Genomic DNA, 55420 nt, shown 5'->3' on the forward strand with positions numbered 1-55420 from the left:
CGTGAAGGCGCAGCTTTTTGTCCGGCTGGAACTGTCCCAGCCGCTCCAGGCGCCGGAGGAAGCGGCGCCAAATTTTAGAATGAGCATGTAAGGGAGGTCTTTCTATGCAAATATCTCCGGTTGTCACACTGCTGATCGCCGGATTTCTGATGTTCGCCGTCATCGGGCTTCTGTCCCTGCTGGCGCATTATTATACCCTCAACGGAATCAAATCCCGGACGGTGGGCGACGGCCAGCACGGTACGGCCCGTTGGGCGACCAAATCCGAAATCAAGCACACCTATTCGGAAGTCCCTTTTGAGCCGGAACTCTGGCGGCAGGGCAAAAACCTTCCCTCCGCACAGGGCCTGATTATCGGCTGGCATAAAGCGCCGCTGTTTGACCGGACGGCTCCCCACGGCTACGCGCTGATTGATGACGACGATATCCACTGCCTCATGATCGGTGCGGCCGGCGTCGGGAAAACCGCAAATTTTTTATATCCCAACCTCGAATACGCATGTGCGGCCGGCATGAGCTTTCTTACGACCGATACCAAGGGAGATCTGTATCGCAATTATGGGGGGATCGCAAAAGAGTGTTACGGTTACGACGTGGCCGTAATTGATCTGCGCAACCCGACCCGGAGCGACGGGTTCAACCTGAATCATCTGGTCAACCGGTACATGGACGCCTATCTGCGGGACTATGCAAATCTGGCATATAAGGCAAAGGCCGAAAAGTATGCTAAGATTACGGCGAAGACCATCATCGGGTCGGGAGGTTTCGATATCGCTACGGCCGGCCAGAACGCCTTCTTTTACGACGCGGCGGAAGGTCTGCTGACCTCGGTCATCCTTCTGCTCGCGGAATTCTGCCCTCCGGAGAAGCGTCATATCGTCTCCGTCTTCAAACTGATTCAGGACCTGCTCGCACCGAGCGGCGTGAAGGGCAGGACTCTGTTCCAGTTGCTGATGGCGCATCTTCCGGACGACCACAAGACAAAATGGTTCGCGGGCGCGGCGCTCAACAGCGCGGATATGGCGATGCAGAGCGTCCTTTCCACGGCGCTTTCCAGGCTCAACGCATTCCTGGATTCCGAACTGGAGCAGGTTCTGTGTTTTGACACTGCGATCGACGCGGAGAAGTTCTGTAATACCAAGTCCGCGATATTTTTGGTGATGCCTGAAGAGGATTCCACCAAATACTTCATTATCAGCCTGATTGTCCAGCAGCTCTACCGGGAAATTCTTGCCGTAGCTGATGAGCACGGCGGCAAGCTGCCCAACCGTGTCATGATGTACCTTGATGAGATAGGGACCATTCCAAAAATAGAGTCAGCCGAGATGATGTTCTCATCCAGTCGCTCCCGGCGGGTGTCTATAACAGCCATCATCCAGAGCCTTGCTCAGTTGGAGAAAAATTACGGAAAAGAAGGCGCCGCCATCATCGTGGATAACTGCCAGGACACGATTTTCGGAGGTTTCGCGCCCAACAGCGAGTCGGCGGAAACCCTGTCCAAATCGCTGGGAACCCGAACGGTGATGAGCGGGACCGTTAATCGAGGCAAAAGCGACGGCTCGCAGAACCTCGAAATGATCGAGCGTCCGCTCCTTTCGCCGGACGAACTCAAATCCATGCCCAAGGGCAGATTCGTTGTGACGAAAACCGGCGCTTATCCAATGCGCACCCGGCTCAAGCTGTTTAAGGATTGGGGTATCACCTTCGGCAAACCTTATGAGGTTGAGGAAAAGTCGGCCCGGAAGGTGGAGTACGCCGACCGGTTCGAGCTGGAGGAAGAACTCATCCGCAGGAATGCGGCTTATACGGTTGACCCGGACATAGCTGAAGGTGAACCCAGTGCACACGGTGGGATCGAGCATGCGCCTGCGCAGGAGATACGCAATTTTCCGCGAAGAAAAGATCCCGTTCGCATTGAATAGGAGTGATATATCATGGGGTATTTTACATCCCTTTACGCGTCTGAGCTTCCTCACCGCGCGGTTGCCGTGTATATGTACCTGCGCGACCGAGCCGATAAGGACGGCAAATGCTACCCGGCGATCGGTACCATCGCACGGGAACTGAAGCTGTCCAAAAGCACGGTCAAGCGGGCAATTTCCGACCTTGAAAAAAGCGGCCATCTCTGCAAAGAGCCGAGGTGGCGCGAAAACGGCGGAAAATCCTCCAACCTGTATCACATCAAATAACGCTGAAAAAGGCATCACTTCCGCCAGGGAGAAAGTCTGTCTACAGGTGAACCGTGGAACGGTTCATGTTGAACCATGAAAGCGAACCTCCTACTCTAAGCAGATCTAAATCAGAGAAAAGACAAGCGGAAAGGTTTTTTTTCTTTCTTCCTTTCTTTCACCGGTATGGGAGTAACCTCCGCTGTATCCGGGTCAATCAGAATAATTTCCTTGTTCTTTTCTCTGGCATATGTAATGAGATGAGCGGCAGATTCCACAAAAACGAGCATCTGTTCTTTGTAAACCGCCAGAACGGAGCCGGAGCGGTTCACCAGTATTCATTGCAGCGGGGATAACAACTGTTTTTAAGTAAGTGTCAAAACGCCGTCACCTTGACAGAATCAATTGGTGTCGCGTTAAGTTTTCATTGCCCCTGAATGTCCGGCAAATCCGGTGGCAGATATTTGCTTTTGAGCGCGCGCAGAACATCGCTGATGGTGGAAACCGATGCCACATTCTGTATTTCCACCCCTGCTTCCCGAAGCGGGTTGTTACGACGGCTCCCGTAGTTGGTGCCTCTTTTGGGGGATCCAGTTCAGCAAATACCGTTCACGGATCGGCGATGATTTCTCCATCCGGCTGGCTGCAGGCCAGCAGTGCTTCGAGCCGTACTCTCCGGGAAAAGGTACACAAGCCGCGCAATAAAGTCATCAGATCCGCGCCGGGAAAACGAGTCAATCTGCTGGTGTACATTCGGGCCAAACTCCGCGCCGGAAAGGGCATCGGCTACGAACGGTGGGCCAGGATTTTCAACCACAAACACGGCATCCAACAGATCCGGGATATTTTTTATTTTTCTATTGACAATAATTTATGATAATGATAATATAACGATTAAGCAATCGTTTAATCGTTATATTAAGGGGGCTCACCCATGTCGACGAAGGTATTTATGCTTAATGGGTTGGACTGCGCCAACTGTGCCGCAAAAATAGAAACAGAAATTAAAAACATTGAAGGGATTAAGTTCGCTTCAGTAGATTTTGTTTCTAAGAGACTTACTTGGGAAGCTGAGTCGAATACCAATGTTCCTATGTTAGTGGAGAAGATAGAAAGCATCGTAAAAAAAATAGAACCGGATGTGAAAATTGCTTTAGTGGAAAATCCTTCTAAATCTGAAATAGAAGAAAAAGATGACGACGATGAAGAAGGGCATAAAAAAGAGATAGTCGAACTGGTGATTGGAGGAACTTTATTTGTTGTTGGATTGATTTTTAAATTTCAAAACTGGCTTGAACTTACCATATTTTTAATAAGCTATATCATTGTTGGCAGAAAAGTTGTTTTAAGCGCAATAAAGGGGATCGTACGAGGTCAGGTATTCAGTGAGCACTTCCTGATGAGTGTTGCTACAATCGGTGCCTTCTTTGTTGGAGAGTATCCGGAAGGCGTCGCCGTTATGTTGTTCTATCTGGTTGGGGAATTATTCGAGGATATGGCCGTGGATAATTCCAGAAAGTCAATCAGTGAATTAATGGATATAAGACCTGATTATGCAAATTTACAGGTTGGCGAAGAACTCAAAAAAGTATCTCCTGATGAAGTAAATATCGGTAATAAGATCGTAGTAAAACCGGGAGAAAAAATTCCTCTTGACGGCAAGGTCATAGAAGGCACTTCAATGGTTGATACAGCGGCATTGACCGGAGAATCCGTTCCACGTGAGTTAAAACCCGGAAGTGATGCTTTGAGCGGGTTTGTAAATAAGAATGGCGTTTTGACTATTGAAGTTACAAAAGGATTCGGAGAATCTACAGTTTCAAAAATCTTGGATTTAGTACAGAATGCCAGCAACAAAAAAGCGCCAACTGAAAAATTTATAACAAAATTTGCGCGTTACTATACTCCGGTTGTTGTATTTGGAGCATTGGCATTAGCAATTATTCCGCCTTTGGTTATTCCAGGAGCATCCTTCTCTGACTGGATTTACCGAGGGTTAGTATTCTTGGTGGTTTCCTGCCCCTGTGCGTTAGTGCTTTCAATACCATTGGGATTCCTTGGGGGAATTGGGGGAGCTTCAAAAAAGGGAATATTAGTAAAAGGCGGCAACTACCTTGAAGCATTGAACAATGTTGAAGCAGTTGTTTTTGATAAGACGGGGACTTTAACCAAAGGTGTATTCAAGGTTACAAAAGCGATTTCTGAAAACGGTTATACAGAGGATGAACTGATCAAATATGCGGCATATGCTGAAAGCTATTCAAATCATCCGATTGCACTTTCAATTATAGCTGCTTATCATGCTGAAATTGATAAATATAAAATTGAAAATTATCAGGAAATAGCGGGACATGGAATTAAGGTCAATGTCAATGGAAAGGAAGTACTCGTTGGAAATACTAAATTAATGATCAGTGAAAACATCCAATACACTGATGTGGATACGTTAGGCACAGTAGTACATGTGGCCATAGACAAAAAGTATGCGGGCAGTATCATAATTTCAGATGAGGTGAAAGAAGACTCTGCAAAAACAATTAAAGAGTTGAAAGCGCTTGGCGTTAGAAAAACAGTTATGCTTACTGGCGACTTGAAGAAGGTGGCAGACAATATCGGCAAGGAATTAGGTTTAGACAAGGTTTATTCTGAACTGTTACCCGCCGATAAAGTTGAAAAAGTTGAATCCCTGGAAGCCCAAAAATCTCACAAGGGAAAGATTGTATTTGTTGGTGATGGAATTAACGATGCGCCGGTACTTGCAAGAGCCGACATCGGTATCGCTATGGGAGGCTTGGGCTCGGACGCTGCGATTGAGGCCGCAGATGTAGTGATTATGACTGATGAACCTCATAAAGTAGCATCAGCGATAAAAATTGCGAAAAGAACGAGAAACATTGTATCTCAGAATATCGTGTTTGCATTAGGAGTTAAAGCCATATTCCTCGTATTAGGAGCATTGGGGTTAGCTTCCATGTGGGCGGCCGTGTTTGCAGATATGGGGGTTGCTCTGATTGCAGTTGTTAACGCAATGAGAGCTCTGAATACGAAAAAAATATGAATCTTTTTATGGTTATATCTTATATTGTTTATATGAAAGATTAACTATTAAAAGTCAAGCTTGAAATTGAGGAAAGCGGTGAAAAAACAGATGGTTCAAAAAGGGTATAGCAAAGCAGGCGTCCGGTTGAATGCCGCATGGGCTATCATGAGGAAATTACGCTGTCAGACAGTAAGGCTTGCCGGATTTCTCTAAAGCGTAAATGAGGCGTACCAGTTTTTTGGCAGCGTGAGAGACGGCGACGTTGTAATGCTTGCCCTCCGCCCGCTTTTTGGCGAGGTAAGCGGCAAAAACCGGATCCCAATGGCAAACGTACTTGGCGGCATTGAAGATGGCAAATCGGAGATACCGGGAACCGCGCTTTTCCATATGAGCATAGCAGTTATGAAGCTGCCCGGATTGGTAGGTCGAGGGCGAAAGTCCGGCGTAGGCCAGCAGCTTGTCGGGAGACCCGAACCGGGAAAAGTCGCCAACCTCGGCAAGTATCATAGCTCCCATCCGGGTGCCAACGCCGGGGATGGTAGTAATAGGAGAATGCAGCTTGTTCATGATGTTTTGGATTGCAGTCTCGATTTCATCGATCTCGGCGTCCAACTCCCGGATGAGACGGATGGTGTGGCAAAGCTCTAACGACTTTGCGGGCATCACCGAGCCAATGGATTTTCTGGCCGTTTCCCGGATATCCACAGCCATGTCCCGACCATAGCGGCCTCTGGAAGCGTCATGCAAAAGTGTTTTCAGCCGCGTCAGATGAGCTTCCGCAATCTGTTTTGCACCAGGGAACTCCTCCAGCAAAGCGTAAACGGAGACCATGTGAAGCGTCGGCACCAGTTTTTCCAGTTCAGGGAACAGGATGCAGACCAGGCGGGCAATCGACTGCTTGAGTTTTCCACGCTCCTTCACCTTGTCAAAACGATATCTCGTCAGTGACTTTAACTCCTCGTTGTGGTATGCTGTACCTGTGTAGGGCTTGAGGCCCACATCGGACAAAAGCATAGCTGCAATCGTTCGCGCATCGACCCGGTCGGTCTTCGTCTTCCTGAGACTGAGGCTTTTTCGGTAAAGGTTGGTGTGCAGGGGGTTCAAGACATAGGTGGGTAGCCCATTGTCAAGAAGAAACCCGAGGATGTTGTAGCTGTAATGCCCGGTTGCCTCAAGCCCTACCTTTATTTTGTCTTGAGGTGAGGTGCAGTCTCGAATCCTTTGCAGCAGGCGATGAAAACCATCCATGTTGTTTGGGATGGTGAATACATCTGCGAGGACTTCGCCTTCCGAGTTGATGATGAAGCAATCGTGCTTGTCCTTGGCAACGTCAATTCCAACAGAAATCATAACAAGCCCTCCGACGGTAAAATTGTGATGCTGCCTCCACAGAACGCTTTGCTTTGTAACCTTGTTCCACATAAACCGTCCGGCGGTATTTAACTGATTAACAAAAAACTGCAAAGGGCTGTGGTCGGAACCTTTCAGGAACCATCTGGTGGTAGGAGACAATAACCAATCCACAGCATCCCTTACAGTGTAGCACAGCCCTTGGAGAGGGGCTCTATAAACTACTACTTTATAATACAAGGTTGGTGTGCAGGGGGTTCAAGACATAGGTGGGTAGCCCATTGTCAAGAAGAAACCCGAGGATGTTGTAGCTGTAATGCCCGGTTGCCTCAAGCCCTACCTTTATTTTGTCTTGAGGTGAGGTGCAGTCTCGAATCCTTTGCAGCAGGCGATGAAAACCATCCATGTTGTTTGGGATGGTGAATACATCTGCGAGGACTTCGCCTTCCGAGTTGATGATGAAGCAATCGTGCTTGTCCTTGGCAACGTCAATTCCAACAGAAATCATAACAAGCCCTCCGACGGTAAAATTGTGATGCTGCCTCCACAGAACGCTTTGCTTTGTAACCTTGTTCCACATAAACCGTCCGGCGGTATTTAACTGATTAACAAAAAACTGCAAAGGGCTGTGGTCGGAACCTTTCAGGAACCATCTGGTGGTAGGAGACAATAACCAATCCACAGCATCCCTTACAGTGTAGCACAGCCCTTGGAGAGGGGCTCTATAAACTACTACTTTATAATACAAGGGTGGCTATAATGTCTGAAAACCAGGAAAACATGACAGATCAAGAAAATGCAATGTGTGATATCACTATTGTTCATCAGGATATATTAGATAAAGTGAAAAAAGAAATAACTGACGATGATACTTTGTATAATATGGCTGGTATATTTAAAGTACTCAGCGATCCTACACGCCTAAAAATTATAAATGCGCTTATGCTTTCTGAAATGTGCGTGTGTGATATTGCAGCTTTGCTGAATATGTCGAAGCCTGCTATTTCGCATCATCTAAAATCGTTACGGCAAACCCACTTAATTAAATACAGGCGTGACGGGAAAATCGCTTATTATTCACTGAATGATGCACATATTAAAATGATGTTTGATCTATGTATAACGCATATCAAAAAATAATGATACAGGTATTAGTTTAGCTGAAATGAGGCGGGGGTGCGCCGGCTGATCTACACCACCAATGTTATTGAAGGCTTCAACCGGCAGCTCCGAAAGGTGACGAAGGCGAAATCGGTCTTTCCGACGGATGACAGCCTGCTCAAGATGCTGTATCTGGCCATGATGGACATCACGAAAAAATTGACCGGCAGGCGGCAGGACTGGAGCGTGATCCACGCCCAACTGGCCGTATATTTTGCCGGCCGGATGCTGTGCTTTCTTTTATGTCCATACACTTTCCGCTCAGTCATCGGGGCGGTATAAGGACGGTACTTATCATGGACTTGGCGCCGGATTTCGGGGAGGCACAACGACGGTGACGGTCGAAGTTTCAGGCGGGAAAATTACTGCAATCCAAGTGGATTCCAGCGAGGATGCTCCGAGCTTTTTCAATGCTGCGTACACAATGGTTTCCAATGAAATCATCAGCAGCCAGACAGCGGAAGTGGACGCTGTATCCGGCGCGACATACAGCAGCGGGGGCATTATGGATGCAGTTTCCAATGCCTTGGCTCAAGCATAATGATTCATTTAAAGATGCAAATATTGGGGATGAATTTCCGTCTACAGGTTTATTGGGTCTAAGCAAGGTTTCCGTTCCCCTCAGCGGAACAGATTGAAACGAACTGAGCCAATCGCGCGGCAATAACATGGAACAACGCTCGAAACCCATATCGTTTTGAAAAGCACTTTTCCGGCAGATAATTCATATTATGGGTTAAAATCAACGGGAGAGGATCGGAAGATATGCCTGATGAAGAATTAAGAGACTATGGCCCCATACCAATAGTAGTGAATATTGAAGCGGTTACGGAGCAAAACAATACCTTCCGTACCGCTTTATGGACAGGGAATCATCTGCAGCTTACGCTGATGAGCATTCGTGTGAACGATGATATCGGCTTGGAAATGCACCCTGATGTTGACCAGTTTATCCACATCGAGCAGGGCGAAGGGCTTGCGAAGTTCGGAAACCGGAGAGACAATATGAATTTTCAAAAGCGAGTCGGGCCAAGCGATGCCATTGTCATACCGGCCGGGACATGGCATAACGTCGTCAATGTAGGCACCGTACCCTTAAAAGTATATTCGATTTATGCACCTCCCCAACATCCTTGGGGAACCGTTCACAAAACGAAAGACGACGCAATAGCAACAGGGACATAAAATAACGGTATCATCAAGCGCTTTGGAGTATTTGAATTCGGGCCCAAGTCTCATTGGAATAATGATGCAGAAAAAGATTTGAACAGATGACTAAGGCAGGATCAGCCTACTGTACGCTATTCCTGCCTGTCCAATTTTGAGGCTAAAAGGGAGGGCCTCTCAGCGGCTGAAGGCAGATTTATATGAAAGGCGGAGGATTATCATGAGTTATACGCATCCGAACGGACAGCCGCAGGGTACGGCACAGAAGTTTACGGATAAACTCAGGGAAATCCTGATCAGTGAAATCATCGCGATTAACGGTTACCAAACCCACATCGCCAACTCGGACATTTCTGAAATAAACGATGCCTGGCACAGTATTATGCTCGACGAAAAGCAGCATTACGGCTGGGTTCTGAAGCTGCTCCGCAAATATGATCCGGAGCAGTATAAACAGTTTTTAGCTCATAAGGGCGACAACCCCGGGCCCCAGACACCGGTGTCGCTCTCCCATTCCCAGTCCGGCGGTGCGGCCATTCTGAACGATATCCGGGACGATATCAAGGGAGAACTCGAGGCCGTGATTCTGTATGAAGCGCAGCTGCCAAAATATCCATACCGGGATATCCGCACCACCTTGCAGGCCGTGATTGATGACGAAAAAGGGCACGCGGAGCATCTTACCAGGCTATTGCTAAAATATGACGTCGATCCGTATGATGAACTGGTTTGATTCCGGGCATTTCAGGGAACCGACAAACTTGAACGGCCGCATCATCCGTTGGGATGACACAGCCGTTCTGATTTTCCTGTTAATTCTTTCTCAGATGTTTTACAAGTTTTACGATTTCGACCCAAAGTACCGACGCCGCCGACATCACGATTACGGCGATCGCTTCCGGTCCGGTCAGCGGAGCCAGCTTCACAAAGGCTGAAAGCGGAGTGTATAAGAGCAGGACAAGCATGGAAATGGTTCCCGCAAAGGCCGCCCACATCACCTTGTCTTTGATCAGACGGTGGAATGACTGGAATGCAAAATCCGTTTGGGAACTGTTGACCAGAACCAAAAGCAGATTGCTTAGAAAAATAATGGAAAGGCCCATTGCACGGGCAACCGGAGCGTTTACGGCTGGATCTGCCATAAGAACCGTATAATAGGTTCCAAAAGAAGAGGCAAAAACCGTCAGCCCCTGCAGAATGCTTCTGAAGAGACCTTTCGCTCTCATCAGTTTTTCTTTCGGATCACGGGGATCGCGTTCCATCACATTCTGTTCCGCGGGCTGTCGTTCAAAAATGATGGAGCAGGTCGGATCGATAATCAGTTCCAAAAGGACGACATGGATGGGCAGTAACATAAGATTCGCCGGATTTACTTTTAGGAGAGGGGCCAACAGACAGGAAAACGCGATTGGAATGTGAATCGTGAACACATATCCGACCGCTTTTTTGATGTTGTCGTAAATCCGCCTGCCGTCCCTGATGGTATCCACAATCGTCGAAAAATTATCGTCAAGCAGGATGAGATCGGCGGCTTCGCGGGACACCTCCGAACCGCGCTTTCCCATCGCGATGCCGATATCGGCATATTTGAGCGCGGGGGCGTCGTTGACCCCGTCGCCCGTCATTGCCACGATCTCGCCGTTTGCCTTGAAAGCTTTCACGATGCGCATCTTATGCTCCGGGACGACGCGGGAAAAAATGCTGACGGAACGGACCCGTTTCTGAAGTTCCTCATCCGTCATCCGGTCGATCTCGTCGCCGGTGACGGATTCCCCGCATGGCATGCCGATCTGCTTCGCGATCGCGCTTGCCGTGATGCCGTTGTCGCCCGTAATCATCACAACGCGGACGCCTGCCTTCCTGCAGCGGAGAATATCCGCTTTTACGGATTCCCTCGGAGGATCCGCAAGGCCAACCAACCCACAGAACTGAAGGCGGCACTGGGCCAAAGAAGCGGGAACTTCGTCCGCCGTTCCAACGTCCATTCTGCCAACCGCAATCACACGGAGCCCGCGTGCCGCCATATCGGCGGCTTTTTCCTGTACTTTGTCCCGTTCGTCCGAATTGAGATTACATAAAGCGAGGATCTTTTCCGGAGAGCCTTTCGCGGCGATCAGAATTTGGTTGCCGCGCCGCCAGACGTGGCCCATCATTTTCGCTTCATGGGTAAACGAATATTCCTGAATCAGTTCGCCGCCGAAAAGGAACTCCTTGGACAGGCCCCTGCCTTCACAATACGAAATCATGGCCTTTTCCATAGGGTCATATGCGTCCGGTTCACAGGCCATCCCCATGACCGCGCAGAGGTCCCGCTCTTTGTTTTCCTCCGTCCACGTATCGCATACGGTCATCTGATTCATCGTAATGGTGCCGGTCTTATCAACGCAAAGAACCGACACGGCGCCGAGCGTTTCTACGGAAGCCAGCCTGCGCATAAGCGAATGCCTTTTTGCAAGCCGCCATGCGCCCATGGAAAGGAAGACTGTCAAAATAACCGGGAACTCTTCCGGGATCATGGCCATGGCGAGCGTGACGCCGGAAAGGATGCTTTCGATCAGCCTGTCGGTAAATTGGTGGTCCGGGATATTCAGCCAAGTGAAGCAGCCTACCAATACAAACAGGACCGCCGCAATAACCGCGCAAAGCTTCACGAGCCCGCGGGTCTGCCTCTGAAGCGGCGACGGGGCTTCCGGCGCGCCGACGACATTTGTACCGATTTTCCCGAACTCGGTGGCTTTGCCGATTTGATCCACGCGGACCAGCGCGCTTCCCTGCGTCACAAGAGTCCCCGCGTAGCAGTGGTCGCACCGCCAGTGCCCGCCGTCTGTATCGGCGGTCCCGAGCGCGACCTTCCAAACGCCTTCCGCTTCGCCCGTCATGGACGACTCGTCGACGCACAGATCGTTTGCCTGAAGGATCTCCCCGTCCGCCGGGATCTTGTCGCCTTCGGCAATCAGCATGATATCTCCCGGGACAAGATCAGCGCTGTCGATCCGCTGCTCCGCTCCGTCCCGCAGCACCGTAATGCGCGGTGCCGCGAGATCCTTTAAGGCGTTCAGGGTCTTGTCGGTTTTCCAGCCCTGGATCACATCGATACTGATCATACCCGATACAAAGATCAGCATAACAACTCCGTCGCGCGGCTCACCCAGCAAAAAATAGATGACCGCCGTCACGATGAGCAGCAAAAACATAGGTTCCGACAAGGCTTTCAAAATCTCTTGAAGAACATTCTTCTTCTTTTTCGGAATCAATTCGTTCCTGCCGAATCGCTTTTGACGTTGCACGGCTTCCGCCGTCGTCAGGCCGGTTGGATTTGTGGTGTTCTTTCGTTCTGTCATAAAAGTTACCTCCATAATGCTTCTTAAGCATTTATGCGACAGCTCCATGGCATTGCAAAGATACAGCTGCAGTCTCAAAAGGGTACAAAAATACCAGTGAGACAACATACTGTCCCACAGGTTCTGATCAACCTGTTGCCGCGAGGCCCAGCCCCATAAACCCATATCGGGTTTATCGCCTGCTCAGTTTGTACTGTAGATCAAATGCAGCGCAAAGAGATGAAAGATATTCTATCATATTCATTTACTCGCGTCAAGTGATTAAAAACAAAAAGATAAGATTCCCATCATGAATTTTATGGCGGATCCTGAGAGAAAACCTATTTTTTCTTTTTCCTTTTTTTAGAAATCCAAACAACAAAACCAACCCCGCCGACCGCCATCACGGCGAGAGTAATGTAGGTATAGAGATTCATGGATTGGCTGACGCGTTCCCAGCCGGCTCCGGCAAAAGCACCCAGCGCCACCAGAACCACATTCCAAATTGCGGAGCCGAGGGTGGTGTACAAAAGGAACCTGCCTCTGCGCATCCGCGCCATCCCCGCGGGGATGGAGATGAGGCTTCGGACTAATGGAATAAACCGGCAAAAAAAGACGGTGGAGGCACCGCGCCGATTAAACCAGCCTTCCGCCCGTTCCACATCCCCTTTTTTCAGCCCGAGGACATGTCCCCATTTCCCGATGAACCTGTCCATTTTCTCGGCCGGAAGCAGCCGTCCGACACCGTAAAGGACGATTGCCCCAGCCACCGACCCGATGGTGGCGGACAAGGTGACAATCCAGATGTTCATGCTGGTGTAAGTGGTCATGAAGCCGCCGAAAGTCAGGATCAGCTCGGAAGGAATGGGAGGAAACAGGTTCTCGATTGCAATCAGCAGTGCTATCCCCACGTATCCGTACTGGTTCATAATATGGATGACCCATTCCTGCATTTTGAACTTCCTTTCAATCAAGATAGCAGTTTTTGGCGATGGCTATCACCCAAGTGAAAAGCGGCCTTTTTGCGAATGTCGAATCGGTCGATGCCCCGAATCAGCTCACGGACGTGTCCTGCCTCGGATTCCCGGCGAAAACATGGAAAAACAGCGAATCTGCCGGACAAGCCGGCAGCTCGCTGCATGGAGGTCTGAACCGGGGCGGATATCCGCGCGGCCCGGGCGAACGTATTATCGATTTTTCTTTTGAGGAAAAGTTCCGGACTTCTGATTTGTTTCCAGTTTGCATTCTTCTCGCAGGCTCCAGAAAATTTTGAACTCCAGCTTTTCGATCTCCCGCTGCTGCTTATAGCTGACGCGCAGAGTGGCTTCCCGCGGGATCGTGACGTCCCTGCCCAGATCCGGCAGCAACGCCTGGATGCGGTTTCCGTTTTTTCGCAGAGAGTCCAGTCTGCTTCCGATGCCGTCGAACAGGTCGGGGGATCTGCCGGGCGTGTCCTCGGAAACCATGTACCGCTCGTTTTGGTTGATATAGTTCGTCGAATCCCCGGCGGCGAGCCAGCGGACCAGCGCTTCCCGGCTGAAGCGCCATTCCCGGCCGATTTTCCGGGCGGGAATATGCTCCTCCCGGAGCAGCTTGATCAGCGTCTTCTCGCTGATCCCCAAAAATTCCGATGCCTGACTCAGATTTAAGATATTGGTGTCCATGTTTTTCACCCTCCCGAACCGTCTGCGGAAATATTATAATACTTCCAACCTAAGATGGCAAGCCGAACGGAAATTAAATTCATTATGAAAGAACTTAACGGTAATCTGGCGGTATTTTTAATCTTTTCCAACGCCTTTCCGGCATCTTCGGCGGACAAGTCGGCTTTGCTCTTTCAATTTTCCACTATTGTAATTGATGTTGGCACTAAGTACGCTTATCATATGATTATATTCCGTTCTGTGTTGACTTTATTCCATATCTGCGCTATCATAAGATAAATTTGTAATTCTCTGTTTTCACGGCGGCATGACGGCGGATTGTGCCGGCGCGGTCGGCTTTTTGACAGAGTGTCATAAATACGGGGAGGCGTTTGTTTTGTCGAAAAAAAAGACAATGATTGTTTCCAATATTTTTCTGATCGGGCTGGTAAGCTTTTTTATGGATATGAGTACGGAAATGATCTACCCGATCATTCCTCTGTACCTGACGGCGGTTCTCGGGGCGACGCCGGCCATCGTCGGCGTGATCGAAGGCGTTGCGGAAAGCGTCGCTTCCCTTCTGAAAGTGGCGAGCGGCTACATCGGGGACCGATATCAAAATAAAAAACGGTTGGCTTTCCTCGGGTATTCCGCCTCGGTGCTCTATAAGTTCGTCCTTCTGATAGCCGGCTCGTGGGGCGGCGTGCTGGCGGCGCGGGTGATCGACCGCACCGGCAAGGGGATCCGGACCGCCCCGCGCGACGCCCTGGTGGCGCAGTCGAGTGAAAAAGGGAAACTGGGCGGTTCCTTCGGTTTACATAAGATGCTCGATATGGCGGGGTCTTCCCTCGGGGCCCTTTTTGCTTTTCTGTTTATCGCCTTCGGAATGAAATATCGCCCGGCGTTCCTCTGGTCCGTCATTCCGGGCGTCGTCGCCGTGGCAATCATTCCGCTGATCCGGGAAGAAAAAGGTGCCGTCCAAAAACAACGGAGGCTGGTCTTTCGGGGCCTGAAACTGGACGCAAGGCTGAAATGGTATTTTGCCGTTATCTTCCTTTTCTGTCTCGGCAACTCTTCCAACGCCTTTCTGCTGCTCAAGGCGCAGTCGCGCGGATTTTCCACCTCCGAGGTGATGCTGCTCTATCTGATTTTCAACGTTTCCGCGTCGATCCTGGCGATCCCGGCCGGCCGGCTGTCGGACCGGTTCGGCAGAAGCAGGATTCTGGTTCCCGGTTATCTGATCTACGGACTGGTCTATCTGGGGTTTGCCCTGCTGACCTCGAAAGTCTCCCTGCTGATTCTGTTTGTCGCCTACGGCGTTTATACCGCTTTTATCAGCGGAGCGGAACGGGCCTTGATCGCGGAAGCGTCGCCGGCGGAATATAAGGGAACCGTGCTCGGCATCTACGGCATGCTGCAGGGCTTCGGCCTCCTGTTCTCCTCCATGATCGCCGGCGGGATGTGGAATGTCTGGGGCTCCGACGCGCCGTTCTGGTTCGGCGGCGTTCTGGGCATCGTCTCCGCACTGCTGATCGCCGTCATCCTCCGCTCCGGGAAAGGGCGGAAAGCGATGAGCCGTTCGGTTTGAAACTGGAACGGAAAAGAATCTTCAGAAAAAGCGGCCGCTGCCGCCGCAGAAAATCTTGATCTTGAGGTGAAAGAGTTGGAACAGCTCACATTCCGGGATGTTTTCTACCGACAGGGCGGAAAAGAAATTCTCAAAGACGTCTCGGCACAGTTTTCAGCCGGCGACTTTGTCTCCATTGTCGGCCCTTCCGGAAGCGGAAAAAGCACCTTTTTACGGCTGTGCTGCCATCTGATCAGTCCGACGGAAGGAAAAATCTTCTTCCATGGGAAGGATATGCTTCAGGAAGACCCGATCGGGCTGCGGAAAAAAATCAGCTACTGTTTTCAGGAGCCGGTCCTCTGGGGGAATACGGTGGAAGACAACGTCGCGTTTCCCTACCGCGTCAGGGACCGGAAGATCGACCGGGAAAAAATCGTTTCGCTGCTCGCCCGCTTCCATCTGGACGAAAGCTATCTTTCGCATGAGGTCAAAGGGCTGTCGGGAGGGGAAAAACAAAGGATTTCCCTGGTCCGCACGCTGCTTTTCGAGCCGGAGATTTTGCTGCTGGACGAAGTGACTTCCGCGCTCGACGCCGAGAACGCGGAGCTGGTTGAAAAGGAAATTCTGCGGATGAACCGGAAGGGCGTCACGGTCCTGTGGGTCACCCACAACGATGCCCAGAGCCGGAAATACGCCGACCGGCTGCTGACTCTGGAAAACGGCCGAATTCAATCATCGGAGGAAATCAAATGAACGGTGCGAATATCAGCGACGTCTCTCTTCTGATGGCGTCTTCGTTAGTTCTCGTCTCCCTGCTGTTTTCCTATTTTCAGAAACTCAGGCTGGAAAAAGAGACCCTCATCAGCGTGATCCGGGCAGTCATCCAGCTCTTTGCGGTGGGATATGTCCTTCAGTTTATCTTCGGACTCCGCAACCCGGCCGTCACGACGCTGATTGTGCTCTTCATGACCTTCAACGCGGCCTTGAATGCGGCCAAGCGGGGAAAAGGGATCAAAAACGGGATTCTGATTTCTTTCCTTTCCATTTTGGTCGGCGCAGGCGCCACGCTTTCCGTCCTGGTCCTCTCCGGCGCAGTGCGGTACGAGGCGAACCAGATCATTCCGATCAGCGGCATGATCATCAGCAACGCCATGGTCGCCATCGGCCTGTGCTACCGGCAGCTCACCGGCAATTTCAAAAGCCGGAGGAGCGAAGTGGAAATCAAGCTTTCGCTGGGCGCGGACCTTCTTCCGGCTTCGATGGATATTCTCCGGGACTCGATCCGCACGGGGATGGTTCCCACCATCGACTCCACGAAGACGCTGGGAATCGTCTCCCTTCCCGGCATGATGTCTGGGCTGATCCTTGCCGGCACATCTCCTCTCATGGCGATCCGGTACCAGATCATGGTGACATTCATGCTGCTGTCTACGACGGCGATTTCCTCATTTATGGCCTGCTTTCTCTCTTACCGGACCTTCTTCAATGAGAGAAAGCAACTGCTATAGCGCTTTTAAAATAAACGGCCCCTCGCGGACTGCTCCAGCGTGTGGGGCAGAATCGCCGCAAAAGGGCCGCTTTTTGCCGGGTATAGGGCAAAAAGCAATTTTTCGCCTTTGCCCCGGACATAGGAAAAGGGGCCATTTTGCAACAGCCCCTTCTGTTTGGTTGCGGAGGCAGAATTTAAACCAACGGCCTTTGGGTTTTACCGCTGACACAGAAAGCCTTGGACTGGGAACTGAAACATTGAATTTTCTGGTTCACTTTGGCCAATTGCTTTTCATGGAGGCGATGCGACCTTCCACATCCCTTTTATGTGCCATTAGAATTTCGCAGCGCTGAGGCAGAGTCTGCTCCGCCCTGCGGCTCAGATCGACGAATTCCCTGATCTTTTTGATTGGCATTCCGGTGTTTTTCAGGCAAAAAACCAGACCAAGCCACTCCAGGTCTTCTTCCGAAAAACGCCGGACGCCGCCGCAGATAGTCTTTTGCCGGCAGAGGTAGCAAGCTGGCCCCCACTCCCTACCCCCAACGTAGGCAAATATTTTTATTTAACTATTGCAATATACAACTGTTGTATGATAGAATATGCACGAGGTGATGAAATGATTGACCAAGGGAGCGCAATCCTGAGAGAGCTGATCCGGGTGCTTGTAAGGAACTTAGGCATCCTGGAAAAAGGCGATGCCTCTTGCTGCGGCGTTACGATCACGCAATGTCACGCCATTGTCGAAATTGGCCGGAAAGAAAAAATATCACTGGTGGACCTTGCCGACTTATTGGGCGTGGACAAAAGTACCATGAGCCGGACTGTCAATAACCTTGTGGAAGCGGATTTAGCGGTGCGGGAACTGGATGCTGAAAACAGGAGATATGTTACAATTCAGTTGACAGAAAAGGGCAAAGATGTATTCCGGAATATTGAAAAAAGCATGGAGAGCTACTACAAAGGGATATTCGGTTCCATTCCAGAGGATAAAAGAAGTCAGGTGCTGGAAAGCTTGAAGCTCCTGGCGGACGCGGCGCAACGCAACAAATGCTGTTAATCGGAAATGATTTTATTGCTAATTTTAAGGAGGCTATCTTTATGTCGAAGAACATTCGGGAAGAAATCAAGGAGCATTACGGCGATATTGCAAAAAAAGTGTCTGAAACCGCAAAAAGTTCCTGTTGCGGTGGCGGGTCTTGCTGCGGTGATATATCGAATGATCTGTATTCCGTAGAATATGTTGCCGGATTGCCGGAAGAAGCGATCCGGGCCTCGTTGGGCTGCGCGAATCCGGTTGCCCTTGCAAACCTGCAAAAGGGTGAAACGGTGCTGGATTTGGGCAGCGGCGGCGGGATAGACGTGCTGATTTCCGCAAAATTTGTGGGCGAAACAGGCAAAGCCTATGGATTGGATATGACCGACGAAATGCTGGAACTGGCGAATCGCAATAAGGAGAAGATCGGCGCGAAAAATGTTGAATTTATTAAAGGATACATTGAGAATATTCCACTGCCAGACGAATCTGTTGACGTTGTTACATCGAACTGTGTAATCAACCTGACTGAGAACAAGGAAGTCGCTCTGAGAGAGGCTTATCGGGTCTTGAAAAAGGGCGGAAGACTTGCGATTGCTGATATTGTTGAACTGAAAGCCGTTCCGGATGAGATTCGCAAAAGCGTCCAAATGTGGGTCGGCTGCATTTCCGGGGCATTGAGCGTCGCAGAATATGAACGAATTCTGAAAAAAGTCGGCTTTACAAACGTAGAAATTACGCCTGTCAATATCTATACAAAAGAAATCATCCGAAGTATTGCGGAAGAAAAGGAACTTGGTGAGATTTACTCCCACCTAAACGAAGATGCCTTGGACGGTGCTTTTGCGGGCGCACATGTAAAGGCATATAAATAGAGAAAGGCTTTGAAATGGACTTTACGATTGAGAAGATGGAACCGGCCGACTGGCCTCAGGTTTCTACCATCTATTCGGCAGGCATCAAAACCGGGATCGCAACTTTCCAAAGAGACGTTCCAAGCTGGAAGGAGTGGGATCAAAGCCATCTGAATTCCTGCCGTTTTGTTGCACGATTCAATGATGTGATTTTGGGATGGGCAGCTTTATCCCCAACCTCCAGCAGATGTGTCTATGCGGGAGTAGCCGAAGTCAGCATATACATCGATCCGGAATATAAACATCAGGGCATAGGAACTAAACTCCTGAAAAATTTAATTCAGCAGTCGGAAAAAGAAGGTTTCTGGTCTTTGCAAGCCGGAATCATCAAAGAAAATACCCACAGCCGAGAATTACATCAGAAATGCGAGTTTCGGGAGCTTGGCTTCAGAGAAAGATTAGGACAGATGTCAAATGAAAAATGGCATGACGTCGTTTTAATGGAGCGCAGAAGCAAAGCTGTTGGCTGAATCAATCTATTTCAAGTAGAAAGCAGTGGCATAAAATGGTTCTTCTTTTCATAACTTTACTGATCATCGTCGCGGTAACTCCAAGGGAAAGCAACTCCGATTATGAGGAATATTGCCGGATGGAATGCTGGAGCAGGAGATTTCCGAAATCGTCGAATTAGTCAGAAGGCGGCTTCACGAACAAAATTCGTGAAGCTCCTTTTCTTGTCAGGCATTTACCAGTTCTAAAAATATTTATAAATTCGATTTTTCGATTTAAAGATATTGACAATCATCGATATTGACTTTATACTGTATCATAATATATATTACATATCTGATTACTTTAATTTAGAGGGGAGCAACAGCAATGACATTACAAAAAGAAGTGTTGGCCACCCAAGCCGTTGATCTATTCAGAAATGGGCTCTATTGTTCGGAAGCAATTCTTCAGGTTTTTAATAAGGAGCTTGGCCTGGGATTGAATGACACTGCCATAAAAATGGCAACCGGATTTGGCGCAGGTTTAGGTGCGTCGAAATGCTGCTGCGGCTCGCTGACAGGTGCAGTGATGGTTTTAAGCGCCGTGAAAGGCAGAACAAGTACAGAAGGCAATGTAGATGAGGTGTTTTCCTTAACTCAGGAATTGCATAATGAGTTTAAAAAAAGATATAAAGCTACCTGCTGCCGTGTGCTGACGAGATCAGTAAAATGGGGAGAACCGGAGCATCATCAGCTCTTTGAGCAATATGTCAGAGGTGCTGTAGAAATATTAACTGATATTTTAGAGAGGGAAAGTAAGCCAGCACCAGTAAAAAGCAATGGGTAACCTGGAACTGAACTAAATTAAACCCAAGGCCGCAGAAACAGCTTGCCGCCTTGGGTTCTATTTTATAAAAATTTTTCTCCGACATATTGACGTTCATCGATATAAGTATATAATATAGATGAATTTGAATGAAATTGATGCATGTCTATCTTGCGCAAAACTGGGAGGTGTACAGAAAATGAGATATTCCCACGCGGAATATGCCCCGGTGTTTAAGGCGCTGTCCGACGAAACGCGGCTGAAGATCGTCGAGATGCTTTCCTGCGGCGAAATGTGCGCCTGTGACATACTGGAATCCTTCAAGATCACGCAGCCTACTCTTTCCTACCACATGAAGATCCTGACGGATTGCGGCCTTGTGAACGGCAGGCGCGAAGGAGCTTGGATGAGGTATACAATCAACGTCAAAAAGGTTTCCGCCATAAAAAAATTCTGGGACGGAATCACATCGGAACATCGGGATTGTATCTGTAATAATGTCGAGGAGGCAGGAAAATGCGAATCATAATCATAGGTGCGGTTGCCGCCGGAACTTCTGCGGCGGCAAAAGCGAGAAGGAACAGCGAAAGCGCCGAAATCGTCGTCTATGACAAAGACAGCTTTATTTCTTATTCCGGCTGTGGTATGCCCTATTACATCGGCGGCGAAGTCGAAAACGCAGACGAACTCACCCCACGCGATCCCGCGTTTTTCAAAAGTAAATACAATGTGGATATTTTGATCCGTCATGAAGTGCTCTCGATTAACCCCGATCAAAAGGTTCTGAAAGTCAAAAACCTTACCACCGGAGAGGTGTTTTCCGATTCGTATGACAAGCTGGTGATCGCAACCGGCGCGCAGGCGGTTGTTCCGCCGATCAAGGGCGCGGACGGACGACATGTCTTTACCCTGCGCAATATCAACGACATGAACCGCATCAAGGTTTATATCGATGAAAACCGTCCGAAGCGTGCGGCGATCATCGGGACGGGCTTCATTGGGCTGGAAGTGTGTGAAAATCTGAAAAAGCTCGGCCTGGAGGCGACCCTGCTGGAAAAATTACCGCAGGTGACGCCGGGGCTCGACAGCGATATGGCCGTCTATGTACGGGACCATATCGAAAAGAACGGCGTTCCCGTCCTGACGGCCGTTTCTGTCGTGGAGATCACGGAAAGCGGTGTCATCCTATCGGACGGCAAAGAGATTCCCGCGGATCTGGTCCTGATCTCCGCCGGGGTCCGCCCCAACACAGTGTTGGCGAAGGCGGCGGGGATTGAACTCGGTGTTTCCGGTGCGATCCGTGTGAACACGAAGATGCAAACCAGCCAGCCGGACATCTATGCCTGCGGCGACTGCATCGAGCAGTTTCATACGGTGACGGGGAAACCGGTTTACCGGCCGCTGGGTTCTACGGCTAACAAGACCGGCAGAATCGCCGGAGACAGCTTGACGGGCGGAAGCCTGGAATTCAGGGGCATTCTCGGGACGGGAATCTTCCGAATTTTCGGTATGACGGTGGCACAGACGGGCCTTTCCGAACGTGAAGCGCTTGCTTTGGGCTATCAAACTGCGGTGTGCCACAACATCAAGCCCAACAGGCCGGAATACATGGGCGGCCGGGAAATGGTCATCAAGGGAATCGCCGACCGCGTGAGCGGCAGACTCCTGGGTGCCCAGATTGTCGGGTATGAGGGCGTGGACAAGAGAATCGACGTGTTTGTGACAGCGATCACCTTCAAGGCGAAAGTGGAAGATCTTTTCCATCTCGATCTGGCCTATGCCCCACCGTTTTCCACCACAAAGGATCCGGTGATGTACACCGGCATGATCCTGGACAATGCCATTCACAGGGGCAGGCCGCTGATTACGGCGCAAGAGCTCGATACCCTGGTGCAGTCAGGGAAACCCTATACGTTGATCGACGCCAGAGCTGCCGCGCAATATGAACAGGGACATATCGAAACCGCGAAGAGCATCCCCCACGCCAAAGTAAGAGCCACGGCTGAGTCACTGGATCGGGACGTTATCACGGTTACCTACTGCAATAAGGGCGTGACCGGAAACGCAGCGCAGAACATCCTGATCAACGATGGATTTCGAAAAGTGTATAACCTCTCCGGAGGACATAAGCATTATTGTAAAATGCATTCAGAGAAATAAATCGGTTATTATGTTCTTGTAACAAATGGTCAACGAGAACATATAATATGCGTATATGAGCATTCAAGTATAAAAGCCTTATATGAAAGAATTGTAATAAGGTGAATCCTATTTAACTGAAAGGAGGAGGATTTTGGTATGAAAAACGATTTGAGTATTAACAACTTCAATGGTGTTTCATACAGAGATGATATTTCTTTTAGTATTATTAACATGAACGGAATTACAAATAAGGATGATATTTCCTTAAGCTTTAATGACACGAACGGCGTTTCAAATAGAGATGATATTTCTTACAGTATAAATAAAATGAACGGTATTTTATATGGGCAATTTTCGGACTTGGTTACGATCCAGCCAAAAGAAAACATATAAAGCTCATAGGAGCTCATAGGAAAGGAGTTGTAAATGGTTGAATTTTTCAAAGCCCTGTCGGAAGAAAGCCGACTGCGGATTCTTTCTTTGCTGCTTGAACGAGAGATGTGCGTGTGTGAAATTGAAGCATCCTTGAAAATGACACAGTCCAATGCTTCACGTCATCTGACCGCCTTAAAAAATAGCGGAATTCTTGACAGTTTCAAAAAAGCACAATGGACTTATTATCGAATCAACGACCGCTTCAAACGGGATCATGCTGAACTGTGGGAGTATCTCCAGTATCATTTGAGGGAACTTCCAACTTACAAAATTGATCTGGCAGAGTATCAAAAGTGTAGCGGCCAAAAGTTATGTGACACGATTTCTCCACAACAGAAACATTAAGATTACAATTCAAGTTTTTTAGTATGATATTTAGGGGCGATTATGATGAGTGATGAAAAAACACAAGGCATTGGTTTCTTTGAGAAGTATCTGACGGTTTGGGTGCTTCTCTGTATGGCGGCAGGTATTCTGATCAGTAAATTCCTGCCGGTAATTCCTGCATTTCTGGAAAAACTTCAGTACGCGCAGCAGAATATTCCGATCGCGATTCTGATCTGGATCATGATTTATCCCATGATGCTGAAGATCAATTTCCAATCCATCAAAAACGTGGGAAAGCATCCCCTCGGTATCCTCATATCGAGCGGGAGCAGTTGGGTAATCAAACCTTTCCTGATGCTGGGGCTGGCAACTCTCTTTCTTAAAATAGTATTCAGCGCCTTTATCCCCGCCGACTTGGCACAAAATTTTGTTACAGGCGCGGTCCTGTTGGGGACGGCTCCCTGCACAGCGATGGTGTTTGTCTGGAGCAATCTTGCCAAAGGCGACCCGGCGCACACCCTTGTACAGGTTTCGGTCAATGATCTGCTGATTCTTGTCCTGTTTGTACCGCTGGTTTCCTTCCTGCTCGGCGTGAACAACGTTCAGATCCCTTGGGATACCCTTATTTTCTCAGTCGTGCTCTTTGTTGTAGTCCCTTTGGTCGGGGGTGCTGTTACACGAGTTACGATGATCAAAAAAATGGGAGAAACGGCTTTCAATGAAAAATTTGTTTCCAAGTTTGACAATGTAACGACGCTGGGCTTGTTGCTGACTTTGATCATTATTTTCTCATTTCAAGGCAACATCCTTCTGGAAAAACCGCTTTATGTCCTGATGATCGCCGTACCGCTGATCCTCCAGAATCTTATCTCCTCTACGTTTACCTATTTGCTGTGCAAATGGACAAAACAGCCGCACAATATAGCGGCGCCGGCATCCCTGATTGCCGCTTCCGACTTCTTTGAACTTTCAGTCGCGGTAGCAATCTCGCTGTTCGGCCCAAACTCGCCGGTCGTGCTGGCCTGCACCGTCGGCGTCCTTACGGAAGTCCCTGTGATGCTGATGCTTGTCAGAATCATTACGAAAACCAAAGACTGGTATTACAAAGGCTGGCATTCTAAACCTGCCGTTAACAACTAATTTTATTTTAGGAGATGTCTTATATGAAAAAAATGCAAATCTTTGAACCTGCCATGTGCTGTTCGACTGGCCTTTGCGGAGTTGGAGTGGACCCCGAACTTCTCAGGATTTCGACTGCCCTGAATACACTCAAGAAAAACGGGATCAATGTTGAACGGTTCAATCTGTCAAATGCTCCGCAGCAGTTCGTAAACAACAAGGCAGTCAATCACTTTATCAACACAAAGGGCGTTGAAGGGCTGCCCGTCACTGTCTTGGATGGAGAAATCGTGATTGCAGGCCGGTATCCGACCAATGAAGAATTTGCCAACCTGCTCGGCGTTCCGGAAACTCTGTTCGGCGGAAAGCCGAAGGCCGTTAAAGTTACTCCGAGAAGGTCAGGCGGATGCGGCTGCTCGGGAGGAAAGTGCTGCTGATTTGGTTCATACTTTCTGCTGAGAAAGAGATTTAGCACTTCTAACAAGACGATAGGAGCACATCTTCCCAAATCAGTTGTGTGAATTTTTCACAAGGGACGAGGATGCTCCTTATCTTTTTATAAAAGATTGGAGGTATCATCATGGAGAATTTTAATCCACAATTAATTAGGTTGACGAAATATTTGTTTTACACGGGAAAGGGTGGAGTCGGAAAAACATCGGCAGCATGCGCCACGGCCGTCACCCTTGCAGACAAAGGGAAAAAGGTGCTTTTAATCAGTACGGACCCCGCCTCAAATTTGCAGGACGTTTTCCATACGGAGCTTACGAACAAAGGGGTAGCGATTAAAGAAGTTCCAAATTTGGTTGTTTCCAACCTTGATCCCATACAGGCAGCAGCAGAATACAGGGAAAGTGTCATCGGCCCCTATCGCGGCAAGCTGCCTGATGCGGTGATTAAAAATATGGAGGAACAGCTTTCCGGTTCGTGTACGGTCGAGATTGCAGCTTTCAATGAGTTTTCAAAATTCATCACAGATGAAACGGTGCGGAAAGACTATGATCATATCTTGTTCGATACCGCTCCGACAGGGCATACGCTTCGAATGCTGCAACTGCCGTCCGCTTGGAGCAATTTCATCAGTGAAAATACGCATGGAGCTTCCTGTTTAGGTCAGCTTTCGGGATTGGAAAGTAAAAAAGAAGTTTATAAAGAAGCCGTCAGAACCTTGTCCGACGGGAAGCAGACGACGCTGATTCTTGTTTCGCGTCCGGAAGAAGCACCTTTGAAAGAAGCGGAACGGGCATCCAGGGAACTGGCGGAGATCGGTATCAACAATCAGACACTGGTGATCAACGGCGTGCTGACTTCCTACGACGACAGCGTTTCCGAGAGCCTGTATCGGAAACAGCAAGACGCGCTTCATGACATCCCGCAAGGCTTGAAAAAACTGACCGCATACCGGATTCCGCTGCGGGCTTATAACATCACCGGAATTGACAATGTCAGGGCTTTTCTGACCCAGGATCAGGATCAGTATAAGATCCGCGATGAAAAAGTCAGGGCTAAATCGATTCCTCATCTGGAAGATGTCATTGACGATCTGTATCGCACAAATAAAAAGGTCATCTTTACCATGGGGAAAGGCGGTGTCGGGAAAACCACCGTTGCGGCCGCAATTGCACTGGGCCTTTCAAAAAGAGGAAGGAAAGTTCATCTGACTACGACGGACCCGGCCGGGCACCTGAAATCCGTAATCAGCGAGGCCAGCGGCATCACCATGAGCCATATTGATGAACAAGCCGAACTGAAAAAATATCAGGAAGAAGTGCTTTCCAAGGCAAAGAAAACCATGTCCGCTGATGATATCGCTTATATCGAGGAGGATTTACGTTCTCCCTGTACGCAGGAAATTGCGGTATTCCGGGCTTTTGCCGAAGTTGTAGAGAAAGCGGAAGACCAGACCGTCGTGATCGATACCGCTCCGACAGGGCATACCCTTTTGCTGCTGGATTCCACACAAAGCTACAATCAGGAGATCAAACGCTCCCAGGGCGAAATCCCCGAATCCGCACGGAAGCTTCTGCCGCGCCTCCGCAATTCTGATGAAACCGAGGTCATTATTGTGACTTTGGCTGAGGATACGCCCGTCTATGAAGCACTGCGCCTGGAGGAAGATTTAAAGCGCGCCAGCATCGAAACAAAATGGTGGGTAATCAATTCGTCTTTCTACCGGACCGGTACAACGAATCAAATACTTTCCGCAAAGGTGAGCAACGAAATCGAGTGGATCAACAAGGTGGATGAACATTCCAAGGGAAATTTTGCGGTAATTGCATGGAGCGCTGAGGAAATCGAAGGAGATAAACTGCTGACAATATAAGCTAACACTTTCCAATGGGACGATTGTGTCATTATAAAGATATCATAAAATGATAGAACTGGAGAAATGAAAGATGAAAATTACAGAAGAAGCAAAATCCTTGATTCAGGCGGCATTTGATTCCAATGATTGTGACTGTTTAAAAGTATCACAGCAGCAATCCTGCTGCGGCACATCCTTGCAATTTGAACTGATCAAATTGCAAGCAGGCGAGAAGTCCGTCTCCATTGACGGGGTCCCTGTTATGATGGATGACCAGACTCAAACAAGGACAGAGGCTGTGACACTTGCAGCTGAAAATGGCGAGCTGACCATTCAGGACGATCAGTCATGCTGCTGTTGATGGAAACAGTAATATGGAATCCCCCCATTCCCTGCAAATCACGTGCGCCTATCATACGGAAGCACAAGCCGAAAGATGTTAAAACAACAAAATAGTCAAACCAAGGGCAAACCCATTTAACGATGGGGACGCAAAGCCATAGGGTCTAAAGTGCGTAAAAGCGCGCTATGACAGCCTGGCTGCCGGAAGTCGCACTTGAAAGCTTGCCCTTTTTACGGGCAGGCTTTCATTGTTTTTATAGCTTCTGACGGATAATTTGAACAAAGATCATTCATGGCTCTGCTATGTCCCTTGGTGAAAGGGGAACCCATGAGTATTCTTTACTTCTTCCTTTTCCGGAGGTTGAAATAAAGACGGCGAATCCCGTACACACTCGCCTCCATTAACTGAATATATTCAAAAATCAGCACTTTGCCGTCCCGAGCAAAGTGCTGATTTTTTATTTTCGACAACAAAAGCCCCGCCTCGACCGCTAAAGAACAGTTTCGATTTTAAGCTCTTTTCTTTTTGTAGAAGCGTGTCGAATCGACATTGCCGATCCCCTCCGCTTGTTCTTCATTTCCGGATTTCAACAATCACGAAATGGAGGACAAGCTTATGGCAAAGTATCGGAGAAAAACAAATTACCGGGATAAATATCCCGATGTAAGCAAAGAAATTATCGAGGTTCTGGAGAAAAGCGACCGCCTGATGGAATACCAGCAGTACGACATCAAAGTCGAACGGTGCAGGATTGATTATGGCAGTGGGACCGTTACATACATTCCAAGCCGGGAGGACTCCTACGAGCGGCTTCTGGAGGAAAACAGACAGTTTGTCACCGAGATTGAAAGTGTTGAGGATGCCGCGATCAAGACGGTGCTGATCGGGAAAATGCTGGCCTGCCTCAAACATCTCGCCCCGGAAGAACAGGAGTTGATCACGGCTCTCTTTTTTATGGATAAGAGCGAGCGCCAGCTATCCAGAGAAACCGGGATCGCGCAGCGGACAATTCACGATAGAAAGGTAAAAATCCTGGCGGAATTAAAAAAACTTATGGGAAAATAAAAATTTATCCGCTCAACCCCCTCACTCAACGTGGAAATAAGTGAGGGGGTTTTACTCTTCCCTCATTGCTCTTTGAAAATTTCATATCCGGCAGCATAAATACATGATCTGTCCGGCCGTGATGAGCGGCAGCGACATTGACGGGCGCGCCAAGACTACCTGCGGATGGGTGACAGACATCCGTTGAACCGATGGCATCGAAGGCGACGAGCGGCAAAGCCCGGTTATAAAGCAGCCCGTGGTGGGTTGTTTCGCAATGAAACGGACAGTGCTAACGCTACTTCCGTCCAGCCACAGCCCCGCCTGAAAGCGGGATCACGCAATGGGGGCGGCTCGGTGAGAACCACGGAGAGGTGAAATCCCTATGGTGTTTGCTTAACCGGCAAACCATTTATGTTGCCGCCCTCGCTTCGGGAAGCAGTGCCGAATAGAAGCATTAAATTGAAATGAAGAACAAGCAAATCGTTTGACCTTAGAAACTACGCGGCAGGACAATTGCGCCCTGCCGCGCCCTTGTGAGGTCAAACCACATTATTTAGGAACAGGAGGTTTTTATAATGGGACTGAAAAAAAGAGCTTGGCTGTACTGCCGCATTGACGCGCCGGAGGATGCCCACGGCATGCTGAAAGGTCAGAAAAAAGAGCTCTATGACTATGCGGATCAGCTGGGATTCATCATTGTTGGCTGTTCCGAAGATTTGGGAAGCGGCCTGAAATATAATCGCCCCGGCCTGATTGCAGTCGAACGTGCCGCTGAACAAGACAGAATGGATGTCTTGTTGGTAAAACAACTAAGCCGCCTCGGGAGAGATTCGGCACAAACGCTGGATTTTCTCCGGAAGCTGGAGCAGTCGGGCATAAAGCTCTATTCACCGCTGGAAGGAGAAATCAGATTGTTCAGAGATATCAATGCAATCCATGAGCTCACCATGGGCATGGAATAGGAGGCTTCACTATGAAGGCAAAGCAGCCGGATACAAGAGCTGAGACTATAAGAATCCAAGTAAATGGACTACCTGTCACATTGCTTTTTTCTGCGGAGCCGAACAAAGAAGCGGCTGATTTCATAAAAAAGGCTTTGATAAATGCTTATGTAGTTAGGACAGCATAAACGCAAAGCACAATTTAAAGGCGGTTTTTTCTAAGGCAACACCGCACAAAACACGTACGTGTGTAAATGCGCAAAACATGTTAAAATAGAAACTATGGATAAGCAAATGAGTCTGTCCGGCCTGAATGATGAACTGGCTCAGGTGAGGACAAAGAAAAAAGAATTTCTTGCGCAGATAGAGCGCATTGTTCCGTGGGATGAATGGATTGTTCTGATCAAGCCGTGCTATTACAAAGGAGAGCGCGGTAACAAGCCCTATCCGTTGGAACTGATGCTGCGGCTATATCTGCTGCAAAACCTGTACAATCTGTCGGACGAGGCGACCGTTTCCGAAGCCATCGACAGCCGGGCCTTCTCAGAGTTTTGCGGTGTGGACTCCAGCAATCAGGTGCCGGACGGCGACACGCTGGGGCGATTTCGGAACATTCTGGTGCGCAACGGTCTTCAGGAAAAGTTGTTCACTCAGGTTGTGTCGCTGCTTCAGACCAAGGGATTGCTGCTGAAAAAAGGAACCATCGTGGATTCCACGATCATTTCAGCCCCGTCATCCACAAAGAACCGGGAGCATCAGCGAGATCCGGAAGCCCATCAGGTGAAGAAGGGGAATCAGTGGCACTTCGGGTACAAAGCGCACATTGGTGCCGACAAGGACAGCGGGCTGGTTCATACGGTTAAGGTAACAGCAGCCAATGTCCATGACGTTACCATGACGTCCCAACTGCTTACCGGCGAGGAAACAGTGGTATACGGAGACAGCGGTTATCTCGGAGCCGCAAAACGTGAAGATACCCCGATCAAAAACAATTCCGGCAAGCATATTCGGTACAAGCTTAACCGCCGTCCTTCGCAGATGCGGGAGAGTTCAACCAAATCCCAGGCACAGCTGAAACGCAGAGAACACGAAAAATCATCCGTACGCGCTAAAGTTGAGCATGTGTTCGCCGTGGTCAAGGGACTGTTCCGGTACCGGAAAACACGATACCGAGGTTTGAGAAAACAGACCGCCAAACTGAATATCCTGTTTGCGCTGGCAAATCTGATTCTGGCTGACAGACCCTGTCTGGCGGTCTGATTTAAGTTGCCCAAAAGCGTAACATCAGGCGTAATCCGCGCCGCTTGCTGAATTTGGCAGGTGGCGCGGACTTTTTGTGCCGTTACGCGGTGTTGCCCTAATGTCAATATGCGAAAAATCAGCTATTTGTATAGCTTTTTCCTGCTTTGTGTGAGATAATGGCGTTGGCAAAAAGCCAACTGCTCCTTGACAATTGAATAAAATCAAGTGTCCGGTCTCTCACACAAAACACCAACGATATGAGAGGACGGATACAAAATGGCTGAAAGAGTTTATTGTTTATACAGAGTATCTACCGCAAAGCAGGTAGACCATGATAAACAGAATCAGGCCGACATTCCCATGCAGCGCAAAGCCTGCCATGAATTTGCAGACCGCATGGGCTGGACCATTGTTCATGAAGAACAGGAAGACGGCGTTTCCGGCTATAAAGTCAGTGCCGCTCAGCGTGACAAAATCCAGCTCATAAGAGAACATGCAGAGCAAGGCAAATTTGATATCCTTCTGGTTTTTATGTTTGACAGGCTCGGCAGGAAAGCCGATGAAACTCCCTTTGTAGTGGAATGGTTCGTAAAAAAGGGTGTCAGAGTATGGAGCGTCAATGAAGGAGAGCAGCGGTTTGAGTCCCACACCGACCGCTTGACAAACTATATCCGTTTTTGGCAGGCTGACGGCGAAAGTCAGAAAACCTCCATCAGAACCAGAACTGCTCTTGGACAGATGGTTCAGGAGGGACGCTTCCGCGGCGGCACTGCTCCATATGGTTATTGTCTCGAGAAAAGCGGCATCATCAACAAGCGCAAGCATGAAGTCTACAAATTGGTCATTGACGAGGAAGAAGCCGAAGTAGTACGCATGATGTTTAATTTATGCGTATCGGCAGGATACGGACGCTGGCGGCTTGCCATGTTCCTGAATGATAAGGGAATCAAGACTCGCAAGGGAACCAATTGGCATGACGCATCGGTAGGCGCGATTCTGCACAACGTGATATACAAGGGCGTCCTCCGGAGTGGCACCACTTTCTCAGAGCCGTTCGAGAAACTTCAAATCGTTGATCCCTCTACTTTTGATTTAGCGCAAAGGCTTATGACTGAGCGGGTAAATGAGAAGAAAAACGAAAGAACGGTTCCGCTAAACACCGCAGGTCAATCGCTTCTGTCCGGAAATGTATTCTGTGGACATTGCGGCGGGCGCCTGGTCCTAACCACCAACGGCAAAATTGTCAGGCTTGCAAACGGTGAAAAAAAGGGTGTCAAAGGGTTATCTTCTTACTTGGGAGATAGCCCTTTCCCGTAGAGTAGATTGTTTTTCTCTGACGTTAGCTTTCTGTTAAAGTGGGACCTTCACTGATGGTTCACCATGGACCGTACCACAGTTCAGTGTATGGACAGACTACTCCCTTGGAGGAATGTCCGTTTTTCAGCGCTAACTGGAATCGACCTTCGTCAGATAAAACATGTTGCTGCTCTTGCCGCCATTTTCCCGCCAGCGTTGCTCCCTGCGCAGGTAACCGCTTTTTTCAAGGTCGGCAATCGCGCGTTTGACGGTGCTGCGGGACAGCTTCAGTTCCCTGGCGATGGTACCAATCGCCGGATAACATTTGCCGTCTTGGTCGGCACGGTCGCGCAGATACATGTACACCGCCCTTGCCCGGTGAGGCAGTTCCGAGGAATAGAGCGAGGAAAAATAGCTCATAGGATCACCTCCCGCTATATCCGTATCAAGGACTTTTGCTGTTCCGGCGCCTTATGCTCCAACGCGGGGGTGTGCTGGATACCGACGGAAGCAGGAGAATCGGGTTCCGGTTTTTCCTCCGGGTCGGCTTCGCACGCGGCATTGCGCCGGATGATTTCTTCCTCGAGTGAATGCCGGTTCGCATACTCCACCTTTCGGGCGGATTGCTCCGCGATCTCATACGGTTTTCCGAAGGTGATACCCCATTCGAGGAACAGCTTCAGCCGGGTACGCATCGGGTAGGCCCCTGTCTTCGTGACGATAAACCGACCTTTGGGCATGGATTTCAGCTCGTCCGGCGTCATCAGCGGCCGCTCGATCATCTGCAGGGACTGGCTGGGATCGTTTTTCCCACGGCTGATGGAGCCGCTCATGACGGTCTGATTGCCAAGGGCTTTTGAGAGAATCTGCGCCGATTCGCTGTTGGGGGCAAAGCCGCCGAACACGGTGTCCTGGCAATTGTCGATGATGATGGAAGCGCCCTCCTTGCCGTAGTTTTTCTCCAATTGCGCGAAGCTCTGGATAATGGCGACAATGGATACCCGGCGCGACCGGCTGGCGGAGAACATCATCTCGGCCGACTCGATCTTGGGGATGGTGCCGATCTCGTCGAGAAACATCATTACGCGGTTCGGCAGCTTGCCACCGTACTCGTCGGCCACGGAAAGAATCTCCCGGTAGAGTTGCTGGACGATCAAGCTGATAATGAAATACTTTGTGTTGTCTTCCTCCGGCATGACGAGGAAGACGGCGCTTTTCTCCGTGCAGAACTTTTCCGCGTCAATAGCCGTATCGAAGCACAGCACCTGCTCCAGCTCGGAATCCAGAAAGGCGTTGAGCCGGGAGAGCGCCGTGGACAGGACGCTCTGCATGGCCTGCTCCGCCGTATTGAGCGCGGCACCGGCGAACCATTTGGTCTTGTGCTCGTCCGGCAGGTGCGCCAGAAGCATCTGGAAAAGCGTCCGGCCCTTCACGCCGCTGGGAGCCAATAGATCCTGAATGAGCTTGAACACCGACACGATGTGCCTCTGCTTCGGTTCGCAGTATTCGGCAATCAGAAGAATAACGGAGGTCAGCAAACCTTCGGCCGCGTCGTAGAAGAAGGCATTCTGTCCGGCAGAGGCAGTGTCGAAGCCCCCGGAGTTGATGATGGTCTTGGCCGTGATTTTGGCGTATTTCTCCGCTCTGGCTTTGTACGCCAAATGATCAGGATTTTCGAGATACAGGTCCATGTACCGGTTTACCAGATGGAGCAGGTTGTTGCCGTCCGAGCGGGTGGGGTTGCGCAAGTCGATGACCGCAACATGGTAGCCGTAATAATCCTTTGCGATTCCCGCGTAATTGCGGTAGAGGTCGCCTTTGGTGTCGGTGGTGATGAAAGACATGCCGCAGGCGCAGGCGTATTCCAGGTTCGGATAGAGGAAATTTGCGGTCTTGCCGACGCCGGCCGCGCCGATCATCAGGCAGTGGATGTCATCATCATCCACCAGCGCGTAACCATGGGGAGACGTTTTGTCGAACAGGGACGCTTTTCGCCAGCCGACCACCAACCCCTGCGCCGTAGGCCGGTTCTCTCCCTTGCGCCATTTTTCCGGCTCAAACCGGACTTCCGTATAGGTCTTTTTAATTTCCTGTTTGGTTGCCCAGCGTGCCGTACCGTGCTGGCCGTCGCCCACGGTCTTGGACTTGATACCGTTCAGGGTGTAGTAATGAGCCAGAAGAGATAAAAAGCCGATCACGCCGAACATGGTAAGTCCGGCGGCGATCAGGGTGATAATTTGTGATGCTTGCATACGATACCTCCTTGCTTTAGGCAGCAAAAAACCGCCGGAGAGTTTTTCAGGCTCTTCGGCGGTTTCCTCATGTATGATTTCTGTTTTCTACTTTTCTGTCACAACCATGGCGCTCTCATACAATTCCTTCGCCGCGGCAACGGTGTCCTCCCAGGTAATGTCATCGGCATAGGAATACTTTTTCTGATAGCGCGTCCACAGCTCCTTCATTTCCCTGCTGCCGGACAGCGCCTTCGCACCTTCCAGAATGCCGCCGCGCAGCAGAAAATCGCTTCCTCTTTTTCTGACTGTTCTCTCAAACGCTTCCTTCATGACGGGAAGACGGATATCGTTTTTTCGCGTGTGCCATAAAACGTACACGTCATAAAAATCTCTCATGCGGGTGTTGGCGGTACTTCTGGAAAAGATGGTTTCCAGCTTTTCCGCAAGCACCGTTTCCAGATTGTATGCCTTGATCTGAATGCTCCGGTCTTCGAACAGCAGCCGAAAGGAATAATCGACCGCGGCCGGTGTGATTGGGTCGCCGGTTGTGATGTCTACCTTGAGGGTCTGCCTTGTTTCGTCCAGGAGCATCTCCAGCGTGACGCGAATGCCGGAATATTCCGCTTCGTCGTGGATTTCCTCCAGCTTTTTCAGCGTGAGGGTCACATGATCCTCCACTGGGACGGCGAGAATGTCCGTGAAAACGGAGCGGACGGATTCCTCGGTCAGCGGGTATCCCTTCAGCGTGGTGTCCATGTCCATGGTGGCGCGGGTGTCCAGCCCCACCATGGCCGCAACCAGCATGCCGCCCTTCAGAATCAGGTTCTCCCGGTAAGGGGACAGAGAAATCCGTTCCAGCAGACGCTCCAGCATGAAGTTTCGGAGGATGATCTGCGCGTTGATGCTTTTGTCCTTCGCCATATTCCGGATGAGGGCGTTAAGCTGCCGGGATGTTTTCATAGCAATACCTCCAGATACTGCCGGAGCAGTTTGTCAACGCGGAGCGATTCCGCATACCGCATCAGCAGGGGAATATTTTTATTTTTTTTTCGGACATACCGCTTTAGGGCTTCCGGAAAAAGCGCGCCGTCCATCTGATGCCGGCTTCGCAGCATATCGCATAGAGCGCGCTCCGCGTCGTAAGCCCGAATTGGTCTGCCAAAGGGAGACTGGACCGTCGTGATTCCCAGGCCGAATAAATCCGGCTTGATGGAAAACACGTTGAGCCCTTCTTCCGTCAGCCGCTTGGTGTTGTAGCCGGTCGGCACCGTCACGCTGTAGGTAAGCGGATCGCGGTCGGTCAGGTCGTGCAGGTACAGGGCGGTGTCGTGAGAATAAATCAGTCGGTTTTTTCGGACCTGCAGGGTGAACATTTTATCTTCCATCGCGTCCGGCGTGATATACACGCCATGACCGGCACGCTCCAGTTTGCCTTCTCTCAGAAATGCCGTCAGATAACTGCTGGGAACGCCGGCGTTGGCAATATCCTTTGTGAGCAGGATGCCGCCGCTCTGTTCACAAAGGGATTGCAGGGTTTCCGCGTACACGCAGGATCACCTCTCTCAATTTTGTTTCATGCTAATATTATACGCCATTTCAGCACGAAATCAATCAAGAGATAAAATTATATTTTAGGAGGAAGCGCGTCCTACATGATCATCGTAAAATTTACAGCCTGCTCCTGTTCCGGAACCAGCTCGGGTGATTCCAGCTTCACAAACATTCGGGCCTTGACACAATCCAGAGCTAGGCTCAGGTAAGACCGGCAGAGCCGTTTCATATCGTCCTCGCTTCGGATACCGGGCGTGTCGATTTGCCTGCCGATGTCCGCCAAATTGCGCCGGATGTCCTCCATTCTGGAGCGCAGCCAGCCTCTGTCCTCATGGGGCTTGTATTCCGACTGGAGCTTGCGCACCAGCTGCTCCGCGGTCACGGGCCGTTCCATCGTCCGGCACAGGTCTTTTAAAAGCAGCAGGGAGCCCGCCGCCATGCACTCCAGACAGTCCATGGCCGTACCCGTATTCTCAGGCGTTACCTTTCCGGATGCGGTGAGCGGTTCCAGTTCCTGTGCGCAGTCTTCCAGAAAAGCGCGCAGACCCTTCTGCGGGGCGAGCGTTTCGCACAGGCCAGAAAGTCCTTCGCACACCTTTGGCAAAAGCGCCAACTTCGGATGCTCTGACGCTGGAATGGGGGTGATACCATGTCGTGCTTTCAAGTCCTCGTTCCAGTCCTTCCAGACGGATTGCAGGACTTCAGTATCCATATATCCTCGTTCTGCCAAAATGTCCCGGAGCCGCCAATTGGCTTCGATGCCTGCCTCGTCATGGTCCAGGCAGAGAATGACTTTTTGCAGATTCGGGTGAAGCTCCAGCTGCCGGAGCATGGCATGTTCCGACACGCCGTCCAGCGTGACGTAGCTGTGATTCATCCAGTCCTTTGGGCGCAGCGTAAGAAAGGACAGCAGATCCACCGGCGCTTCAAAGACAAACAGCCTGTCGCTTTTGCCGATCCAGTGAAAGCTGTACCGGGGATCGCTGCCCTCCACGTTTCCCTTGTAAGGTTCTCCCTGGGTATAAGTGCCGCGCTTGTGGGCGTGGCGGGCAATCCCGTTTTCATCCAGCCCCACAAACACGGCGTTGTGATACTGCTTATCCTCATAGATGAGCTTTTCATGGGCGAACCGGGACAGCGCCTCACGATCAATAAAACGCTGTTTGATGAGATAGGCGAATACCCGCCGCATGTCTGGATTGGCATCTGGAAGAGCGAACTCTTTTTTCGGCGCCGGAGCGTTCTTGTCCGTCTGGTTCCATTCCACGCCGCTCTCGCCGCCCAGGAGCCACTGCACCGCTTCGGGAAAGCTCATGTCGTAGAACTCCTGCATAAAGTCTATGGCATGGCCGCCCTCCTTGCGGCTGTGCCGGAACCATTCGTTTCCTTGGACGGTAACGCTGTCATAGCGCTTCCATCGCCACTCATGTCCGGAGCGGACGAGCTTTTCGCCCTGACGCTCCAAAAAATCCACCAGATCCACGGAGTTGGCCCGCTGCTTCTGCTCGTCCGTGAAATACACATAGTCCATACCGGAATTCCTCCCTCGTCAGCGCTTGCGCTTTCCGCAGCGACGGAAAAAGGCCGCCCGTTGGCGAACAGGCGGCCTGCTGATATGCTTTTTCATGATTAGGGTTTCATTTTTCTGCCACGGTTTTTCAAACGGCCTGTGCATAGGAACCCTCCTTTTATTTTTAGTAAGTGATGAGCTTCTGTTCATGATCGTCCGGAGCATGGCCTTGGGCAATCTTTTTCTGGCGGATTTTCCGCCGCAGCTTGCTTTCCACCTGCATGCGCGGACCTCCGGGAAGCCGCTCCTGTTCCTCCCGGAAAATTCGGCTCAGATGGTGCAGGAGCCTTGTCGCCGCGAGGAAAAGCGGCGGATCTTGGAAAGAGTCCGGATGATCGAGAAAAAACCGCGCGTAAATGTTGCCTTGCTCTGCAGATAGTGTCAGCCAGCGAATGGCGGCTTCTACGTCTTTTGGAACGTCTTCGCCCAGCAAATAAAGCCTGCCGAGCCGGTACTGCGCAAGAGAATTTCCCTGCGCCGCCGATTTCTGAAACAGCTCCAGCACTTTCGGAATATCCTTCGGGACATCTTCTCCGGAGAGGTACAGCTTTGCCAGCGTATACTGGGCGAACTGATTACCGAGGTCTGCGGATTTCTCCAGCCATTTTACGGCGGCGTCCACATCCTTTGGAATATCCTCGTTCTGCAGATAGAGCCTGCCAAGGGCATAGGCTGCGTAGGAATTTTCCTGTTCCGCGGCCAGCGTAAAAAGAGAGATAGCTCTCGAAATATCCTTCTCCACATGGGTTCCATCCCGGCAGAGCTTGCCGAGCGCGTACTGCGCGAGGGCGTTTCCGCCATCCGCGGATTTTGTCAGCCACCGGACGGCCTGCTCCGTGTTTTCATGACCGCCGTCCGCGTCCAGATAGATTCTGCCGAGCATGTACTGTGCGTGGACATTACCAAGCCGAGCGGATTTCTCAAAGTAACCGAGCGCTGCCTCCACATCCTTTTCCGTCCCGGTTCCGGTATAAAGCATCTGACCGAGGCGGTACTGGAGCTTATCGTCGCGGCTCTGTTTCTCCATCTGCTGAAATCCCTGAAATGCGATTTTGAAATGCCGCGCGGCTTCCGCGCTGTTGACCACTGTGCCGATGCCGTCCCGGTACATTTTTGCCAGCTCGTAATCGGCGTAGGGCGTGTGCTGCACCGCGGCGCGCAGGTACAGGCTGAACGCGGTTTCATAATTTTGCTTCACACCCTGACCGCGGAAATACAACCCGGCAAGGGAATATTGGGCATACTTATGATTTTTTGAAACTGCCTCACCAAACCATCCGGCCGCTTCCTCGTAATCCTGCTCCGTACCGAGCCCCGCCGCGTACATTTTTCCGATCCGGTATTCCACATACCGGTTTTCTTTCTCTGATTCGATGTCCTCAAAAGATGAGAGCGCCTTTGCGTACCAACTGAAAGACGTACCAGTGTCGATCTCCCTGCCCAGCCCGTCCGCATACATTCGGCCAAGGTCGTGCATGGCGAGGACGTTGCCGTCCTCCGCTTCCTCCAGAAATAACCGGAGGGCCTGCTCAAAGTCCGGCTCCGTCTCATCATTGCCGAAGAGGAACGTGCGGGCCTGTTTATAACGGTCATTCCACGCGATATGAGGCTTACCCGATGCGGTTCTGTCGGAATCCGAAGGCGGGGCATCGTCCGGAGTGTCGTCCGGTACATCATCCTGATTCACGACTATTTCAGGCGGCTCCGGCAAAGGCAGCTTGGGTTCCGTTTCCAAAGCGCCGTTTTCTTCTTCGGAAGACGGCCCGACATCCTCATCCCCTTCAAACGTAACATGGCGGTCGCCGAGGCTGACCGCTTCGGCAATCACCATGTTTTTGATCTGTTTGAACTCCTTCTGCTGGGAAAGCGGCAGGGGTTCGGGCAGTTGATCCTTATAGGTGCGCAGAACCTCGTTGCGGAGCTCCTGCCATTTAGCATAGGCCGCCGCCACCCGTTCGTCCTTCGCCAACTCATCCACGATTTGATTGACCAGCTCCTTGAGCGGGGCTTTCAGGTAGCCGTACTGTTTTTTCCCAGCCGTGTACTTCAGCCGCTCCGCCAGCCGGGACATCAAATCCTCAATAACCGGGCTTGCGCAGATTCTGTCTTCCATCTGCTCCAGCAGCTCCCGCAGGGTATCCCGGCTCTCCGCAGTCAGAGAATCACGCCGCACAGTCTGCTCGGAGTAAATCTGGAGCAGATCCTGCTGAAAGATTTCCCGTGCGAGGCTGCTCCGCATCGTTTCGATGGCCGGTTTGGTGACATAGCCCTCGCGGGAATCGGCGGAATAGACGATCATGTGGCAATGCGGGTGATGGCCTTCGTTGTGAAAAGCGGCGTACCAGCGGAGATTTTCCGGCGTGATCTTCATCTGCTCCGCGAAGATGTTCCGTTGTTTCCGCAGGAGCGCCATCCAAGCGGCGGCGTTATCATAGCCGAGCCGGGCGGCGTCCTCACGCCGCAGGGAAATAATCGGCGTCCAGATGTTTCCGGTGTGCCGGGCCGCTTCCTCCGCAGCCTGCAACAGCACCAGCGGCGTATTTTCGTCGGAAAACAGGCCGTGGGCACCAAGCTTTTCGGCGCGTGGGCGGGTGGCGATATAATTGACATAGACCTCCTGGTGCGACAGCTGATCGAGATTCTGATCCAGCGCCGCCGAGATCAGCTCCGAGGCGTTTTCCACGGTCGGGCTGTTTTGATAGTCCTCGTATTCAAACAACCGGTCGGAGTCGGGAAACCGCGCGAGAATGTCCGTGATAAGCAGCTTCTGCTTGACTGTGGCCGGGAGGTTTTGCCTATTCTGCGGGATTTTTTCGACACCCTCCCGTGTTGCCACATAGGTCACCAGATTTTCCGCGTGTGCCGCCGCGTTTTTCAGATACCGGCACTTGAAAATAATCCGGGGCATGGTCATTCACCCTTCTGGAATCTTGCCACGTCCTCGAAGGTCACGGTGCCGACCGATTTCTTCACGTCACTGACGCACTTGCCCCGTAGACGGCGAAGAGTGGCTTCGTCCACGTCAGCGGTGGAGGCGAGGACATTCATCATCATGCTCATTTCCACCGCCAGCTTGAAGATCAGACGGGCCATGCGGTTCTCCATGCCGTCCACCATGCCGGTCATGGCCGTGGTGATGGCGGCGGGAAGATAGCGCACGCCTTCCTCCGCGGAGATATAGCCGCAGTAGAATTTGATTGCTTTTTCGATGAATTCACTCTGGCTCTGGCAGTTATCCCGCCGATACCAGTCCGAAACCAGCTTTCTTGTTTCCGGATACATCCACAGCGGAAACTTCTTTTTGTTCTTTGTTTCTTCCGGCATGCAAAAACCTCCATTCCTGTGAAAAAGGGCCGCAACTCCGGTCGCAACCCCTTTGAAATCCTTGATTTTCCCTGTGTTTTCGGCATTCCGCTTTTCTCATAACCCCGGAAGCGACTCCAAGGGCCGGATTCTGACCCCGGTGAGAAACGTCCCCGACCCGCGTTGCGGGGCGGTGTAAGCCGAAGCGGGGGCGTTTTGCGACCCCGCTTCTTTAACCCGCATCGTTTTCGACCCCATGGTTCACCTCCGGCTCCGGAGCCTTGCCGGTCGGCTGTCTGCCAAATTTCCGTGCACGGCTCCGACACGGGGCGCAACCGTTTTTGATGGTGTAAACCGTGCCATCCCGTGGGGAAAACGCGGCACAGGGGCACATGGGCGGTGACGCGGGCTTTCATATCTGCTGTGTCATTTGACCCGTCAGATTCTCCGATTCAGCCTGGATGCTGCCGCAGTACGCATTCAGCGGGATGCCATGGCGCCTGCGGCGCGAACGGCAGAGAGAAAAATAGCGAGCCCGCCGTATCTCTCAGACAGCGGCGCTTTCATCCCGGCGGCCGGGAGCTTTTCGAAGCTCCGCCGGAACATTCCTCTCATAGAGTTCCTGCAGGTGTTCCTCCAGTCCGGCGCGAAGTTCAGCTTCGCTTATGTGTTCCCGAAGGGCGCTCAGCTTTTCTCTGTCATACCGGATCTGAACCGTTGACATTTTCATAAGTGGTTTCTTCCTTTCCGTATCGATTTCAAACAGAAGTGAGCCAGGTTGGTGCAACTTTCCGTGCGACTTCCGGAAGGCACGAAATAGTTGAGCCAACTTGGTTTATATTTCGTCCAGCGCGTGGATGAGGCTGTCTGGGAGATCGGCCAACTGCATTTCATCGGCCGCATCCGCCAGTAGAGGGGATGACCGACATTGGAGGATTTTTAGTTCCTCACTGACTGCCTGCCGGATAATCCGCTCTATGTGATCTGCCTGCTTCGCCGCCAGTAGGCCGGAAACCACACACTCGGTGCGCTGGCGGCTGCCCTGATCGGCAAGAAGGGCTTCGGCTTCCCGATGCCTGGGATCATCCATGTCAAACGAAAGATAGTACCGCTTTCTCATAGGCTCACCCCATCAGGAGGCGGTACCCGTCCGCGTTGGCAAATCGGTTCAGGACCGTCACTGTATTGATGCCCTCGCCGCGCAGCCGGGATTCCAGCAACTCCGCGCCGCCACCCGCGAACACGGTGGGAAGCTTCAGGTCGAGCCCTCTTTCACGAAGAGCGTTGAACAGCTCCTTGCAGTAGGCCGCGACTGACCGCTCCACCACTGTCTCGATCCGCCCGCGGTCGGCGTGCTGAATCTGCCCACGGATGGCGTCGGTGATGAGCTCGTCTGAGAGCAGAATGTCGTTTTTCTGAAGCGCGTCCTGAATCCGGCTGTAGAGCGTGATGGTTCCCATGCGCAGGCTGGCGCAGCTGGATCTGTCTAATCTGAAATTGTGAACAGTGAGAACGTCCACGGTGTACCCGCCGATATCCACCAGCGTGATGCTCCGGTATTCCTTCAGCTGCTGATAGTACCGGCAGAGCGCCGCGTGCCCCTGGGCGAACACTTTACAGTCCGCGATACGGCAGCGGTAAGTTGTACCCTCGAACACAAACGAGAGATCGTCGCGCAGAAAATACCGGCGGAATGCGTCCTTCTGCGTTCCATAGCTGTCGATGGGAAGCCCCACACCGAGGATGATTTCCGCATTGACGGCTCCTGTCCTTTTCATCGCTTCCGCGATGGCCGGGAGCGTCAGGATGAAGGTATCCGGCTCTTTGGTTTTATCCTGCTGAAAGCGCAGGCGGCGTTCTCCGACAGCATAATATTTTCCCTCGTAGAAAAGCTGCATCTCCGGCGTGATGAATTCCTTGTCGCTCACCGCGTAGCCGGAGGCATAGAGCATCCCCTCCGAGGATTTGGTGTTGTAGTTTCCGTTGTCCACACCGAGCTTGATCATAGCTCGCACCTCCTTCTTCTGTGAATCACATGCTCAAGGTCATGCCCTGACCCTCCTGCTCGTCAGGGCCTTCAGGCTCGGGAGAAGCTTCCGGCACCAGCGCCGCCTCGGATGCCGCCTGCCTTGAACGGCGGGGCTGGTGCGCGTGGCGCTCTCTGGCTGGCGCCGGGGATTCCTGCCGCTGTGCGGACACCGGCTCCATGCGGCTCTCCACATACTCCCGCACCTGCGCGGGAACCAGCTTTTCATAGGTTTTGTCCAGATAATCCTGCAGTTCATGCTCAATGCTCTGCTACTTTTTGTCCATAAAAAAGCGGAGAGCGTCCAGCTTCTCCGTGGGGAAGGACAGATTCAGTTCCGTTGTGCTCATTGGTTTTTCCTCCTATTTCGTACTGTAGCTGATGTACGGGATCTGCAGCCACGCGCTCCAGCCGCGGCCCGCCAGCTTCGTTTTTACCACGCCGTATTTCGTGCCCATCGCCTCGATCACCTCGCTGTTTCCGATGTAGACGCCGATGTGCCCCGATTTCCAGACGGCGAGGCCGGGCGTGTCGGGCATGGTATCCATGGAACCCTTGACAGTGGCGGCGCTGTACATGCCGTCCGCGCCCACGTCCTTCATGCCGTTGGTCCCGTATTCAATGGCTTTTGTGTCGGGATTGAACCAGCCGTAACCTTTGATGAGCCCGACACAGTCTGTTGTCCTGCCGCCCAGCCAGTTTTCACGAATGAAATCCGCGTAGCTACCCACGCCGTCCGGGTACTGCTTCAGCTTGGACGCAAACAGCGAATCCGTCAGCACGTCGCCGTAGGTGCCCCAAACATATCCCCAGCCGGAGTCATAGGCATTCTTCGCGTAGATGACCAGGTCCAGGTTGTTTTTGGTTTCCGGGTGGAGCAGGGTGAGACCGTCCAACGCGATTCCGCTTCCGCCGCCTCGCTCGATCCCGCCGCTGTACGATCCGGCCCCGCCGCAGGCGGTCTTTTCGTAGATCTTCTGCGCGTTGGTTCTGTCGTCTCCACTTGCCGAGATTCCCGACGCCGAGAGGTTCGCGTAGGCCGTCTCCAGATTGACCGGGACAGCGACCGTTTCGGTTTCCGTTTTTTTCTCTCCGGTCGCCTCATCCTTCACAGTTTTGGTCCTTTCCTCATATCTGACGAAGCAGTCCACAAAGGATCTGGCCTCCGCGCCGGACAGGGACAAGTGGTCGGCACCGAAATTCAGGGCGTAAAAAATGGATTTGATCCGAACACTGTCCAACGTGCCGCCGTCCATCTCCGCCTCAGCGCCGAAAATTGCCTGATCCAGCGCGGAAAAACAGTTCCTCATATCCTCAATGTGAGCGGTATACTCGGCGGGCGCGGAGGACGAGAAAGCGCCACCATTGAAACACAGGTCAACGGCGGCGTTGTTATGCTGGGAAGTACCGGAGAGAAGGCTGAGGATCATGACGATTGCCAGAATGACGGGTGTCAGAATGGCCGCGATCAGGATTCCGGCCGCCTTCCACGTCCGTTTGTCGGTGGCGGCGGCGATGGCGGCCTTGACCGCCAAGGCAATTGCGGGAGCTGCCATAATGCTGTCACCGCCATTTCGGCCCGAACAGCATACCCTGCTCCGGCTCCGCTTCCTGCTGCTCCTGCGCCAGCCGGGCAGACTTCTCCACGGCCCGCTCCAGAAAATCTGTGTCGAAGCCGGAGGTGAGGTAGCCCTCCAAAATAGTGTTCAGGTAGTAGTCAGACGGAGCCCCGAACGGATGCCCGTCGTTCATGATATAGACCATCGCAGAGGCTATTCTTCCGTTCAGCTCCACCGGCAGAAGCTCCTTGCGGTAAAAATTCGGATAGCCTTCATAATGGTCGAGAGCTTGCAGATCCCTGTCCTTCAGTTTCCAAAGAAGGACAGGAACACTGGAGCCCTGGAGCGGTTCCACCGTGGCAACCGCGCTGCTCCGGCCTCCGCGGAACAGCAGCTCGTAGTCCTTGATTTCGCTGGCGCCGACCACCTTGGCGGTGGAGCAGCGGAATGCCATCTGCGGCAGGTTAAGATTGCTGCCGTAGGCGATGTACAGGGTTTCGGATTTCATCGGAATGGTTCCTCCTTCTACATGGACAGAGTAAAGCCGGGGCTTTCTTCCCCGGCCTGTTCCTGTCCGTTTTCAGTTGTGGGTTCCGGCTGTCCCGATACCATCTGTGCGGCCTCGGCCAGCTCTTTTTCTTTTTTCTGCCTTAACCGTTCCTTCTGCCGCAGGGCCTGCTCCGGATCTTTCCACGCGATGCATCCGTCCAGATGCTCCAGAAGATGAAGCCGGGCGGTCTTGAACTCATCTCCGATCAAGCCCAACCGGAGAAGCCAGGTTCGGAAGGTATATTTTTCATTGGTGCTGTGCGTTTTCTGCCGACTGGCGCACTTCTGGTTCAGGGCTTGAGCGGAGATGGCGAGGCAGAGCTGGATGTACGCCTTGATTTTCCCGGCGTGAGTCGTAGAATTGAAGAGGCGGAATTCAATCGTGCCCTTCTGGAACACCGAATGCAGGTTCAAACAGTGATAGCGGCTGTTATCGTAATGCTGGCTGCTGCGGGATTCCCCGCCGTACCAGATGCGGCTGACCGCGTCCAGCGTTTTGGGCTTCTTCCGGTTGATTTCATCGAGAAAGCTCTGCTCCACTTTTTTGCAATACTGCCGCTCCCGAGCCACCTCCACCTGCAGGGCCTTGTAAATCAGATCCTCCTTGGACGCCATGATGTTGGTGATGTTCCGGAGCGTCTTCGCGTCGTGAGGCGACGCGTCCACATGGACGTGGATGCCGGTAGAGCTGTTGACCAGCATCCCGGCCCCGCGCAGCTTCCGCACAAGCTCCTGTATTGTTTCAATATCCCCGTAGCGGCAGATGGGGCTGACCATCTCCACGCTGTAGTCGTTGTCAGCAGAAACGATCTGCCGTCCGCTTTTTTTCTGCGTGTCGATGCTGCCGTCGCTCATGAATTTCCACTGACGCCCCTCGCTGTCCAGCGTGGAATAAATACCGTAATAGGTACCGTCAAAATGGACGGACGAGCCGAAATGCTCAGCAGCCACCTGCACGGCCTGCTGCCGGGTGAGGCCGGTCATCTCCACCTCAATGCCGAAGCGCTGATCCTTCATGTCCATGCTTTATCACCGTCCGCCCGCCTTTCCGAACAGCGCCGCCTTATACTCCGGCGCCTGAACCATGAGGTTGTACCGTTCGTTGCCGCACTTGTAGAGGCACACGCCGCGCTGGGGGTAGCGGATTAGCTCGTATTCGGATTTCTCCAGCTGGAGCGTATCCATGTAGAACCGCGCGTCGATGGAACCGGCGTTGAACAGGAACTGATGAGTAGGAATCGAGAACAAAGGTTTCGTCAACTCGCGGACGTGCTCCACGTTGAAATCCTCCAGATTCTGCGACGCGAGGATGACGGCGCTCTCTTTTTTGCGGACGCGTTTCATGCAGTTCCGGATATATTCGATGGCGGTCAGGTTGGTGAGAAACAGGTACAGTTCGTCAATGCTGGCCGCCGTGTTGCCGATGGTCAGAAGCTCGTTGCTCATGTAAGACAAAACGTTGAACAGCAGGGCGTTGCGCAGATTTTTGCTGGCGTTGAGCACACCCTTCACACCGAAGGTCACAAATTCGCTGCTGGTGATATTCGTGTGCCCGTTAAAAAATTTGGACTCCGCTCCTTTGCACATGGAGTGGAGTCCGAGGCAGATTTCCCGCAGGGAGTCCGCCGTATAAAGTTGGCGTCGGCTCTCGTCAAAATTTTTGTACTCCGATTCGATGAGATCGTACAGGTTGGATAGGATGGGATAATCCTCCGGCTTTAGGCGGTCAAAGTTGCTATGGTCGGTGATGCCCCATTTCTCGTAGAGCTTGCCCAGCATGATTTCGATGGTGTCGATTTCCCGGTCTGTGAAATCCTTGTAGGCACGAAAAAAATCCTTGAGAAAGCTGATATGTTGGCTGAGCTTGCTGCTTTTGCGGAAGGCTTCCGGCACAAACCCGCCGTCGTCGGCGCTCTGATCCGGTGACGTTTTCGCATGCGGGCTAAGCGCAGGCTCCGGCTGCTCGTCCCAGCTTTTCGGCTCCAGCACGTTGATGATGAATTCGCCGCTCATCAGGTCGATGAAGCAGCCGCCGAGGTTCAGGGTCAGATCCTCGTACTCCATCTCGGGATCTAAGGCCAGAATGTGCATGCCGGATTCCCGCAGGCTGCACAGGATCAGCTTCAGTAGATAGCTCTTCCCCTGACCGGAGTTGCCGAGAATGAGAATATTGGCGTTGGTCTTGTCGTCAGCACGGCGGTTGAAATCCACCAGAATATTGCTACCGAATTTGTCCCGGCCCAGGCAGAAGCCCTTCGAGTCAGTCTTTCCGGAGTAATTGAAGGGATACAGATTGGCGGCGGAGCTGGCGGGCAGCACCCGTTCGAACTGGTCCCCGAACACATTCCAGCCGGAGGGCATCACCGACAGAAAGCCCTGCTGCTGGCGGAGCAGGAGCCGGTCCACGTTGAGCTTGGAGCGTACCAGTTCTGTCAGCACCTCCGTCTGCAGGAGCTTGAGCTGGTCGAGGTCGTGGGCGGACAACTCGATGTACACCGCCGTGTGAACCAGCGGCTCCTTGCTCCGGTGCATCTGCGCCACGATGGTGGCCACATCCTGCAGGTTGCTTTCGGCCGTGACCGTCTGCTGGAGGTCTTGAGTGCTGCTGCGCTGCATCCGGTTCTTGTTGGCCGCGTTGCTGATGATCTTCTTTTCTTCAAGCGGGGTTACATGGCGGGTATAGATGTGCAGCGTCACGCCATCCTTTTCTCCAAGGTAGCGCAGGATCGCCTGTTCTTCCGTGGAGGTGGGGTATTCCCGCAGCGCCCACACACAGCGGAAAGTGTTGCCGCAAATAAAGTAGTCGGTACTGAATTTGATAATAGAGGGTGCGATCATATCGAGGAATTCCTGAATACGGGCGTCTTCCCGCGGAGGCGCGTTGGTTTTCGGTTGTTTTGCCATAGGGCATTCTTCCTTTCCAAATTGATTCTGAATATAAAAAAGCCGCTACATTTCTGTTCTGTAACGGCAAGTTGACTTTTTTGTATATCAGCTATACAATATTTTAGGGGTAAAGAAATGATGAATATTTGTGAACTGCTTCTTGATGTTATCACCGAATTTTATGAAAACGACAGCCGTGCCCGGACATTCGGCACCGATACGGAGCTTTATCACTCTGAAATCCACATGCTTCAGTGTATTGCCGAACGCCCGGATCTGCACATTTCCGGCCTCGCCCGGCTTCTGGATGTCACTCGCGGTGCGGCCTCACAAACGGCTAAGCGGCTGGAGCGGAAAGGTATGATTATCAAAGAGGCAAGTCCCGGTGACAATAAGAAAATCGTTCTCCGGTTGACTTCAAAAGGAGAAACGGCAGTTGCAAACCATAAAGACGCGCATGAAAAATATAATGCCCTCATTTCAGATATTCTGGCCGGTGCGGATGCCGGTCAGAGGCAATTTCTCTCAGATTTTTTGCGTCGATTGGAACAAAAGCTGAAGCAAGGCTAATTTTTTGCTAAGATTGTATAGTATCTACACATATTTCGAAAGTAAAGAGGTCTTTTAATTGAAAAGCGAAAAATATCCGGAGTTCATTTTGACAAAACCACTGATATTTCTTATGGCTGTCGTCTGCGGAGTAACGGTTGCAAATCTTTATTACATACAGCCGCTTGAAGCGCAGATTGCGTCGGCCTTCCATGTCTCACAGAATGCGGCCGGGGCGGCGGCCATGCTCACGCAAATTGGCTATGCGCTCGGACTTTTACTTTTTGTCCCGCTTGGCGACATGGCGGAACGCCGTTCAGTCATTCTGCGAATGTTGCTGCTGGTTACAGCCTCGCTTCTATTGGCCGGTTTAGCACCGACCTATGCCGTGTTGTTGATCGCCATGTTCGTAATTGGGATGACGACTATCGTTCCGCAACTCATCGTACCATACGCAGCCCAGCTATCTAAGCCGGAAGAACAGGGCAAAACCATTGGCAACGTGATGAGTGGTCTGCTGATTGGGATTTTGCTTTCCCGGACTTTCAGCGGCCTGATCGGAGCAACCGTGGGTTGGCGCGCTGTTTATTATATTGCAACAGGATTGACTCTGGTACTCCTGCTGGTCATTCGTTTTGCCTTCCCAAAGAGCGAATCTAGTGCGCAGATATCATATTCGGATCTTCTAAAATCCATGCCCGGCCTGATCAAAAGGCAACGCCCACTTCGAGAATCGGCTTTGAACGGATTTTTTATGTTTGGCTCTTTCAGCGCATTTTGGACTTCTCTCATTTTCTTACTGGAAACCCCACACTATGGTATGGGAACGAGAGAAGCCGGGCTTTTCGGATTGGCTGGCGTTGCCGGGGCGTTGGCCGCTCCGCTGATTGGCAAGGCAGCGGATCACAAAAGCCCGCGTTTCACGGTTGGAATCGGCATCCTGCTTTCCACGCTCGCATATCTCTGTTTCACTTTTTGGGGCTTTCATCTATGGGGCCTGATCGCGGGCGTGATTATTCTGGACCTCGGCAATCAGTCCGGTCAGGTTTCAAACATGGCCCGTGTGCAGGCATTGGGTGATGGCATGCGCAGCCGAAACAACACCGTATATATGTTTTCCTACTTTATCGGTGGTGCGGCAGGGTCTTTTATGGGGACTTTATGCTTTCAGCACTTCGGCTGGCATGGAGTCTGCGTGGTTGGACTTGTATTTCAACTTGCCGCACTCCTGATCCATTTTGGAGTTTACCGGAAACAGGCACCGCTTGCGTGATCGCATTATGAGGCTCAAAAAATTTCTTTCTTCCCGTAATTTCCCTTTCTGCCGCAATGGCCCTTGACTTTTCTTTTGATCAGAGTTGATATAGACACCAACGGGAGTTGCCCGGAAAAATAAAAACGTCATGGCAGGCTGATATGATTCGAGCATATCAGCCCTGCGCAAAGGTGAACAGACCACCCTGCACAACCGTAAACAGCGCCACGACAAAGTTATTGTACCTTGTTTTTTGTGGCGGCACAAGAAGAATCTTTTGCGCGTGCAAGGGTAGCGGACAGAGAAGCCCCGCCTTTGCACGCGCTTTTAAGTGCCGGAGATTCCCGACTTCAAAGAAAGGTCGGGGTACAAATAAACATTTTTCAGAATCTGGAGGATCTGCTGGTTTCCAAGGAAACTGAACAGCCCGGTTCCATCACGGATCTCCTGCTGCTTACCACGGATATCCGGACGAAGCTTGGCGGGGAGGGATATCTGGTGGAGAGCTACCTGTCCCATTTCTTTCAGGCGGTCATCGCTTCCTCCAGTCAGGAGGCTGTGTCAGACGGGTATGAGGTGTCATCGGATCTGAGAGACCTGTGCTTTTATGCTCTGGATACAGCCTTAGGAAATTCGTCTGAGCACAAGCACCGCCCGTTCCAACTGACTAACACCGGCGCGGAGGCGGAGAAACATCCCTTTTACCCGGAGGTCAAGCAAAATTTTGAGGAACATTCGGATCAATCGGCACAGCGGTTTACTGTCGTGAACCGGCATTACGCGCTGCTGGCGGAGAAATTCCTCCAATACGCCATGTCCCGGTTCCTGTCAGATAAAAGGGATAGCATCAGCGAAGTCCTTCAAAACGCTGATCTGAACATGCTGTATGGCAGAATTTCCGTTGTCGTTGGGGAACCACCGATGGAGCGGATGAACCGGATGCTGAAGGAGCAGTTCCTTGCCGTTCCCGCTTCCATGGGATTTTCCTATGGGCTCTCCTGCGCCTTGCTGGACAGCCTGGTTTATGAGGACAGCAAAACGGGAAAACAGGTGTTTCAGCTTCTGATGGACGATTGCTCTGAAGCGCTGAAATGAACCGTCAGTCCTCCGGCACGATCCAGCGTTCCCCGTCGTAGTCCTCAAATTTTTCCGTTGTTACATTCTGCTCGAAATAAATAGCGAGGATGCGCTTGATGTCCTCCTTGCCAGCACGTTTTGTGGAAAAGCCCTGCTCACGCAGGGTTTTTTCTATACGGTTCAGGTAGGAGAACACTTCGCTCTGCTTTTCATTCCGGAGCCGGATCACCACCAGAAATTCTCTGGACGTTGCCATCTGCACCTGCATCCGGTCGAGCTGGGAGAGATCCTGCTCCAGGAGCTGCCGCACAGCCGGGTGGTTCTCCTGTTCCAGCCGTGTCCGCAGAAACTGCTTGTTGTCCTCAAAGTTTTCCCGGCTGTTCAGGCACAGAAACTCCAGCTCCGCGATGCCCTTGAGAACGGTCATCAGGGCGTAGATCCGGGCCGAAACACTTTCCTCGGAAAGTACGGAAATATTGGTGGGCTTGATAATAAAATACACCAGCTCGTCGCCGCGGTTGGTCGCAAGACTGTAATCGGTGACGGCCTTCGTATTGATGAGCTGACGGGTATATTGTTTTTGCCTTGCGTTTTTCTTTTCTGCCTTATTCATGTTTTCCATACCCCCATTTGTAGACCTGCTGCCTTGTAAAAAAGAAAGCGCAGGCGTTTTTTATAAAGTCAAGGATGCTGGTATCGTCAAAACGGATCGTCAGAAACGCATAGAGGGCCGTGATAACGATGGGCGGCAGAAGCCGGAGCTGCGCCAGCGCAAACACAGAGAGTAACAGGCCGACCCCGATGATTCCGATATCCCGGAGCTGCCACAGCCACAGCGTCGCCTTGGATTTCAGGTTGTCCGGATAGATATACATGATGATTCCTCCTTGAATTTGCGTAAAAAATAAGCGACTCCCCGGAGCACATGCTCCACGCAGGGAATCGCAACGCTGTTGCCAAGAGCTTTATATCTGGCGCTGTCCGAAGCGCCGGGGATGTCCGTCCAGTGGTCCGGAAACCCCTGGAGCCGTTCGCATTCCAGCGGGGTCAGCCTTCGGATCAGCTTGCGGATGCGATGGGGATGCACATGTGGTTCGGCTGACGCACCGCGAGGTTCAGGCGCCCCGGCTTGGTTTGTTTCACACACGAGGTCGGTGGCATCCTTGTACTGCCGGGCGCTCTCGGTGCTTACCACCTCGTTCGGCGCATATTCGTCGCTGCGCTGCTGGGAAAACACACAATGCCGGTCTAATCCCGAGGGTTGACTTATCCCGATGTTGTCAGGTAAGGGCGGAGCTACTTGTTGAGAATCAAGTATGTGTTTTTCCGTTGTCATCATAAAACCTCCAGATAATAATATTAAAAGTGGTCGGGTAGGCTAATGCCGACTCGGCCACTTTTGGACTGAATCATATTGTTTTAACAGACTATGCAAGACCATACAAACGCTTGATCATCTGCTCGTCATTTTCCCAAATCAGCTCGATTGTAGCATTGGCTTCACATTTATCTGTAATTTTTTGTATGGCTTGCCTTTTCATTTCAGTATCGGCCCAGGCATAGATCCGAGTAGTGTTTACATCGGCATGTCCGAGAAACTCGGACAGTAAAACCAGAGGCATACCTCCCCGATACAAGTGCATCGCTCTGGAATGGCGCAACTGGTGTGGGTGAACTCTATCCGGAAATTCTGAACATAACTTTTTGCCTGTTTCTCCGTATTTGCGCATGAACAGCGAGACAGCATCCGAGGACATTTTGTTTCTGTGGCCATGAGAGATTGTATAGAACAGAAAATCCTCATCTTTCCTTGATATTGCAGGATGAGCTGTATTGAGGTAATTCTTCAGATGCCCAGCAACTTTGGACGAAATGGGTAGTTTTCGCATTTTAGCCCCTTTGCCTGTAAGATAAACAGACGGAGTATTCTGCTGCAATTCCAAATCGCCAATCCGCAAATCCAACAGTTCCTGACACCGTGCGGCAACGTCATACATTAAAATCATAAAACAAAAATCCCGAAAACCTGTTGTCTTCTTAGTATTAGGTTGCAGAAATAATGCTTCGAGAGCTGGCAAGCTCATGAATTCCACTACCTTACCGTGGGCTTTTTTAACGGGTACGTTTGCTAACTCGACCTGGAAATAGATCTTTGCCGGATCGACAATGCTTGAATATTTTGCAAAAGAGCGGATCGCCATCAAGCGCAGATTTACAGTTTGAGGTGAGCATCCCCGCGAAACTGTGAGCCAATCCAAAAAGCCGCAGACATTTGTATAAGTCAGATCATCGAAACCTATCCGAGCATACCCAAGGCCAAGTTCTTCCTTAAAATATTGAAGCAGGAGACTCAATGATTCCCGATAGGATTTCTGCGTATTTTTGCTGTAGTTTTTTTGCTTGAGTAAATATATCTCAAGAAAATTTTTAATTGTTTTGAAAAAGCGTTCGTCTTTCATCAGCATTGTTCTACCTCCGGAATCATATCTACGTAATCTTCAAGGTGAAGATCTGACATTTGTGGAAAAAATTCAGGCACAAGATGAATGTAATAGGCGGTGTCAGACAGATTTTTGTGTCCCATATACTCGCTGAGATAAGCAAGACAGGCATTGACATCCTGTCCTTCCTTCATCCATTGATACAAACGATGTGTGGCAAATGTATGGCGGAGATCATAAAGTCTGGGTTCGTTCCCTGCGCAATGGTGATATAGTCCGGCCTCAATCAAAAATTTCCTGAAGGTGGGAATGATCCACTCTTGGGAATACATCCCCTCTCCGCGACTGCTTGGACTGGGAAAGAAGAATCTTCTTTCCGGATAGATCAACCCAACTTTTTTAGAATACCGGCGGCATAATTCCAGTATTGAGCCCGAAAGCATGACGATGCGGTCTTTATGACCTTTGGATTCCAGTATTTTTACACAGCCAGTATTAAGATCAACATCTTCCGGACGTAGGCGACGAGCTTCAATTGGCCTTAATCCGCAGCAGTAAATCATTCTGAACATCACGGAAACAACTAAGTGCTTTACTGGCGTTCGGGTTGATGGTTGACATTGGTCAATCACACTAAAAATGGTAGATAGTTCCTCTTTGGTGTAGATATGCGGGATGTGACGTTCGGTTTTGCGCATCAGCTCCATTGGAAGGACATAGGCCGCAATGCCTATACCGTTCATATATCTGGCAAGCTCACGAATAACGGAGACTCGGTTGAGTCGAAACAGATTCCGTTCACAGTCCCGGCATTCGGCCCATTTTAGAACCAACTGCTGCGTTATTTGTGTCTCGTTAGGGAATTGTTCTTGGCAAAACCGTTCAAACATATACAAAATACGTTCGCTTTCCAGATAATCGAAACCGAAGGCACGCTTTTGTGCGATTAAACCACATATATACGGAGCGAACGCTCCGGTAAAGTCATATCTCATAGAAGTGCCTCCTGCGTAACTTCAATTCCGTCAAGGTCTAATGCGCAGACAAGTAGCCGCTTTTTACTGATGCGTACATATGATTTCATTGAGTCAATTTGAGTATGACCTAATATTTCTTTTACGGTATCAATCGGTACTCCGCCATCAATCATTTGCGTGGCCACATATCTTCTAAAGCTATGAAAGCCCTTATGACATCCCGGATCGTAGTTCATCTCAGCCTTGCGCATATGCAATCTCAGTCGATCACCAACCGCATTGGGGGTCATTGCACCATAAGGAAATCGCGCTCTAACGAACAAAAATTCCGATTGTGTTTTTGGGCGTTCATTAAGAATATAGTCTGCTATGGCGTTTCCGACTGCGGGTTCCAAAGGCAGTGCCAATTCCACTCCGGTTTTATGCTGACAAAATCTGATTTCATGGCTGTTCCAATTAATGTTCACTAATTTTAAGTTTACTATATCGACCGCACGCAGGCCAACACTTTGCGCTATAGCAAAAACAGCAGTGTCTCGCTTGGACAAGCTGGAATACTTCATTGCGGAATCTGTAATCGCCACAACCTCTTGCGTTGAAAATACCGGCATCAGCTTTTTCCTCTGCGACGGCCGCGCCGTTAATGAAGGTCTAAAATCAATGCAGTCCATACAGCCCAGCAGATATTCACACAGATTCTTTAGCGCACTTAGCACACGCTCCATGCTGCCTTTATGTTGCGGCGCAACAAACAGTAGAAAATCACTGATCGATTTGAGCGTTATCGTTTTTAATGAAGAATGCCCGTTCGTTTCGAGATATCTGAAAAATTTGCGCGTTATCCCGACAAAACTTTGGATTCCTTTAGGGGTACGCATCTTTCTTCTTTCTTCCCAAAATTTAAATTCCAGCGTAATGTTTTCATAATAGGCAGATAACTGATAAGTTGGACAAGGCTTGATTCTATGCCACACGATGCAACGCCTTAAAGAATATTCTTCCATCATCGCCGCCATCTTACGAACGCGCATATTTATGTGATTCCCAATAAGACCTTCTTGAAATTGCTTCTGGATACCAAGAACTACCTCATTTGTAAACACAGGATCATATAACTCTTTCCCGGCTTTTCGGTACGCCTTGATGAGAGGCCACATGCCCTCATAGTAATAGTTACGAAGACTGTATTTTCCCAGCCCCATCTTGCGTAACGCATTGAGCAGTCCGTCGCAAAGACATTTTAGTTCAATTTCTTTTTGCATAACAAAGTACCTCCATAATATTGTGGATCGGCCTATGACCGTCAACTTCATTATAGAGGTGCTTTCGATATATTTAGTTATTGAAACCATACGAGTAAAAAGAAGGTTTAAACTCCTTATTCAGTTGTCGCTAATTTTCATCTGCAGAAATAGAAATTGCTTTGACCGGGCAAGAGTTTACTGCCTTCATAAGCTTCTCCTGATCGATCTCTTCGCTAATTTCTTTGAGAGAAGCTTTTTTGTTCTGAATTTCAAATAACTCCGGGTAGTTTTTTGTACACAAAGAACACCCCATGCAGGCGGATCTGTTGATAGAAGGGCCGCTCTGATTTGCCCTGAGCTGAGGCAGGTCATCATCCTTTACAATTTTCGCTGTGATCCAAGAAAAAACAACGATGGCGATGACAGTCAAAACCCAGCGAACCGCCATAAACTTAAATCCCAGGAATTTCAACTCATTTAATAGCATCGGGACTTTTATCACTGCCCAAGCGCTTAAAATGATAACCAGATTTCTGACTGAAGCGCCTTTCTTATGCAGCATCACGCATAGTGGAAACGCCGCGTAGATTGGGCCCGCCGATATACTTCCAAGCGCAAGAGAAAGAACAACGCCTTTTGTTTTTGCTTCTTTTCCAAGATACTTCATGATTTTTTCCTTGGGAACCCATAAATCCAGGAGAGCTGTCAGAACAAATATGACCGGCATGATCATAATCATTTCTTTTATGTAATAGAAGCTGTTCTTGACAGAGGCAATGCCCATGTTCTGGTTTATAATAAACATAGCAATGTAAGCTGCCGCAATGAACAGGATAAACAGGTTTTCTTTTGCTTTACGCAGAACCTTCATACAATCACCCCCATAACAAGTG

General features: G+C 50.7%; 57 protein-coding genes, 5 pseudogenes and 2 riboswitches (2 of these 64 cut by a window edge). Of the genes and pseudogenes, 32 read left to right on the forward strand and 30 right to left on the reverse strand.

The genetic code is table 11. The features are described 5' to 3' along the window. The 3 genes in view from EQM14_RS08770 to EQM14_RS08780 are tightly spaced (at most 13 nt apart) and all read left to right on the forward strand, a layout consistent with a single transcriptional unit that may run on beyond the window. A protein-coding gene (locus EQM14_RS08770) for a DUF3991 and toprim domain-containing protein (protein WP_128742593.1) crosses the window boundary here: on the forward strand, positions 1-91 show its 3' end. Its footprint begins 1361 nt before the window's first position; 91 of the gene's 1452 nt are visible here — the last part of the coding sequence; its start codon lies beyond the left edge, outside the window; it ends in the stop codon at positions 89-91. A 13-nt stretch (positions 92-104) separates the two neighbouring features. Then, entirely contained in the window at positions 105-1922 is a 1818-nt protein-coding gene (locus tag EQM14_RS08775) for a VirD4-like conjugal transfer protein, CD1115 family (protein WP_086035600.1), read from the forward strand. Positions 1923-1934: 12 nt separating this feature from the next. Beyond that, positions 1935-2189 carry a helix-turn-helix domain-containing protein gene (locus EQM14_RS08780; RefSeq protein ID WP_066648644.1) on the forward strand — a complete coding sequence of 85 codons (255 nt, stop codon included), beginning with the start codon at positions 1935-1937 and terminating at the stop codon, positions 2187-2189. 588 nt (positions 2190-2777) lie between these two features. Here EQM14_RS08780 and EQM14_RS16335 read toward each other — a convergent pair. Next, entirely contained in the window at positions 2778-2921 is a 144-nt protein-coding gene (locus EQM14_RS16335; RefSeq protein ID WP_164919016.1) for a hypothetical protein, read from the reverse strand. A 181-nt stretch (positions 2922-3102) separates the two neighbouring features. On the opposite strand from EQM14_RS16335, the gene EQM14_RS08785 reads away from it, so the two are divergent. Then, entirely contained in the window at positions 3103-5226 is a 2124-nt protein-coding gene (locus EQM14_RS08785) for a heavy metal translocating P-type ATPase (RefSeq protein WP_128742594.1), read from the forward strand. A 156-nt stretch (positions 5227-5382) separates the two neighbouring features. On the opposite strand, the gene EQM14_RS08790 is transcribed toward EQM14_RS08785, so the two are convergent. Further along, on the reverse strand, positions 5383-6558 hold the full coding sequence (locus tag EQM14_RS08790) for an IS110 family transposase (protein ID WP_128742595.1): 1176 nt from the start codon (positions 6556-6558) through the stop codon (positions 5383-5385). Between the two features lie 238 nt (positions 6559-6796). Then, a pseudogene (locus tag EQM14_RS08795) lies at positions 6797-7066 on the reverse strand (IS110 family transposase); the annotation flags it as partial. Between the two features lie 251 nt (positions 7067-7317). Here EQM14_RS08795 and EQM14_RS08800 point away from each other — a divergent pair. From EQM14_RS08800 to EQM14_RS08820, 5 genes and pseudogenes are all read left to right on the forward strand, one after another. Further along, positions 7318-7698, forward strand: coding sequence for an ArsR/SmtB family transcription factor (locus tag EQM14_RS08800; RefSeq protein ID WP_128742596.1), 381 nt, complete (start codon positions 7318-7320; stop codon positions 7696-7698). 36 nt (positions 7699-7734) lie between these two features. Then, positions 7735-8001 (forward strand): annotated as a pseudogene (locus EQM14_RS08805) (transposase); the annotation flags it as partial. Continuing rightward, positions 7934-8260, forward strand: a complete 327-nt coding sequence (locus tag EQM14_RS16975) for an FMN-binding protein (protein WP_442861455.1) — start codon at positions 7934-7936, stop codon at positions 8258-8260. The pseudogene EQM14_RS08805 and the gene EQM14_RS16975, both read left to right, overlap by 68 nt. 236 nt (positions 8261-8496) lie before the next feature. Next, positions 8497-8904, forward strand: a pseudogene (locus EQM14_RS08815) (cupin domain-containing protein); the annotation flags it as partial. Between the two features lie 202 nt (positions 8905-9106). Further along, entirely contained in the window at positions 9107-9619 is a 513-nt protein-coding gene (locus tag EQM14_RS08820) for a ferritin-like domain-containing protein (RefSeq protein WP_066648681.1), read from the forward strand. A 79-nt stretch (positions 9620-9698) separates the two neighbouring features. On the opposite strand, the gene EQM14_RS08825 is transcribed toward EQM14_RS08820, so the two are convergent. The 3 genes from EQM14_RS08825 to EQM14_RS08835 form a co-directional block, all read right to left on the reverse strand. After that, positions 9699-12227 carry a cation-translocating P-type ATPase gene (locus EQM14_RS08825; RefSeq protein ID WP_128742599.1) on the reverse strand — a complete coding sequence of 843 codons (2529 nt, stop codon included), beginning with the start codon at positions 12225-12227 and terminating at the stop codon, positions 9699-9701. Between the two features lie 107 nt (positions 12228-12334). After that, positions 12335-12424, reverse strand: a riboswitch (NiCo riboswitch). Positions 12425-12547: 123 nt separating this feature from the next. Beyond that, complete coding sequence (locus EQM14_RS08830) at positions 12548-13159, reverse strand: DedA family protein (RefSeq protein ID WP_128742600.1); 612 nt, start codon at positions 13157-13159, stop codon at positions 12548-12550. Between the two features lie 234 nt (positions 13160-13393). After that, a complete protein-coding gene (locus EQM14_RS08835; protein ID WP_128742601.1) occupies positions 13394-13870 on the reverse strand; it encodes a helix-turn-helix domain-containing protein in 477 nt (158 codons plus the stop codon). A 376-nt stretch (positions 13871-14246) separates the two neighbouring features. On the opposite strand from EQM14_RS08835, the gene EQM14_RS08840 reads away from it, so the two are divergent. From EQM14_RS08840 to EQM14_RS08850, 3 genes are all read left to right on the forward strand, one after another. Next, the gene (locus EQM14_RS08840; RefSeq protein WP_243112479.1) at positions 14247-15437 is read left to right on the forward strand and encodes an MFS transporter; all 1191 of its coding nucleotides are present in this window, start codon (positions 14247-14249) and stop codon (positions 15435-15437) included. Between the two features lie 66 nt (positions 15438-15503). Next, complete coding sequence (locus tag EQM14_RS08845) at positions 15504-16169, forward strand: ABC transporter ATP-binding protein (protein WP_330545731.1); 666 nt, start codon at positions 15504-15506, stop codon at positions 16167-16169. Next, complete coding sequence (locus EQM14_RS08850) at positions 16166-16924, forward strand: ABC transporter permease (protein ID WP_128742604.1); 759 nt, start codon at positions 16166-16168, stop codon at positions 16922-16924. Before EQM14_RS08845 ends, EQM14_RS08850 begins: the two co-directional genes overlap by 4 nt. Before the next feature lie 252 nt (positions 16925-17176). Here EQM14_RS08850 and EQM14_RS16670 read toward each other — a convergent pair whose 3' ends face one another. Together EQM14_RS16670 and EQM14_RS16875 are read right to left on the reverse strand one after the other, a co-directional pair. Continuing rightward, positions 17177-17320: a hypothetical protein gene (locus tag EQM14_RS16670; RefSeq protein WP_243112480.1), complete on the reverse strand. Its 144-nt coding sequence runs from the start codon at positions 17318-17320 to the stop codon at positions 17177-17179. Between the two features lie 18 nt (positions 17321-17338). Continuing rightward, a pseudogene (locus tag EQM14_RS16875) lies at positions 17339-17467 on the reverse strand (hypothetical protein); the annotation flags it as partial. A 54-nt stretch (positions 17468-17521) separates the two neighbouring features. Between EQM14_RS16875 and EQM14_RS08860 the strand changes: the two are divergent. The 17 genes from EQM14_RS08860 (at position 17522) to EQM14_RS08935 (ending at position 31327) form a co-directional block, all read left to right on the forward strand. Next, positions 17522-17962 carry a MarR family winged helix-turn-helix transcriptional regulator gene (locus tag EQM14_RS08860; protein WP_066648712.1) on the forward strand — a complete coding sequence of 147 codons (441 nt, stop codon included), beginning with the start codon at positions 17522-17524 and terminating at the stop codon, positions 17960-17962. A gap of 41 nt (positions 17963-18003) precedes the next feature. Continuing rightward, the gene (arsM, locus tag EQM14_RS08865; protein WP_066648714.1) at positions 18004-18813 is read left to right on the forward strand and encodes an arsenite methyltransferase; all 810 of its coding nucleotides are present in this window, start codon (positions 18004-18006) and stop codon (positions 18811-18813) included. Positions 18814-18827: 14 nt separating this feature from the next. Beyond that, positions 18828-19322, forward strand: a complete 495-nt coding sequence (locus EQM14_RS08870) for a GNAT family N-acetyltransferase (RefSeq protein WP_066648717.1) — start codon at positions 18828-18830, stop codon at positions 19320-19322. Between the two features lie 349 nt (positions 19323-19671). Then, complete coding sequence (locus EQM14_RS08875) at positions 19672-20130, forward strand: C-GCAxxG-C-C family protein (RefSeq protein ID WP_066648719.1); 459 nt, start codon at positions 19672-19674, stop codon at positions 20128-20130. A gap of 178 nt (positions 20131-20308) precedes the next feature. After that, positions 20309-20638: an ArsR/SmtB family transcription factor gene (locus tag EQM14_RS08880; protein WP_066648722.1), complete on the forward strand. Its 330-nt coding sequence runs from the start codon at positions 20309-20311 to the stop codon at positions 20636-20638. After that, positions 20626-22269, forward strand: coding sequence for an FAD-dependent oxidoreductase (locus EQM14_RS08885; RefSeq protein ID WP_128742605.1), 1644 nt, complete (start codon positions 20626-20628; stop codon positions 22267-22269). The genes EQM14_RS08880 and EQM14_RS08885 overlap by 13 nt, the downstream gene beginning before the upstream one ends. 138 nt (positions 22270-22407) lie before the next feature. Beyond that, entirely contained in the window at positions 22408-22644 is a 237-nt protein-coding gene (locus EQM14_RS08890) for a hypothetical protein (RefSeq protein WP_066648728.1), read from the forward strand. A 33-nt stretch (positions 22645-22677) separates the two neighbouring features. After that, complete coding sequence (locus tag EQM14_RS08895; protein ID WP_066648731.1) at positions 22678-23031, forward strand: ArsR/SmtB family transcription factor; 354 nt, start codon at positions 22678-22680, stop codon at positions 23029-23031. A gap of 45 nt (positions 23032-23076) precedes the next feature. Next, positions 23077-24153: an ACR3 family arsenite efflux transporter gene (gene arsB, locus EQM14_RS08900; RefSeq protein ID WP_175391784.1), complete on the forward strand. Its 1077-nt coding sequence runs from the start codon at positions 23077-23079 to the stop codon at positions 24151-24153. Positions 24154-24176: 23 nt separating this feature from the next. Then, positions 24177-24569 carry an arsenite efflux transporter metallochaperone ArsD gene (gene arsD, locus EQM14_RS08905; RefSeq protein ID WP_128742606.1) on the forward strand — a complete coding sequence of 131 codons (393 nt, stop codon included), beginning with the start codon at positions 24177-24179 and terminating at the stop codon, positions 24567-24569. Between the two features lie 143 nt (positions 24570-24712). Next, positions 24713-26455 carry an arsenical pump-driving ATPase gene (gene arsA / locus EQM14_RS08910; RefSeq protein WP_128742607.1) on the forward strand — a complete coding sequence of 581 codons (1743 nt, stop codon included), beginning with the start codon at positions 24713-24715 and terminating at the stop codon, positions 26453-26455. A 73-nt stretch (positions 26456-26528) separates the two neighbouring features. Continuing rightward, positions 26529-26798, forward strand: coding sequence for a hypothetical protein (locus EQM14_RS08915; RefSeq protein WP_128742608.1), 270 nt, complete (start codon positions 26529-26531; stop codon positions 26796-26798). Positions 26799-26893: 95 nt separating this feature from the next. Next, a riboswitch (cyclic di-GMP riboswitch) is annotated at positions 26894-26985 on the forward strand. A gap of 410 nt (positions 26986-27395) precedes the next feature. After that, entirely contained in the window at positions 27396-27845 is a 450-nt protein-coding gene (locus tag EQM14_RS08920) for a sigma-70 family RNA polymerase sigma factor (RefSeq protein WP_128742609.1), read from the forward strand. A gap of 557 nt (positions 27846-28402) precedes the next feature. Then, entirely contained in the window at positions 28403-28789 is a 387-nt protein-coding gene (locus EQM14_RS08925) for a recombinase family protein (protein WP_128742610.1), read from the forward strand. Between the two features lie 11 nt (positions 28790-28800). Then, positions 28801-28956: a hypothetical protein gene (locus tag EQM14_RS16345; RefSeq protein ID WP_164919018.1), complete on the forward strand. Its 156-nt coding sequence runs from the start codon at positions 28801-28803 to the stop codon at positions 28954-28956. 94 nt (positions 28957-29050) lie between these two features. After that, positions 29051-30028, forward strand: a complete 978-nt coding sequence (locus EQM14_RS08930; RefSeq protein WP_442861456.1) for an IS5 family transposase — start codon at positions 29051-29053, stop codon at positions 30026-30028. A gap of 258 nt (positions 30029-30286) precedes the next feature. Further along, a complete protein-coding gene (locus tag EQM14_RS08935) occupies positions 30287-31327 on the forward strand; it encodes a recombinase family protein (RefSeq protein WP_243112481.1) in 1041 nt (346 codons plus the stop codon). Between the two features lie 129 nt (positions 31328-31456). Here EQM14_RS08935 and EQM14_RS08940 read toward each other — a convergent pair whose 3' ends face one another. The 14 genes from EQM14_RS08940 to EQM14_RS09010 form a co-directional block, all read right to left on the reverse strand. Beyond that, positions 31457-31726, reverse strand: coding sequence for a helix-turn-helix domain-containing protein (locus EQM14_RS08940; protein WP_128742612.1), 270 nt, complete (start codon positions 31724-31726; stop codon positions 31457-31459). 14 nt (positions 31727-31740) lie between these two features. Next, the gene (locus EQM14_RS08945; protein ID WP_128742613.1) at positions 31741-33558 is read right to left on the reverse strand and encodes a VirD4-like conjugal transfer protein, CD1115 family; all 1818 of its coding nucleotides are present in this window, start codon (positions 33556-33558) and stop codon (positions 31741-31743) included. An 87-nt stretch (positions 33559-33645) separates the two neighbouring features. Next, a complete protein-coding gene (locus tag EQM14_RS08950; protein WP_128742614.1) occupies positions 33646-34500 on the reverse strand; it encodes a nucleotidyl transferase AbiEii/AbiGii toxin family protein in 855 nt (284 codons plus the stop codon). Continuing rightward, positions 34497-35087 carry a type IV toxin-antitoxin system AbiEi family antitoxin domain-containing protein gene (locus EQM14_RS08955; protein WP_128742615.1) on the reverse strand — a complete coding sequence of 197 codons (591 nt, stop codon included), beginning with the start codon at positions 35085-35087 and terminating at the stop codon, positions 34497-34499. Before EQM14_RS08955 ends, EQM14_RS08950 begins: the two co-directional genes overlap by 4 nt. Positions 35088-35188: 101 nt before the next feature. Next, on the reverse strand, positions 35189-36622 hold the full coding sequence (locus EQM14_RS08960) for a DUF3991 domain-containing protein (protein ID WP_128742616.1): 1434 nt from the start codon (positions 36620-36622) through the stop codon (positions 35189-35191). Positions 36623-36785: 163 nt separating this feature from the next. Next, a complete protein-coding gene (gene mobP3 / locus EQM14_RS08965; RefSeq protein WP_128742617.1) occupies positions 36786-39569 on the reverse strand; it encodes a MobP3 family relaxase in 2784 nt (927 codons plus the stop codon). A gap of 2 nt (positions 39570-39571) precedes the next feature. Next, a complete protein-coding gene (locus tag EQM14_RS08970) occupies positions 39572-39985 on the reverse strand; it encodes a hypothetical protein (RefSeq protein ID WP_128742618.1) in 414 nt (137 codons plus the stop codon). A gap of 526 nt (positions 39986-40511) precedes the next feature. Then, positions 40512-40694, reverse strand: a complete 183-nt coding sequence (locus tag EQM14_RS08975; RefSeq protein ID WP_128742619.1) for a DUF6103 family protein — start codon at positions 40692-40694, stop codon at positions 40512-40514. A gap of 105 nt (positions 40695-40799) precedes the next feature. Beyond that, positions 40800-41084, reverse strand: coding sequence for a plasmid segregation centromere-binding protein ParR (locus tag EQM14_RS08980; protein ID WP_128742620.1), 285 nt, complete (start codon positions 41082-41084; stop codon positions 40800-40802). A 4-nt stretch (positions 41085-41088) separates the two neighbouring features. Then, on the reverse strand, positions 41089-41970 hold the full coding sequence (locus EQM14_RS08985) for a ParM/StbA family protein (protein ID WP_128742621.1): 882 nt from the start codon (positions 41968-41970) through the stop codon (positions 41089-41091). A gap of 382 nt (positions 41971-42352) precedes the next feature. Further along, positions 42353-43546, reverse strand: a complete 1194-nt coding sequence (locus EQM14_RS08995) for a hypothetical protein (RefSeq protein WP_128742622.1) — start codon at positions 43544-43546, stop codon at positions 42353-42355. Positions 43547-43553: 7 nt separating this feature from the next. Continuing rightward, the gene (locus EQM14_RS09000) at positions 43554-44057 is read right to left on the reverse strand and encodes a gamma-glutamylcyclotransferase family protein (protein ID WP_128742623.1); all 504 of its coding nucleotides are present in this window, start codon (positions 44055-44057) and stop codon (positions 43554-43556) included. A 17-nt stretch (positions 44058-44074) separates the two neighbouring features. After that, positions 44075-45121: an amidoligase family protein gene (locus EQM14_RS09005; protein ID WP_128742624.1), complete on the reverse strand. Its 1047-nt coding sequence runs from the start codon at positions 45119-45121 to the stop codon at positions 44075-44077. A gap of 6 nt (positions 45122-45127) precedes the next feature. Continuing rightward, positions 45128-47002 carry a VirB4 family type IV secretion system protein gene (locus EQM14_RS09010; RefSeq protein WP_128742625.1) on the reverse strand — a complete coding sequence of 625 codons (1875 nt, stop codon included), beginning with the start codon at positions 47000-47002 and terminating at the stop codon, positions 45128-45130. A 117-nt stretch (positions 47003-47119) separates the two neighbouring features. On the opposite strand from EQM14_RS09010, the gene EQM14_RS09015 reads away from it, so the two are divergent. The 3 genes from EQM14_RS09015 to EQM14_RS09025 all read left to right on the forward strand — a co-directional run bounded on the left by EQM14_RS09015 (position 47120) and on the right by EQM14_RS09025 (position 49883). Beyond that, entirely contained in the window at positions 47120-47554 is a 435-nt protein-coding gene (locus EQM14_RS09015) for a MarR family winged helix-turn-helix transcriptional regulator (RefSeq protein ID WP_128742626.1), read from the forward strand. 112 nt (positions 47555-47666) lie between these two features. Continuing rightward, on the forward strand, positions 47667-48806 hold the full coding sequence (locus EQM14_RS09020; RefSeq protein ID WP_164919128.1) for an MFS transporter: 1140 nt from the start codon (positions 47667-47669) through the stop codon (positions 48804-48806). A gap of 297 nt (positions 48807-49103) precedes the next feature. Further along, on the forward strand, positions 49104-49883 hold the full coding sequence (locus EQM14_RS09025) for a hypothetical protein (RefSeq protein ID WP_128742628.1): 780 nt from the start codon (positions 49104-49106) through the stop codon (positions 49881-49883). Positions 49884-49887: 4 nt separating this feature from the next. Here the strand turns inward: EQM14_RS09025 and EQM14_RS09030 are convergent, their stop codons facing one another. The 8 genes and pseudogenes from EQM14_RS09030 to EQM14_RS09065 all read right to left on the reverse strand — a co-directional run. After that, positions 49888-50478, reverse strand: a complete 591-nt coding sequence (locus EQM14_RS09030; protein ID WP_128742629.1) for a hypothetical protein — start codon at positions 50476-50478, stop codon at positions 49888-49890. Next, the gene (locus tag EQM14_RS09035; protein ID WP_128742630.1) at positions 50471-50740 is read right to left on the reverse strand and encodes a hypothetical protein; all 270 of its coding nucleotides are present in this window, start codon (positions 50738-50740) and stop codon (positions 50471-50473) included. The genes EQM14_RS09030 and EQM14_RS09035 overlap by 8 nt, the downstream gene beginning before the upstream one ends. Beyond that, positions 50716-51114, reverse strand: a pseudogene (locus EQM14_RS09040) (DNA cytosine methyltransferase); the annotation flags it as partial. The pseudogene EQM14_RS09040 and the gene EQM14_RS09035, both read right to left, overlap by 25 nt. Before the next feature lie 178 nt (positions 51115-51292). Further along, the gene (locus tag EQM14_RS09045) at positions 51293-52330 is read right to left on the reverse strand and encodes a tyrosine-type recombinase/integrase (RefSeq protein ID WP_128742631.1); all 1038 of its coding nucleotides are present in this window, start codon (positions 52328-52330) and stop codon (positions 51293-51295) included. Then, positions 52324-53301, reverse strand: coding sequence for a tyrosine-type recombinase/integrase (locus tag EQM14_RS09050; protein ID WP_128742632.1), 978 nt, complete (start codon positions 53299-53301; stop codon positions 52324-52326). The genes EQM14_RS09045 and EQM14_RS09050 overlap by 7 nt, the downstream gene beginning before the upstream one ends. Next, positions 53298-54545 (reverse strand): tyrosine-type recombinase/integrase, encoded by a 1248-nt coding sequence (locus EQM14_RS09055; RefSeq protein WP_164919019.1) that lies wholly within the window; start codon positions 54543-54545, stop codon positions 53298-53300. The genes EQM14_RS09050 and EQM14_RS09055 overlap by 4 nt, the downstream gene beginning before the upstream one ends. 130 nt (positions 54546-54675) lie before the next feature. Further along, positions 54676-55398, reverse strand: coding sequence for a permease (locus EQM14_RS09060; protein ID WP_128742634.1), 723 nt, complete (start codon positions 55396-55398; stop codon positions 54676-54678). After that, a protein-coding gene (locus EQM14_RS09065; RefSeq protein ID WP_128742635.1) for a permease crosses the window boundary here: on the reverse strand, positions 55395-55420 show its end. It continues 457 nt past the right edge of the window; the window shows 26 of its 483 coding nt (coding positions 458-483); its start codon lies off the right edge, out of view — the gene reads right to left on this strand; its stop codon occupies positions 55395-55397. Before EQM14_RS09065 ends, EQM14_RS09060 begins: the two co-directional genes overlap by 4 nt.

The sequence above is a fragment of the Caproiciproducens sp. NJN-50 genome, assembly GCF_004103755.1.
GTDB lineage: Bacteria > Bacillota > Clostridia > Oscillospirales > Acutalibacteraceae > Caproicibacter.

What these genes read in the sequence shown, in the direction of transcription:
- EQM14_RS08775 (WP_086035600.1), top strand. Translation starts at nt 105, where the DNA reads ATGCAAATATCTCCGGTTGTCACACTGCTGATCGCCGGATTTCTGATG.
- EQM14_RS08780 (WP_066648644.1), top strand. Translation starts at nt 1,935, where the DNA reads ATGGGGTATTTTACATCCCTTTACGCGTCTGAGCTTCCTCACCGCGCG.
- EQM14_RS16335 (WP_164919016.1), bottom strand. Translation starts at nt 2,921, where the DNA reads ATGTACACCAGCAGATTGACTCGTTTTCCCGGCGCGGATCTGATGACT.
- EQM14_RS08785 (WP_128742594.1), top strand. Translation starts at nt 3,103, where the DNA reads ATGTCGACGAAGGTATTTATGCTTAATGGGTTGGACTGCGCCAACTGT.
- EQM14_RS08790 (WP_128742595.1), bottom strand. Translation starts at nt 6,558, where the DNA reads ATGATTTCTGTTGGAATTGACGTTGCCAAGGACAAGCACGATTGCTTC.
- EQM14_RS08800 (WP_128742596.1), top strand. Translation starts at nt 7,318, where the DNA reads ATGTCTGAAAACCAGGAAAACATGACAGATCAAGAAAATGCAATGTGT.
- EQM14_RS08820 (WP_066648681.1), top strand. Translation starts at nt 9,107, where the DNA reads ATGAGTTATACGCATCCGAACGGACAGCCGCAGGGTACGGCACAGAAG.
- EQM14_RS08825 (WP_128742599.1), bottom strand. Translation starts at nt 12,227, where the DNA reads ATGACAGAACGAAAGAACACCACAAATCCAACCGGCCTGACGACGGCG.
- EQM14_RS08830 (WP_128742600.1), bottom strand. Translation starts at nt 13,159, where the DNA reads ATGCAGGAATGGGTCATCCATATTATGAACCAGTACGGATACGTGGGG.
- EQM14_RS08835 (WP_128742601.1), bottom strand. Translation starts at nt 13,870, where the DNA reads ATGGACACCAATATCTTAAATCTGAGTCAGGCATCGGAATTTTTGGGG.
- EQM14_RS08850 (WP_128742604.1), top strand. Translation starts at nt 16,166, where the DNA reads ATGAACGGTGCGAATATCAGCGACGTCTCTCTTCTGATGGCGTCTTCG.
- EQM14_RS16670 (WP_243112480.1), bottom strand. Translation starts at nt 17,320, where the DNA reads ATGCCAATCAAAAAGATCAGGGAATTCGTCGATCTGAGCCGCAGGGCG.
- EQM14_RS08860 (WP_066648712.1), top strand. Translation starts at nt 17,522, where the DNA reads ATGATTGACCAAGGGAGCGCAATCCTGAGAGAGCTGATCCGGGTGCTT.
- arsM (WP_066648714.1), top strand. Translation starts at nt 18,004, where the DNA reads ATGTCGAAGAACATTCGGGAAGAAATCAAGGAGCATTACGGCGATATT.
- EQM14_RS08870 (WP_066648717.1), top strand. Translation starts at nt 18,828, where the DNA reads ATGGACTTTACGATTGAGAAGATGGAACCGGCCGACTGGCCTCAGGTT.
- EQM14_RS08875 (WP_066648719.1), top strand. Translation starts at nt 19,672, where the DNA reads ATGACATTACAAAAAGAAGTGTTGGCCACCCAAGCCGTTGATCTATTC.
- EQM14_RS08880 (WP_066648722.1), top strand. Translation starts at nt 20,309, where the DNA reads ATGAGATATTCCCACGCGGAATATGCCCCGGTGTTTAAGGCGCTGTCC.
- EQM14_RS08885 (WP_128742605.1), top strand. Translation starts at nt 20,626, where the DNA reads ATGCGAATCATAATCATAGGTGCGGTTGCCGCCGGAACTTCTGCGGCG.
- EQM14_RS08890 (WP_066648728.1), top strand. Translation starts at nt 22,408, where the DNA reads ATGAAAAACGATTTGAGTATTAACAACTTCAATGGTGTTTCATACAGA.
- EQM14_RS08895 (WP_066648731.1), top strand. Translation starts at nt 22,678, where the DNA reads ATGGTTGAATTTTTCAAAGCCCTGTCGGAAGAAAGCCGACTGCGGATT.
- arsB (WP_175391784.1), top strand. Translation starts at nt 23,077, where the DNA reads ATGAGTGATGAAAAAACACAAGGCATTGGTTTCTTTGAGAAGTATCTG.
- arsD (WP_128742606.1), top strand. Translation starts at nt 24,177, where the DNA reads ATGAAAAAAATGCAAATCTTTGAACCTGCCATGTGCTGTTCGACTGGC.
- arsA (WP_128742607.1), top strand. Translation starts at nt 24,713, where the DNA reads ATGGAGAATTTTAATCCACAATTAATTAGGTTGACGAAATATTTGTTT.
- EQM14_RS08915 (WP_128742608.1), top strand. Translation starts at nt 26,529, where the DNA reads ATGAAAATTACAGAAGAAGCAAAATCCTTGATTCAGGCGGCATTTGAT.
- EQM14_RS08920 (WP_128742609.1), top strand. Translation starts at nt 27,396, where the DNA reads ATGGCAAAGTATCGGAGAAAAACAAATTACCGGGATAAATATCCCGAT.
- EQM14_RS08925 (WP_128742610.1), top strand. Translation starts at nt 28,403, where the DNA reads ATGGGACTGAAAAAAAGAGCTTGGCTGTACTGCCGCATTGACGCGCCG.
- EQM14_RS16345 (WP_164919018.1), top strand. Translation starts at nt 28,801, where the DNA reads ATGAAGGCAAAGCAGCCGGATACAAGAGCTGAGACTATAAGAATCCAA.
- EQM14_RS08930 (WP_442861456.1), top strand. Translation starts at nt 29,051, where the DNA reads ATGGATAAGCAAATGAGTCTGTCCGGCCTGAATGATGAACTGGCTCAG.
- EQM14_RS08935 (WP_243112481.1), top strand. Translation starts at nt 30,287, where the DNA reads ATGGCTGAAAGAGTTTATTGTTTATACAGAGTATCTACCGCAAAGCAG.
- EQM14_RS08940 (WP_128742612.1), bottom strand. Translation starts at nt 31,726, where the DNA reads ATGAGCTATTTTTCCTCGCTCTATTCCTCGGAACTGCCTCACCGGGCA.
- EQM14_RS08945 (WP_128742613.1), bottom strand. Translation starts at nt 33,558, where the DNA reads ATGCAAGCATCACAAATTATCACCCTGATCGCCGCCGGACTTACCATG.
- EQM14_RS08950 (WP_128742614.1), bottom strand. Translation starts at nt 34,500, where the DNA reads ATGAAAACATCCCGGCAGCTTAACGCCCTCATCCGGAATATGGCGAAG.
- EQM14_RS08960 (WP_128742616.1), bottom strand. Translation starts at nt 36,622, where the DNA reads ATGGACTATGTGTATTTCACGGACGAGCAGAAGCAGCGGGCCAACTCC.
- mobP3 (WP_128742617.1), bottom strand. Translation starts at nt 39,569, where the DNA reads ATGCCCCGGATTATTTTCAAGTGCCGGTATCTGAAAAACGCGGCGGCA.
- EQM14_RS08970 (WP_128742618.1), bottom strand. Translation starts at nt 39,985, where the DNA reads ATGCCGGAAGAAACAAAGAACAAAAAGAAGTTTCCGCTGTGGATGTAT.
- EQM14_RS08975 (WP_128742619.1), bottom strand. Translation starts at nt 40,694, where the DNA reads ATGAAAATGTCAACGGTTCAGATCCGGTATGACAGAGAAAAGCTGAGC.
- EQM14_RS08980 (WP_128742620.1), bottom strand. Translation starts at nt 41,084, where the DNA reads ATGAGAAAGCGGTACTATCTTTCGTTTGACATGGATGATCCCAGGCAT.
- EQM14_RS08985 (WP_128742621.1), bottom strand. Translation starts at nt 41,970, where the DNA reads ATGATCAAGCTCGGTGTGGACAACGGAAACTACAACACCAAATCCTCG.
- EQM14_RS08995 (WP_128742622.1), bottom strand. Translation starts at nt 43,546, where the DNA reads ATGGCAGCTCCCGCAATTGCCTTGGCGGTCAAGGCCGCCATCGCCGCC.
- EQM14_RS09000 (WP_128742623.1), bottom strand. Translation starts at nt 44,057, where the DNA reads ATGAAATCCGAAACCCTGTACATCGCCTACGGCAGCAATCTTAACCTG.
- EQM14_RS09005 (WP_128742624.1), bottom strand. Translation starts at nt 45,121, where the DNA reads ATGGACATGAAGGATCAGCGCTTCGGCATTGAGGTGGAGATGACCGGC.
- EQM14_RS09010 (WP_128742625.1), bottom strand. Translation starts at nt 47,002, where the DNA reads ATGGCAAAACAACCGAAAACCAACGCGCCTCCGCGGGAAGACGCCCGT.
- EQM14_RS09015 (WP_128742626.1), top strand. Translation starts at nt 47,120, where the DNA reads ATGATGAATATTTGTGAACTGCTTCTTGATGTTATCACCGAATTTTAT.
- EQM14_RS09020 (WP_164919128.1), top strand. Translation starts at nt 47,667, where the DNA reads ATGGCTGTCGTCTGCGGAGTAACGGTTGCAAATCTTTATTACATACAG.
- EQM14_RS09030 (WP_128742629.1), bottom strand. Translation starts at nt 50,478, where the DNA reads ATGAATAAGGCAGAAAAGAAAAACGCAAGGCAAAAACAATATACCCGT.
- EQM14_RS09035 (WP_128742630.1), bottom strand. Translation starts at nt 50,740, where the DNA reads ATGTATATCTATCCGGACAACCTGAAATCCAAGGCGACGCTGTGGCTG.
- EQM14_RS09045 (WP_128742631.1), bottom strand. Translation starts at nt 52,330, where the DNA reads ATGCTGATGAAAGACGAACGCTTTTTCAAAACAATTAAAAATTTTCTT.
- EQM14_RS09050 (WP_128742632.1), bottom strand. Translation starts at nt 53,301, where the DNA reads ATGAGATATGACTTTACCGGAGCGTTCGCTCCGTATATATGTGGTTTA.
- EQM14_RS09055 (WP_164919019.1), bottom strand. Translation starts at nt 54,545, where the DNA reads ATGCAAAAAGAAATTGAACTAAAATGTCTTTGCGACGGACTGCTCAAT.
- EQM14_RS09060 (WP_128742634.1), bottom strand. Translation starts at nt 55,398, where the DNA reads ATGAAGGTTCTGCGTAAAGCAAAAGAAAACCTGTTTATCCTGTTCATT.